This is a genomic window from Aureimonas sp. OT7 (assembly GCF_014844055.1).
GTDB lineage: Bacteria > Pseudomonadota > Alphaproteobacteria > Rhizobiales > Rhizobiaceae > Aureimonas > Aureimonas altamirensis_A.
The window spans coordinates 1-55177 of sequence record NZ_CP062167.1; the positions used below are offsets into that span (position 1 = coordinate 1).

General features: G+C 65.4%; 58 protein-coding genes and 1 tRNA gene (1 of these 59 cut by a window edge). 30 read left to right on the plus strand and 29 right to left on the minus strand.

What is annotated here, in order from left to right; all coding sequences use genetic code 11:
* The 4 genes from dnaA (at position 1) to moeB (ending at position 4586) form a co-directional block, all read left to right on the plus strand.
* Positions 1-1443 carry a chromosomal replication initiator protein DnaA gene (gene dnaA, locus IGS74_RS00005; protein ID WP_246722761.1) on the plus strand — a complete coding sequence of 481 codons (1443 nt, stop codon included), beginning with the start codon at positions 1-3 and terminating at the stop codon, positions 1441-1443.
* Positions 1444-1567: 124 nt separating this feature from the next.
* Positions 1568-2692 (plus strand): DNA polymerase III subunit beta, encoded by a 1125-nt coding sequence (dnaN, locus tag IGS74_RS00010; RefSeq protein ID WP_192388571.1) that lies wholly within the window; start codon positions 1568-1570, stop codon positions 2690-2692.
* Positions 2693-2700: 8 nt separating this feature from the next.
* On the plus strand, positions 2701-3843 hold the full coding sequence (gene recF, locus IGS74_RS00015; protein WP_039195955.1) for a DNA replication/repair protein RecF: 1143 nt from the start codon (positions 2701-2703) through the stop codon (positions 3841-3843).
* Complete coding sequence (gene moeB / locus IGS74_RS00020; protein ID WP_192388573.1) at positions 3840-4586, plus strand: molybdopterin-synthase adenylyltransferase MoeB; 747 nt, start codon at positions 3840-3842, stop codon at positions 4584-4586. Before recF ends, moeB begins: the two co-directional genes overlap by 4 nt.
* A 9-nt stretch (positions 4587-4595) precedes the next feature.
* Here moeB and IGS74_RS00025 read toward each other — a convergent pair whose 3' ends face one another.
* A complete protein-coding gene (locus IGS74_RS00025; protein ID WP_192388575.1) occupies positions 4596-5597 on the minus strand; it encodes a D-glycerate dehydrogenase in 1002 nt (333 codons plus the stop codon).
* Between the two features lie 155 nt (positions 5598-5752).
* On the opposite strand from IGS74_RS00025, the gene IGS74_RS00030 reads away from it, so the two are divergent.
* Positions 5753-6289: an SH3 domain-containing protein gene (locus IGS74_RS00030; protein ID WP_246722771.1), complete on the plus strand. Its 537-nt coding sequence runs from the start codon at positions 5753-5755 to the stop codon at positions 6287-6289.
* 33 nt (positions 6290-6322) lie between these two features.
* On the opposite strand, the gene irrA is transcribed toward IGS74_RS00030, so the two are convergent.
* Both irrA and IGS74_RS00040 read right to left on the minus strand, forming a co-directional pair.
* A complete protein-coding gene (gene irrA / locus IGS74_RS00035; protein ID WP_039195961.1) occupies positions 6323-6775 on the minus strand; it encodes an iron response transcriptional regulator IrrA in 453 nt (150 codons plus the stop codon).
* Positions 6776-6893: 118 nt separating this feature from the next.
* Complete coding sequence (locus tag IGS74_RS00040) at positions 6894-7340, minus strand: hypothetical protein (RefSeq protein WP_192388577.1); 447 nt, start codon at positions 7338-7340, stop codon at positions 6894-6896.
* A gap of 158 nt (positions 7341-7498) precedes the next feature.
* Between IGS74_RS00040 and fabA the strand changes: the two genes are divergently transcribed.
* Genes fabA through fabI form a run of 3 tightly spaced genes read left to right on the plus strand, consistent with a single transcriptional unit; the run spans position 7499 to position 10139 of the window.
* Positions 7499-8017 (plus strand): 3-hydroxyacyl-[acyl-carrier-protein] dehydratase FabA, encoded by a 519-nt coding sequence (gene fabA / locus IGS74_RS00045; RefSeq protein WP_039196035.1) that lies wholly within the window; start codon positions 7499-7501, stop codon positions 8015-8017.
* Positions 8018-8045: 28 nt separating this feature from the next.
* The gene (gene fabB / locus IGS74_RS00050) at positions 8046-9260 is read left to right on the plus strand and encodes a beta-ketoacyl-ACP synthase I (RefSeq protein ID WP_192388579.1); all 1215 of its coding nucleotides are present in this window, start codon (positions 8046-8048) and stop codon (positions 9258-9260) included.
* Between the two features lie 27 nt (positions 9261-9287).
* A complete protein-coding gene (gene fabI, locus IGS74_RS00055) occupies positions 9288-10139 on the plus strand; it encodes an enoyl-ACP reductase FabI (protein WP_192388581.1) in 852 nt (283 codons plus the stop codon).
* A 71-nt stretch (positions 10140-10210) separates the two neighbouring features.
* Here the strand turns inward: fabI and IGS74_RS00060 are convergent, their stop codons facing one another.
* The 6 genes from IGS74_RS00060 to IGS74_RS00085 all read right to left on the minus strand — a co-directional run bounded on the left by IGS74_RS00060 (position 10211) and on the right by IGS74_RS00085 (position 14647).
* Complete coding sequence (locus IGS74_RS00060; RefSeq protein ID WP_192388583.1) at positions 10211-11089, minus strand: 3-hydroxybutyryl-CoA dehydrogenase; 879 nt, start codon at positions 11087-11089, stop codon at positions 10211-10213.
* 61 nt (positions 11090-11150) lie between these two features.
* Complete coding sequence (locus IGS74_RS00065; protein WP_039195971.1) at positions 11151-12080, minus strand: FAD-binding protein; 930 nt, start codon at positions 12078-12080, stop codon at positions 11151-11153.
* Positions 12081-12099: 19 nt separating this feature from the next.
* Positions 12100-12849 (minus strand): electron transfer flavoprotein subunit beta/FixA family protein, encoded by a 750-nt coding sequence (locus tag IGS74_RS00070; RefSeq protein ID WP_192388585.1) that lies wholly within the window; start codon positions 12847-12849, stop codon positions 12100-12102.
* Between the two features lie 93 nt (positions 12850-12942).
* Positions 12943-13518: a cob(I)yrinic acid a,c-diamide adenosyltransferase gene (locus IGS74_RS00075; RefSeq protein WP_192388587.1), complete on the minus strand. Its 576-nt coding sequence runs from the start codon at positions 13516-13518 to the stop codon at positions 12943-12945.
* Positions 13519-13533: 15 nt separating this feature from the next.
* Entirely contained in the window at positions 13534-13722 is a 189-nt protein-coding gene (locus tag IGS74_RS00080) for a twin transmembrane helix small protein (protein WP_060608921.1), read from the minus strand.
* Positions 13723-13771: 49 nt separating this feature from the next.
* Complete coding sequence (locus IGS74_RS00085; RefSeq protein ID WP_192388589.1) at positions 13772-14647, minus strand: DMT family transporter; 876 nt, start codon at positions 14645-14647, stop codon at positions 13772-13774.
* Positions 14648-14774: 127 nt separating this feature from the next.
* On the opposite strand from IGS74_RS00085, the gene IGS74_RS00090 reads away from it, so the two are divergent.
* Complete coding sequence (locus IGS74_RS00090) at positions 14775-15734, plus strand: AEC family transporter (RefSeq protein ID WP_192388591.1); 960 nt, start codon at positions 14775-14777, stop codon at positions 15732-15734.
* Here the strand turns inward: IGS74_RS00090 and gluQRS are convergent.
* Positions 15700-16617 carry a tRNA glutamyl-Q(34) synthetase GluQRS gene (gene gluQRS, locus IGS74_RS00095; RefSeq protein WP_246722774.1) on the minus strand — a complete coding sequence of 306 codons (918 nt, stop codon included), beginning with the start codon at positions 16615-16617 and terminating at the stop codon, positions 15700-15702. The two genes, IGS74_RS00090 and gluQRS, sit on opposite strands and share 35 nt — an antisense overlap.
* Before the next feature lie 22 nt (positions 16618-16639).
* Here gluQRS and IGS74_RS00100 point away from each other — a divergent pair, with 22 nt between their 5' ends.
* Positions 16640-17302 (plus strand): DNA-3-methyladenine glycosylase, encoded by a 663-nt coding sequence (locus tag IGS74_RS00100; RefSeq protein ID WP_192388595.1) that lies wholly within the window; start codon positions 16640-16642, stop codon positions 17300-17302.
* A 150-nt stretch (positions 17303-17452) separates the two neighbouring features.
* Entirely contained in the window at positions 17453-18013 is a 561-nt protein-coding gene (locus tag IGS74_RS00105; RefSeq protein ID WP_039195984.1) for an HNH endonuclease, read from the plus strand.
* 3 nt (positions 18014-18016) lie between these two features.
* Here IGS74_RS00105 and IGS74_RS00110 read toward each other — a convergent pair whose 3' ends face one another.
* Positions 18017-18514, minus strand: a complete 498-nt coding sequence (locus tag IGS74_RS00110) for a disulfide bond formation protein B (protein ID WP_192388597.1) — start codon at positions 18512-18514, stop codon at positions 18017-18019.
* Between the two features lie 60 nt (positions 18515-18574).
* Positions 18575-19288, minus strand: coding sequence for a superoxide dismutase (locus IGS74_RS00115; RefSeq protein WP_281413026.1), 714 nt, complete (start codon positions 19286-19288; stop codon positions 18575-18577).
* A gap of 188 nt (positions 19289-19476) precedes the next feature.
* On the opposite strand from IGS74_RS00115, the gene IGS74_RS00120 reads away from it, so the two are divergent.
* Genes IGS74_RS00120 through IGS74_RS00135 form a run of 4 tightly spaced genes read left to right on the plus strand, consistent with a single transcriptional unit; the run spans position 19477 to position 23990 of the window.
* Positions 19477-21714, plus strand: a complete 2238-nt coding sequence (locus IGS74_RS00120) for an ATP-binding protein (RefSeq protein ID WP_192388598.1) — start codon at positions 19477-19479, stop codon at positions 21712-21714.
* Positions 21714-22187 (plus strand): response regulator, encoded by a 474-nt coding sequence (locus IGS74_RS00125; RefSeq protein ID WP_192388599.1) that lies wholly within the window; start codon positions 21714-21716, stop codon positions 22185-22187. The genes IGS74_RS00120 and IGS74_RS00125 overlap by 1 nt, the downstream gene beginning before the upstream one ends.
* The gene (locus IGS74_RS00130; RefSeq protein ID WP_192388600.1) at positions 22184-23605 is read left to right on the plus strand and encodes an HWE histidine kinase domain-containing protein; all 1422 of its coding nucleotides are present in this window, start codon (positions 22184-22186) and stop codon (positions 23603-23605) included. The genes IGS74_RS00125 and IGS74_RS00130 overlap by 4 nt, the downstream gene beginning before the upstream one ends.
* Positions 23592-23990, plus strand: coding sequence for a hypothetical protein (locus IGS74_RS00135; protein ID WP_206688200.1), 399 nt, complete (start codon positions 23592-23594; stop codon positions 23988-23990). The genes IGS74_RS00130 and IGS74_RS00135 overlap by 14 nt, the downstream gene beginning before the upstream one ends.
* Before the next feature lie 11 nt (positions 23991-24001).
* Here IGS74_RS00135 and IGS74_RS00140 read toward each other — a convergent pair whose 3' ends face one another.
* Positions 24002-24805, minus strand: coding sequence for an exodeoxyribonuclease III (locus IGS74_RS00140; protein WP_192388606.1), 804 nt, complete (start codon positions 24803-24805; stop codon positions 24002-24004).
* Between the two features lie 83 nt (positions 24806-24888).
* Here IGS74_RS00140 and IGS74_RS00145 point away from each other — a divergent pair, with 83 nt between their 5' ends.
* On the plus strand, positions 24889-25776 hold the full coding sequence (locus tag IGS74_RS00145) for an alpha/beta hydrolase (protein ID WP_192388608.1): 888 nt from the start codon (positions 24889-24891) through the stop codon (positions 25774-25776).
* A gap of 1 nt (position 25777) precedes the next feature.
* Here IGS74_RS00145 and IGS74_RS00150 read toward each other — a convergent pair whose 3' ends face one another.
* Both IGS74_RS00150 and IGS74_RS00155 read right to left on the minus strand, forming a co-directional pair.
* Positions 25778-26425, minus strand: a complete 648-nt coding sequence (locus tag IGS74_RS00150) for an outer membrane lipoprotein carrier protein LolA (protein ID WP_192388610.1) — start codon at positions 26423-26425, stop codon at positions 25778-25780.
* 156 nt (positions 26426-26581) lie between these two features.
* Positions 26582-29725, minus strand: a complete 3144-nt coding sequence (locus IGS74_RS00155; protein WP_192388613.1) for a DNA translocase FtsK — start codon at positions 29723-29725, stop codon at positions 26582-26584.
* Between the two features lie 247 nt (positions 29726-29972).
* Here IGS74_RS00155 and IGS74_RS00160 point away from each other — a divergent pair, with 247 nt between their 5' ends.
* Complete coding sequence (locus IGS74_RS00160; protein ID WP_039196042.1) at positions 29973-30284, plus strand: GNAT family N-acetyltransferase; 312 nt, start codon at positions 29973-29975, stop codon at positions 30282-30284.
* 67 nt (positions 30285-30351) lie between these two features.
* Here IGS74_RS00160 and IGS74_RS00165 read toward each other — a convergent pair whose 3' ends face one another.
* The 5 genes from IGS74_RS00165 to tesB form a co-directional block, all read right to left on the minus strand.
* The gene (locus IGS74_RS00165; protein WP_281413072.1) at positions 30352-31662 is read right to left on the minus strand and encodes an ammonium transporter; all 1311 of its coding nucleotides are present in this window, start codon (positions 31660-31662) and stop codon (positions 30352-30354) included.
* A gap of 73 nt (positions 31663-31735) precedes the next feature.
* Positions 31736-32074, minus strand: a complete 339-nt coding sequence (locus IGS74_RS00170; protein WP_039196005.1) for a P-II family nitrogen regulator — start codon at positions 32072-32074, stop codon at positions 31736-31738.
* Positions 32075-32234: 160 nt separating this feature from the next.
* Positions 32235-33554, minus strand: coding sequence for an ammonium transporter (locus IGS74_RS00175; protein ID WP_192388616.1), 1320 nt, complete (start codon positions 33552-33554; stop codon positions 32235-32237).
* Between the two features lie 61 nt (positions 33555-33615).
* A complete protein-coding gene (locus IGS74_RS00180) occupies positions 33616-33954 on the minus strand; it encodes a P-II family nitrogen regulator (protein WP_192388619.1) in 339 nt (112 codons plus the stop codon).
* 242 nt (positions 33955-34196) lie between these two features.
* Positions 34197-35066 (minus strand): acyl-CoA thioesterase II, encoded by an 870-nt coding sequence (tesB, locus tag IGS74_RS00185; RefSeq protein ID WP_192391275.1) that lies wholly within the window; start codon positions 35064-35066, stop codon positions 34197-34199.
* A 61-nt stretch (positions 35067-35127) separates the two neighbouring features.
* Between tesB and IGS74_RS00190 the strand changes: the two genes are divergently transcribed.
* From IGS74_RS00190 to cysN, 7 genes are all read left to right on the plus strand, one after another.
* Positions 35128-36357, plus strand: coding sequence for a ubiquinone biosynthesis hydroxylase (locus IGS74_RS00190; protein ID WP_192388621.1), 1230 nt, complete (start codon positions 35128-35130; stop codon positions 36355-36357).
* 145 nt (positions 36358-36502) lie between these two features.
* Complete coding sequence (locus IGS74_RS00195) at positions 36503-36856, plus strand: DUF2849 domain-containing protein (RefSeq protein ID WP_192388623.1); 354 nt, start codon at positions 36503-36505, stop codon at positions 36854-36856.
* Between the two features lie 5 nt (positions 36857-36861).
* Positions 36862-38550, plus strand: coding sequence for a nitrite/sulfite reductase (locus IGS74_RS00200; protein ID WP_192388625.1), 1689 nt, complete (start codon positions 36862-36864; stop codon positions 38548-38550).
* Positions 38547-39059, plus strand: coding sequence for a DUF934 domain-containing protein (locus tag IGS74_RS00205; protein ID WP_192388627.1), 513 nt, complete (start codon positions 38547-38549; stop codon positions 39057-39059). Before IGS74_RS00200 ends, IGS74_RS00205 begins: the two co-directional genes overlap by 4 nt.
* Positions 39060-39062: 3 nt before the next feature.
* The gene (locus IGS74_RS00210) at positions 39063-39836 is read left to right on the plus strand and encodes a phosphoadenylyl-sulfate reductase (RefSeq protein ID WP_192388629.1); all 774 of its coding nucleotides are present in this window, start codon (positions 39063-39065) and stop codon (positions 39834-39836) included.
* Positions 39775-40761, plus strand: coding sequence for a sulfate adenylyltransferase subunit CysD (cysD, locus tag IGS74_RS00215; protein ID WP_192391276.1), 987 nt, complete (start codon positions 39775-39777; stop codon positions 40759-40761). Before IGS74_RS00210 ends, cysD begins: the two co-directional genes overlap by 62 nt.
* Positions 40761-42356, plus strand: a complete 1596-nt coding sequence (gene cysN, locus IGS74_RS00220; RefSeq protein WP_192388631.1) for a sulfate adenylyltransferase subunit CysN — start codon at positions 40761-40763, stop codon at positions 42354-42356. Before cysD ends, cysN begins: the two co-directional genes overlap by 1 nt.
* 16 nt (positions 42357-42372) lie before the next feature.
* Here the strand turns inward: cysN and IGS74_RS00225 are convergent, their stop codons facing one another.
* The 4 genes from IGS74_RS00225 to IGS74_RS00240 form a co-directional block, all read right to left on the minus strand.
* Positions 42373-42564 (minus strand): Trm112 family protein, encoded by a 192-nt coding sequence (locus IGS74_RS00225; RefSeq protein WP_192388633.1) that lies wholly within the window; start codon positions 42562-42564, stop codon positions 42373-42375.
* On the minus strand, positions 42561-43199 hold the full coding sequence (locus IGS74_RS00230; protein WP_192391277.1) for an LON peptidase substrate-binding domain-containing protein: 639 nt from the start codon (positions 43197-43199) through the stop codon (positions 42561-42563). Before IGS74_RS00230 ends, IGS74_RS00225 begins: the two co-directional genes overlap by 4 nt.
* A 107-nt stretch (positions 43200-43306) precedes the next feature.
* Entirely contained in the window at positions 43307-44281 is a 975-nt protein-coding gene (trxA, locus tag IGS74_RS00235) for a thioredoxin (RefSeq protein WP_039196026.1), read from the minus strand.
* Positions 44278-45009: a prolyl-tRNA synthetase associated domain-containing protein gene (locus IGS74_RS00240; RefSeq protein WP_192388635.1), complete on the minus strand. Its 732-nt coding sequence runs from the start codon at positions 45007-45009 to the stop codon at positions 44278-44280. The genes trxA and IGS74_RS00240 overlap by 4 nt, the downstream gene beginning before the upstream one ends.
* Positions 45010-45053: 44 nt before the next feature.
* Between IGS74_RS00240 and IGS74_RS00245 the strand changes: the two genes are divergently transcribed.
* Positions 45054-45128 (plus strand) — tRNA-Gly (locus IGS74_RS00245).
* 129 nt (positions 45129-45257) lie between these two features.
* Here IGS74_RS00245 and IGS74_RS00250 read toward each other — a convergent pair.
* Positions 45258-46268, minus strand: a complete 1011-nt coding sequence (locus IGS74_RS00250) for a GSU2403 family nucleotidyltransferase fold protein (protein WP_192388637.1) — start codon at positions 46266-46268, stop codon at positions 45258-45260.
* A 154-nt stretch (positions 46269-46422) separates the two neighbouring features.
* Between IGS74_RS00250 and IGS74_RS00255 the strand changes: the two genes are divergently transcribed.
* Entirely contained in the window at positions 46423-47379 is a 957-nt protein-coding gene (locus tag IGS74_RS00255) for an alpha/beta fold hydrolase (RefSeq protein WP_246722784.1), read from the plus strand.
* Positions 47380-47664: 285 nt separating this feature from the next.
* On the opposite strand, the gene IGS74_RS00260 is transcribed toward IGS74_RS00255, so the two are convergent.
* A complete protein-coding gene (locus IGS74_RS00260; protein WP_192388639.1) occupies positions 47665-47832 on the minus strand; it encodes a hypothetical protein in 168 nt (55 codons plus the stop codon).
* A gap of 58 nt (positions 47833-47890) precedes the next feature.
* The gene (locus tag IGS74_RS00265) at positions 47891-48793 is read right to left on the minus strand and encodes a LysR family transcriptional regulator (RefSeq protein WP_192388641.1); all 903 of its coding nucleotides are present in this window, start codon (positions 48791-48793) and stop codon (positions 47891-47893) included.
* A 393-nt stretch (positions 48794-49186) separates the two neighbouring features.
* On the opposite strand from IGS74_RS00265, the gene IGS74_RS00270 reads away from it, so the two are divergent.
* Entirely contained in the window at positions 49187-49759 is a 573-nt protein-coding gene (locus IGS74_RS00270) for a L,D-transpeptidase (RefSeq protein WP_192388643.1), read from the plus strand.
* 385 nt (positions 49760-50144) lie between these two features.
* On the opposite strand, the gene IGS74_RS00275 is transcribed toward IGS74_RS00270, so the two are convergent.
* Positions 50145-50405, minus strand: a complete 261-nt coding sequence (locus tag IGS74_RS00275) for an AbrB family transcriptional regulator (protein WP_192388645.1) — start codon at positions 50403-50405, stop codon at positions 50145-50147.
* Here IGS74_RS00275 and IGS74_RS20125 point away from each other — a divergent pair.
* Entirely contained in the window at positions 50359-50538 is a 180-nt protein-coding gene (locus tag IGS74_RS20125) for a hypothetical protein (protein WP_246723230.1), read from the plus strand. The two genes, IGS74_RS00275 and IGS74_RS20125, sit on opposite strands and share 47 nt — an antisense overlap.
* 338 nt (positions 50539-50876) lie before the next feature.
* The gene (locus tag IGS74_RS20130; protein WP_246723199.1) at positions 50877-51143 is read left to right on the plus strand and encodes a hypothetical protein; all 267 of its coding nucleotides are present in this window, start codon (positions 50877-50879) and stop codon (positions 51141-51143) included.
* Here the strand turns inward: IGS74_RS20130 and IGS74_RS20135 are convergent.
* Complete coding sequence (locus IGS74_RS20135) at positions 51089-52165, minus strand: AraC family transcriptional regulator (RefSeq protein WP_246722787.1); 1077 nt, start codon at positions 52163-52165, stop codon at positions 51089-51091. The genes IGS74_RS20130 and IGS74_RS20135 overlap by 55 nt on opposite strands.
* 383 nt (positions 52166-52548) lie before the next feature.
* On the opposite strand from IGS74_RS20135, the gene IGS74_RS20380 reads away from it, so the two are divergent.
* Positions 52549-55177 carry the 5' portion of an autotransporter-associated beta strand repeat-containing protein gene (locus IGS74_RS20380; RefSeq protein ID WP_192388647.1) on the plus strand. 9995 nt of this gene lie beyond the right edge of the window, so 2629 of the gene's 12624 nt are visible here — the first part of the coding sequence; it begins with the start codon at positions 52549-52551; its stop codon lies off the right edge, out of view.

Here is a 55177-nt window from a genome sequence, read left to right on the forward strand (position 1 = left end):
ATGCGGACTTTGCCGGCGCGCAACGACGACGAGGTGATGGAACGTGTTCGCGCGCGGCTGAAGGCGCAGCTCGGGCAGGATATCTATGCCTCCTGGTTCCAGCGCATGAAGATCGAGGCGGTCGGGCGCGGTTCCGTACAGCTTTCGGTTCCGACGGCTTTCCTGAAGACGTGGATCAATGGCCACTACAAGGACTTCCTCCAGCAGATATTCGCCGAGGAAGTGCCCGGCACGATGCGGGTCGATATTCAGGTGCGCAGCGCGGTGCGCACGGCGCCGCCCGCCTCGGTCACGGCCATTCCCGCCGCGATGCCGGTGCCCATGCCGGCCAATGACGGCGACAGGCATGTGCGTTCCGGGCTGCCCGCCGTCGCGCCCGCGCTGGACCGGCCGGCCGCCGAGTTCGGCTCGCCGCTCGACCCGCGCTATGTCTTCTCCGGCTTCGTCGAGGGGCCGAGCAACCGGGTGGCGCTGGCCGCGGCACGTTCCATCGCCGAGAACGGGCCCCACTCGGTGCGGTTCAACCCGCTTTTCATCCATGCATCGGTGGGCCTCGGCAAGACGCATCTTCTGCAGGCGATCGCCAATTCGGCGCTGATGCGGGCCGACAATCCGCGCGTCGTCTACCTGACCGCCGAATATTTCATGTGGCGCTTCGCAACGGCGATCCGCGACAACCAGGCGCTCGATTTCAAGCAGAACCTTCGTGGCATCGACCTTCTGATCATCGATGACATGCAGTTTCTGCAGGGGCGCTCGATCCAGCAGGAATTCTGCCATCTCCTGAATGCGCTGATCGACAGCGCACGGCAGGTGATCGTTGCGGCGGACAGGCCGGCCTATGAGCTGGAATCGCTGGACCAACGCGTGCGCTCGCGGCTTGCCGGCGGTGTCTCGATCGAGATGGCCTCGCCCGACCTCGACATGCGCCGCACCATCCTCAATACCCGCATCAGCGCCATGAAGGCGGAAGACCCCTCCTTCGAGCTGCCGGAAACCGTCATCGACACGATTGCCAAACGCATCACCGGTTCCGGCCGCGACCTGGAAGGCGCCTTCAACCAGATCGCCTTCCGCCATTCGGTCGGGCAGCCGCTGTCCAGCGACCACCTCAACGACCTGCTCAACCAACTGACGCGCAACACCGCCGAGAAGCGCGTGCGCATCGAGGACATCCTGAAATTCGTCTCGCGGCACTACAACGTGTCCAGGGCCGATATCCTCTCGGCCCGGCGTACGCGCACCATCGTGCGGCCGAGGCAGATCGCCATGTATCTGGCCAAGACGATGACCCCGCGCTCGCTGCCCGAGATCGGGCGTCGCTTCGGCAACCGGGATCATACGACCGTGCTGCATGCCGTGCGCAAGATCGAGGCAGAGCGTGCCGGAGATTCCAAGCTTTCGGAAGAGCTCGACATCATACGCCGCATGATCGAGGAATAACAGCGCTTGGGGCCCCGCCCGGCGCGACGGCGAGGTTCCAATTCGGCCTGCCTTGCTCTAATAAAAGCGGAACGCGCCGGGCTCGCATGCCCGGCTTCCATCTAGATCGGTCTGCCCTGACGTCATGCGTATCATCATCGAGCGTTCGAACCTCCTGAAGGCACTGAGCCACGTCCACCGCGTGGTCGAGCGGCGCAACACGATCCCGATCCTGTCGAACGTGCTCCTGAAGAGCGAAGATGGCGCCCTGCGCCTGAAGGCCACGGACCTCGACATCGAGGTGACGGAGCGGGTCTCGGCGATCGACGAGCAGGCCGGCGGAACGACGGTGCCCGCCTATCTGCTGTACGACATCGTCCGCAAGCTGTCCGACGGGGCGGAGGTCAGCCTCGCCACCAGCGACGACGGCGGCCAGCTCATCGTCAGTTCCGGGCGGTCGCGCTTCCGTCTGCAGTGCATGCCCGAAGTGGACTTTCCCGACATAACCGCCGGTGCGCTGTCGCACAGCTTCAGCCTGTCGGCCGGCGACCTGGCGCGCCTCATCGAGCGGACGCAATTCGCCATCTCCACCGAAGAGACGCGCTATTACCTGAACGGCATCTACCTGCACACGATCGAGTCCGAGGGCGATCTGCGCCTGCGCGCCGTGGCAACCGACGGCCATCGCCTTGCCCGGGCGGAATCCGTGGCGCCGGCCGGCTCCGAAGGGATGCCCGGCATCATCGTGCCCCGCAAGACCGTTGCCGAACTGCAGAAGCTCATCAGCGACGCCGCGTCGGACAGCATGGTGGCGATCGAGCTGTCGGAAGCCAAGATCCGCTTCACCATCGGCGACGTGGTCATCACCTCCAAGCTGATCGACGGAACGTTCCCCGATTACCAGCGCGTCATTCCCACGGGCAACGACAAGGCGCTGACGCTCGATCGTCAAAGCTTCGCCCAGGCGGTCGACCGCGTCTCCACCATCTCGTCCGAACGCGGCCGTGCGGTGAAGCTGGCGGTGTCCAACGGCCAGCTCGTGCTGACGGTCAATTCGCCGGATTCCGGAACCGCCACCGAAGAACTGCCGGTCGGCTACGAATCCGACGATATCGAGATCGGCTTCAATGCGCGCTACCTCCTCGACATTACCGGCCAGCTGGCCGGCGAGGAAGCGGTGTTCATGCTGGCGGACGCCGGCTCGCCGACCCTGATCCGCGATGGTGGCGACACAGGCACGCTCTACGTTCTCATGCCGATGCGCGTCTAGGATCATCGATGGACGAGCCCGGCCCCGGCCGCGTCACCCAACTCCGTCTCGCCGATTTTCGAAACTACACGACGCTGAAGCTCGACATCGACTCGCGCTTCGTGGTGCTGGCCGGCGACAATGGCGCCGGCAAGACCAATCTCATCGAGGCGGTGTCGCTGCTGACGCCAGGCCGTGGCCTGCGCCGAGCCACCTATGGCGAGATGGCGCGCGTGGCCGGCAGCGGCGGCTTTTCCGTCCGCGCGGGTCTTGCCCGCTCCAATGACGAACCGGCCGATGTCCTGACGCTCATGCGCCCGGAAGCCGGCGTGGGGCCGCATCGACAGGTGCGGATCGACGCGGTGGCGGCGCGGAGCGCCGACGAACTTCTCGACCTGTGCCGCATCCTGTGGCTGACACCGGCCATGGACGGGCTTTTCACCGGGCCCGCCGCCGAGCGCCGGCGTTTCCTCGACCGCCTCGTGCTGACCCTGCATCCGGCACATGGGCGGCGCTCGACCGACTTCGAGAAGGCGATGCGCGGCCGCAATCGCCTTCTGGCAGAAGATCGCGGAGACGACGCCTGGCTTTCGGGCGTCGAGGTCCAGATGGCGGAGCTCGGCCTTGCGATCGCGCTGGCGCGGGCCGAAACGGTGCATCGCCTTACAGCGGCCATTCATACCGGGCCGGCCGCGGACGGAACCTTTCCGCTGGCCGGGCTGCAGCTCGATGCGGGCTATGGCGGGCTCGATCTTTCGCGTGCCGGCGTCGACGTGGAAGACGAGATCGCCGCCCGGTTGCGCCGATCGCGCGGGCTGGACCGGGCTGCCGGCCGAACGCTCGAAGGGCCGCATCGCGCCGACCTCGTCGTGACGCACCTTGCCAAGTCGATGCCGGCCGGCCTTGCGTCCACCGGCGAACAGAAGGCGCTGCTGATCGGCCTGGTGCTGGCGCATGCCGATCTCGTGCGCCAGTCCAGCGGCGTGCCGCCGATCCTGCTGCTGGACGAAATCGCCGCCCATCTGGACCCCGGCCGCCGGGCGACGCTGTTCGACATCCTCGACCGACTCGGCGTACAAAGCTTCATGACGGGCACGGACCGTGCGCTGTTCGACGCGCTGGAGGGCCGCGCCCAAATCCTGGCCGCCACCAACGGATCGCTTGCGCCATGACGATGCTCGACCCGCAAGAGCTGCAACGCTATGCCCGCCACATCATGCTGGCGGAGGTGGGTGGCGGCGGCCAGCAGAAGCTAAAGGCCGCGCGCGTTCTTCTGGTCGGCGCCGGCGGCATCGGCGCCCCCGCCGCGCTCTATCTGGCGGCCGCAGGCGTGGGTACGCTGGGGCTCGTCGATGACGATGTGGTGAGCCTGTCGAATCTCCAAAGGCAGGTTCTGTATGGCACCGCCGATATCGGCGCAGCCAAGGTCGACCAGGCCGCACTGCGGCTGCACGCACTGAACCCGCATGTCGCGATCGAGCGCCATCCCGTGCGGCTGACCATGGATAACGGCGCCGACATCGTTGGAAATTACGATCTTGTCATCGACGGGTCGGACAATTTCGCCACCCGCTACACGGCCGCGGCGCTGTGCGAGACGGCCGAGACGCCACTGGTGCAGGCGAGCGTCCAGCGGTTCTCCGGTGCCCTGACGCTGCTGGCGCCCTACACGACGCTGCCGGACGGAAGCCCGGCGCCCCGCCTGACGGACCTGTTCCCCGAGGCGCCGCCGGAAGGCTCCGTGCCGACCTGCGCCGAGGCCGGCATCCTGGGTGTCGTCACCGGCATCCTCGGCACCATGGCGGCCGCCGAAGCCGTCAAGCATATCTGCGGCATCGGCGATCCGCTGATCGCCCGGCTGCTGATGGTCGATGTCCTGTCGATGCGCTTCAGCGAAATCCGCTACCGGCGCTGAGGGCGGGTTTCAGCCGCGGCCGGGCAGGATGCGGTCCGGCGGCTTGTGGCCGTCCATGAACGTCCGGATGTTGATGATGACCTTTTCGCCCATGTCCAGGCGTGCCTCGCGCGTGGCGGAGGCCATGTGCGGCAGGAGCGTCACCCGGTTGCGCTGGGCCAGCCGCACCAGCCGCTCGTCCAGCTTCGGCTGTGCCTCGAACACGTCCAGCCCCGCGCCGCCGAGCTTGCCCGCCTCCAGAAGCTCGATCAGCGCGCCCTCGTCGACGATCTCGCCACGCGCCGTATTCACCAGGAAGGCCGTGGGCCGCATCAGCGCCAGGCGGCGCCGCGACAAGAGATGGTAGGTGGCCGGCGTATAGGGGCAGTTGACGGAGACGACATCCACCCTGGCCAGCATCTGGTCGAGGCTGTCCCAGTAGGTGGCGGCAAGGTCGCTTTCCGTCCGCTCGCTGGCGCGGTTGCGGTTATGGTAGTGGATTTCCATGCTGAAGGCACGGGCCCGCCGCGCGACGGCGGTGCCGATGCGCCCCATGCCCACGATCCCGAGGCGTTTTCCGGACAGCCGCATGCCCAGCATGAAATCCGGCGACCAGCCGGGCCATGCCCCGTCGTCCAGCAGATCGCGGCTGCCCTCCACGACGCGGCGCGCGACAGCCAGGATCAACGCCATCGTCATATCGGCCGTGTCTTCGTTCAGGACGTTCGGCGTGTTGGTGACCGTGATGCCGGCCCGATGCGCGGCGTCGATATCGATATTGTCGGTGCCTGCGCCGTATTGGGCGATCAACCTGAGGCGCGGGCCGGCCGCGGCCACGAGGTCGGCGTCGATCCGGTCGTTCAGGGTGGACACCAGGACGTCCGACTGTTCCATCGCGGCGGCCAACTGGCGACGCGTCATCGCGCCATCCTGCTGCGGACGCGCCACGTGGAACAACTCTTCCATGCGTCGTTCGATTTCCTGAGGCAACCGGCGCGTCAACGCCACCACCAAACCCCGCCGTTCCGTCATGTCACTCCCGATGATGCCTCCGTGGCGCATGGATAGCATACTGGATGCGCGCCGACATACTCCGCCATGCATGCGATGAAAACTTGTTAACCAAAGCCATGCGACAAGGGGTGAGTGTCCCGACCGGGCAAAATCCGACCAGCCAAGGGAAAGACGTGGCCAACATTCCTTTCCGCCGCATCGCATTCACCATCGCCTGCGCCCTGACGCTCAGCCATGCCGCACACGCCCAGCAGGCCAACGAAGACGCCGCCGACCCCGACAAGCTGCCCTTGCCGCGCTTCGTGTCGTTCAAGGCCGAGCAGGTGAACCTGCGGGTCGGACCGGGGCGGGACTTCCCCGTGTCATGGCGCTACAGCAAGCGCGGCCTGCCGGTGGAAATCATCCAGGAGTTCGAGCAATGGCGCCGCGTGCGCGACAGCGAGGGCTCGGAGGGGTGGGTCTACTATTCGCTCCTGTCCGGCCAGCGCACCGCAATCGCCACGCCGTGGCGCAAGGGCGAGGACTTCAAGGTTCCGGTGCGCCGCGCTGCCGCGACAGAAAGCGGCCCGGTCGCCATGCTGGAGCCGGGCGTCATCGTGCGTGTCGAAGAGTGCAACGGCTCGACCTGCCGGGTCGATGTCGCCAACCGCAAGGGCTTCGTATCGCAGAACGAGCTGTGGGGAGTCTACCCGGGCGAATCGTTCAACTGACCGGCAAGCGGGCCAGCCGCGGGCGCCGATCCGTCAGGATGGCCGGCGGCGCAGCCGAACGACGACATCCACATTGACGATCTCCATGCCGTCCGGCGGCGTCGGCAGGTCCTGTATGCGGATCGAGCCGTTGGGAATATCGATCATCATGTTTTCTTCCTCGAGGAAGAAGTGATGGTGGTCGGACGTGTTGGTATCGAAATAGGTGCGCTGCCCCTCGCCCGAGATCGGACGCACCAGGCCGGCATCCGTGAACTGGTGCAGCGTGTTGTAGACGGTGGCCAGAGAGACCGGCTCGCCGGCCTTGTGCGCCTCTTCGTGCAGTTCCTCGGCGGAAAGGTGCCTGTCGCCCGCCCCGAAGATCAGGTTGCCAAGCGTCACCCGCTGGCGCGTCGGGCGCAGACCCGCGGCACGCAGGCGCTCGAACACGCAATAGGAAAGCTGACGCCCGCCGGCCACGGTCTTCGCCACTGCACGCTCGTCCATCACTTCGACACCATCCAAATAACTTGACTACTGTGATCCACTTTTACGGCTTTTGGCCCGCACGATCAAGAGATAGTCTTTTCCAGGTGGAAACACAATTACGCCTGCGGGTTGAGGCCTAGCCGGAACAGGCCCGCCGCAGGGCGGCCACGGCGCGTGAAGTGCCGTCCAGCGGCAACCGGTAATGCCCTGCCGGCGAGGCCACCTCGAGGTCCTTGCCTCGCGCCAGAGCCGCCAGCAGCTCCTCGCTTTCGGCAAGGGATCGAAGCAGCACGAAGACGTCGCCGCCGGACTGCGGCTCCACCCGCATCGTCATCAGAAAGGCCAGCCCGTCGATGGAAAGCGTCACGGTGTAGGCGCGGCCGGGCTGGAAACGGCCGCCGCCGCCCGGCACGGTCGTCTGGACGGTGCCTTCGCCCATGCATCGGAAGGCCGGCCCGGCGCGGCCGCCATCGTAGCTCAGCGACGGGGCCGCGCCATCCGAGAAGCCCCAACTGGCCGCCGTCGCCGGACCGCAGAGGAAAAGCGGGAGAAAAAATCCGAGAAAGCGCAGGCGGATTCGCATTCCGTTCATTCCTTATATTGCCGCGATCCGAATCGGACGGGATTTGCCACGAGGCCCACCCATGCTAAGGGGCACACCTGAAACAGTCAGGGCAGCCATCGCCACGCCTCGCGCGCGGGCGGTGGCAATCACTGAAGCGGAGAGAAACGGGCAGCATGATGGACACCAGACAGACGCAGTTCGGCAAGGAGGACATCCTCGCTTGCGCCCGTGGAGAGCTGTTTGGGCCCGGCAATGCGCAATTGCCGCTTCCCCCCATGCTGATGTTCGACCGGATCACCGAAGTCACGGAAGATGGCGGCCAGTTCGGCAAGGGGTCGATCAAGGCCGAGTTCGACGTATCGCCCGACCTCTGGTTCTTCGCCTGCCACTTCCAGGGAGATCCGGTCATGCCGGGTTGCCTGGGTCTGGACGCCCTCTGGCAGCTCACGGGCTTCTACCTCGGCTGGCTCGGCGAGCCGGGCCGTGGCCGGGCGCTGGGCGTCGGCGAGGTCAAGTTCACCGGCCAGGTGACGCCGGACGTCAAGCTGGTCGAATACGGGGTCGAATTTCGTCGCGTCATGCGCTCCAAGCTCAAGCTCGGCATCGCCGAGGGCTGGATGAAGGCCGACGGCGAGGTCATCTATCGAGCCAGCGACCTGCGCGTCGGCCTGTTCCGGGACGCGGACGTAGCTTGAGCATCCACAGAAAAGAAGGGCCTTCGGCATGAAGCGCGTCGTCGTAACCGGCATGGGCATCGTTTCCTCCATCGGAAATGACGTGGAGGAAGTCGCCCGTTCGCTGAAGGAATCCCGCTCGGGCATCTCCTATGCGCCCGAATACGAAGAATTGAACTTCCGTTGCCGCGTGCACGGAAAGCCGACCCTGGACCCGACAACCCTCCTGGACCGGCGCGCCATGCGCTTCCACGGCGGCGGTACGGCATGGAACCATATCGCCATGGATCAGGCGATCGCCGATGCCGGGCTGTCGGCAGACCTCGTCTCCAATCCGCGCACCGGCATCATCATGGGCTCGGGCGGCGCATCCACGCAGACCATCGTGCAGGCAGCGGAGATCACCCGTAACAAGGGCGGGCCCAAGCGCATCGGGCCGACCAGCGTGCCCAAGGCCATGGGCTCGACCGCATCGGCCACGCTGGCCACCTGGTTCAAGATCAAGGGCGTCAACTATTCCATTTCGTCGGCCTGTGCGACATCCAACCATTGCATCGGCAATGCCTACGAGACGATCCAGGCCGGCCGGCAGGACATCATCTTCGCCGGCGGCTGCGAAGAACTCGACTGGACCCTTTCCGCCCTGTTCGACGCCATGGGCGCGATGTCCTCGGGCTTCAACGACCGTCCGTCCGAGGCGTCGCGCGCCTACGACAAGGACAGGGACGGCTTCGTGATCGCCGGCGGCGCCGGCGTGCTGGTGCTGGAGGAGTACGAGCACGCCAAGGCGCGCGGCGCCAACATCCTGGCCGAGATCGTCGGCTATGGGGCGACGTCGGACGGCTACGACATGGTCGCCCCCTCGGGCGAGGGCGCGGTGCGCTGCATGCAGCAGGCGCTGGCGACGGTCGATACGCCGATCGACTACATCAACCCGCACGCCACCTCCACGCCGGTCGGCGACCGGCAGGAAATCGCGGCGATCCGCGAAGTGTTCGGGGATGCCATTCCGCCGATCTCCGCGACGAAGTCGCTGACCGGCCACTCGCTCGGCGCGACGGGCGTGCAGGAGGCGATCTACAGCATCCTCATGATGCGCGATCGCTTTATCGCCAAGAGCGCCCATATCGACGAGATCGATCCGGAATTCGCGGACATTCCCATCGTCCGCGAACGGGTCGACGATGCGAAGATCGATACCGTCCTGTCCAACTCCTTCGGGTTCGGCGGCACCAATGCGACACTGGTGTTCCGCCGGGTCTGACCATAGAGAACAAGAGAGGGATCGGCCATGGGCGACCTGATGAAGGGAAAGCGCGGGCTCGTCATGGGCGTCGCCAACCACAATTCCATTGCATGGGGCATCGCCCGGCTGCTCGCTGCCCATGGCGCGGAAGTCGCGCTGACCTATCAGGGCGACGCATTCGGCAAGCGCGTAAGACCGCTTGCGGCCGAGATCGGCAGCGAGGTGCTCATCGATTGCGATGTCGAGAACGTCGCCAGCGTCAACGCAGCCTTCGACGCGCTGGAACAGCGCTGGGGCAAGATCGACTTCGTCGTTCACGCCATTGCCTTCTCGGACAAGTCCGAGTTGAAGGGGCTCTACGCCGATACCACGCGCGAGAATTTCGTGCGCACCATGGTCATCTCCTGCTTCTCCTTCACCGAGGTCGCGCGGCGCGCCGCTGCCATCATGAACAATGGCGGCTCGCTGCTGACTTTGACCTACGATGGTTCGCAGCGCGTCATGCCGAATTACAACGTCATGGGTGTGGCCAAGGCCGCGCTTGAGGCGTCGGTCCGCTACCTGGCCGCCGATTTCGGACCGCGCAACATCCGCGTCAACGCCATTTCGGCAGGCCCGGTGCGCACGCTTGCGGGCGCGGGCGTCTCCGATGCCCGGTTGATGCTGAACTATCAGCGCCGCAATGCCCCGATGCGCCGCAACGTGACCATCGACGAAGTCGGCGGCGCGGCTCTGTATTTGCTGTCGGAGCTTGCCAATGGCGTCACCGGCGAAATCCAGTATGTGGACGCAGGCTACAACATCATGTCGATGCCGGCACTCGACGAGTTGAAGGCGCAGGAGCGCCGCGCGGTCATCGCGGGCGATGCGGAGCCCGGCGCCGAAGTCGGCAAATAAGGGCGCGTCACCGTCAATGCTTTCCCGCCAGCGCATCGGCCATGGATGCGCTGGCCGTCACTCGTCAGGCCTCAGCGCGTCGGAACTGGTGTTTCGCCGCGATAATCGTAGAATCCGCGCCTGGTCTTGCGGCCAAGCCACCCCGCCTCGACGTATTTCACCAGCAGCGGACAGGGCCGATACTTGGAATCGGACAGTCCGTCATGCAGGACCTGCATGATCGAAAGACATGTATCGAGGCCGATGAAATCGGCAAGCTGCAGCGGCCCCATCGGATGGTTCGCACCCAGCTTCATCGAGGTGTCGATGCTCTCGACGGAACCGACGCCCTCATACAGCGTGTAGATCGCCTCGTTGATCATCGGCATCAGGATTCGATTGACGATGAAGGCCGGAAAATCCTCCGAAACCGTCGTCACCTTGTCGAGCTTGTCGGAGAAGACCTTGGCCGATGCGAAGGTTTCGTCCGACGTCGCGATGCCGCGTACCAGCTCGATCAGCTTCATGACCGGAACGGGGTTCATGAAGTGGATGCCGACGAACTGTTCCGGGCGGTCGGTCGACGCGGCAAGCCGCGTGATGGAAATGGACGAGGTGTTCGTCGCCAGGATGGCATCGGGGCGCAATTCCGGGCAGACCTGCTGGAAGATCCGCCGCTTGACGGCCTCTTCCTCGGTGGCCGCCTCGATGACGAGATCCGCATCGCGCATGGCCTGCACGCCATCGGCGGCGACGATCCGCGACAGGGCCGCCGCTTTCGCATCCTCGGCAAGCTTGCCGGATGCGACCTGACGCGCAAGGTTTGCCTCGATGCGCTGCAGACCGGCCTGCGCCCGTTCGTGGCTGACGTCCTGGAGGATGACGTCGAAGCCGCCCAGCGCCGCCACATGCGCGATGCCGACGCCCATCTGCCCTGCCCCGATCACGCCGACCTTGCGAATCTCAACCATTCCAGTCCCCCCGGAGAAATCGTGCGGGCGGCTTTTGCCGCCCGCACGCATGATAGTCGGCTCAAAGCTTCGATTGAAGCTCCGGCACGAGCTGGAAGAGGTCCCCGACAAGGCCGTAATCGGCGACCTGGAAGATCGGCGCGTCCTCGTCCTTGTTGATGGCTACGATGACCTTGGAGTCCTTCATGCCGGCCAGATGCTGGATGGCGCCGGAGATGCCCACCGCAAGGTAGAGCTGCGGCGCCACGACCTTGCCGGTCTGCCCCACCTGCCAGTCGTTCGGTGCGTAGCCGGCGTCGACAGCCGCGCGGCTGGCGCCCACCGCGGCGCCCAGCTTGTCGGCCAGAGGCAGGATCACTTCCTCGAACTTCTCCTTCGAGCCCAGCGCCCGGCCGCCCGACACGATCACCTTGGCCGCCGTCAACTCCGGACGCTCCGAAGCAGCGACTTCCTCGCCCACGAAACGCGACAGGCCCGTATCGCCCGCCGAAGACACCGTCTCGACCGGCGCGCTTGCGCCTTCGGCCGTCTCGCCGAATGCCGCCGTGCGCACCGTGAGGACCTTCTTGCCGTCACGCGATTTCACGGTTTCGATGGCGTTGCCCGCATAGATCGGGCGCTGGAACGTATCGGGGCCTTCCACCGCGATGATATCGGAGACCTGCATCACGTCCAGCAGCGCCGCAACGCGCGGCAGCGCGTTCTTGCCGTGGGTGGTGGCCGGCGCGACGATGGCGTCGTAGCCATCGGCCAGCCCGACGATCAGCCCGGCCAGCGGCTCGGCCAGGCCATGCCCGTAGACAGCGTCGTCCGCATGCAGCACCTTTTCCACGCCGGAAAGGCGCGCGGCGGCGGCTGCCACTTCGGACGCGCCCTGCCCCGCCACCAGGATGTGGACCGGCGCGCCCAGTTGCGACGCTGCGCTCAGCGCCTTGGCCGTCTCGCCCGACAGGTGGGCGTTGTCGTGTTCGGCGATCAGTAGTGTCGTCATGTTGCTGCCTCCCGCAATATCAAAGAACGCCGGCTTCGGTCTTCAGCTTGCCGATCAACTCGTCCACCGAGCCGACCTTCACGCCGGCCTGTCGCTTGGCCGGCTCCGCCGTCTTCAGCACCTCGAGCCGCGGGGCGAGGTCGAGGCCCATATCGGCCGCCGACCGCTCGTCCAGCGGCTTCTTCTTTGCCTTCATGATGTTGGGAAGCGAGGCGTAGCGCGGCTCGTTCAGCCGCAGATCCGTCGTCACGATCGCCGGCAGCGCCAGCGACACCGTCTGCAGGCCGCCATCCACTTCGCGCGTCACTTCGGCCCTGCCATCCGCAACATCGAGCTTCGAGGCGAAGGTGCCCTGCGGCCAACTCAGAAGCGCCGCCAGCATCTGGCCGGTCTGGTTGCTGTCGTCGTCGATCGCCTGCTTGCCGAGAATGACGAGGTCGGGCTTCTCGTCTTCCACGATCGCGCGCAGAACCTTGGCAACGCCAAGAGGCTCCACCCGCTCGTCGCTCTTGACGAGGATAGCCCGGTCGGCACCCATCGCAAGCGCGGTGCGCAGCGTCTCCTGCGCCTGCTGCGGTCCAACCGAAACCACGACGATTTCCTCGACCCCACCCTTTTCCTTCTGGCGGATCGCCTCTTCCACCGCGATCTCGTCGAACGGGTTCATGCTCATCTTCACATTGGCCAGGTCGACGCCGCTGCCATCGGACTTGACGCGAATTTTCACGTTGTAGTCAACAACGCGCTTGATGCAGACCAGTATCTTCATGGACCTCGGTTTTCTCCCTCGTCTTGCCTGTCGGCGCGTGCCAAAGGCATAAGCATAATTTACGTTTACGTCAAAGCTTGAACCGTTCCAGCCTTAGTCCCGCGTCGCGCCGGGCACCCACAGGACGTCGGCCCTGCCCTCGTCGTTGGCGATGCGCGCCGCAACGAAAAGCCAGTCCGACAGGCGGTTGACGTATTGGAGCGCGGGCTCGGAAACCGTTTCGCCATCCACCCTCGACAGGCCGACCATCAACCGCTCCGCCCGCCGTGCGACGGTCCGGGCGTGATGCAGATGGGCGGATGCCGGCGTACCCGCGGGCAGCACGAAGGAGTTCAGCGGCTGGAGGCGCGCATTCATGGCGTCGATCTCCCGCTCCAGCCTTTGGACCTGGCCCGCGGTGATCGCAAGGCGTTCATACGGCAGGGGTTCGCCGATATCCGGCGTCGCGAGATCGGCGCCAAGGTCGAACAGGTCGTTCTGGACACGCGCCAGTGCCGCATCCGACGGCGCATCGGCATGCAGCCGCGCCACGCCGATGACGGCGTTCAACTCGTCGACCGTGCCATAGGCTTCGATGCGCAGATCGTCCTTCGGCCGGCGCTCGCCCGTGCCGAGCGCGGTCGTGCCCTTGTCTCCGGTGCGGGTGTAGATGCGCGTCAGGCGTACCATTGGTCTCCGGTCCGGTCAGCGTGCGAATACGAGAAAGATGACGATGATGAGAACGGCGATTGCCTGCAGCATCACCCGAAGCCTCATCAGTTGCTGTGACCGGTTGCCGGGTCCGCCCACCAGCATGTTGCGCAGGCCCGCCACGAGCACGGCGACAACGGCCAGCATGACGGCGAGGGCCAGGTAGGTCAGAAAGGAGGACATGCAGGCATTCCCGTTGCTTTCCTTCGATATAGCCGGAATGGCCGATGCTTCAAACCGGCTTGCGCCCGGGACGCATGGCCGCATGGACGCCAACGCCGGCAATGACGAGGCCCAGCAACTGCACCGCCGTCAGGCTTTCGCCGAACAGCAGAAAGGCCATCACGGCGGTAACGCCCGGTGTCAGATACATCAGCGAGGCCACCCTGGAAACGGCGCCCTCGCGGATCATGAACAGCAGCAACAGGATCGCCCCGATCGACAGGACGACCGTCAGCCAGAGCAGCGCGAAGACGAGTTCGGGCGTCCAGTCGACGGCCATCGTTTCCGTCGCCATCGCCATCAGCGCGACCGGCAGCAGGGCGCCGACATACTGCAGCGCCGTGCCGGTGCGCAGATCGACACCGCCGACGAAGCGCTTCTGCCAGCCCGTCCCGGCCGAGATGGCAATGGCCGCCACGATCACCGGCACAAGGGTCTGCCATCGGTAGACGCCGTCGGACGACAGGTTCGGCACCACGACCAGGCCGACACCGACAAGCCCCAGCAGCAAGCCCATCCAATGGCGCGGCGTGACGCGCTCGCCAAGGAAGGACGCTGCCATCACCGCAGTCACGATCGGCTGCAGGCCGACGATCAGCGCGGCGATCCCGGCGGGCAGGCCGTGCCTGACCGCATAGAAGACGCCGCCCAGATAGAGGCCGTGGATCAGGCTTCCGGCGATGCAGGCATGCAGTGCGGGCCTGGTGCGCGGCCACGGTGCGCGCGCCAGCACGACCCATGGCAGCAGCAGGCACAGGGCGAGCGCGAAGCGCATGGCCAGGAAGGTGAACGGTTCGGCATGCGGCATGGCATAGCGCGCACCGATGAAGCCGGTGGACCAGATAAGGACGAAGAGGGCGGGAAACAGTGGAACGAGCCGGATCATGGTCGGTGCCGGCAGGACCGGCCTGGGGATGGAATTACAGGTTTCAATCCCGTATCAGGCAAAGAGGGCGGTTGAAAGCACCGAACGGTTGCCGCCCGTTCATTGCAGCGATCCACCCGCCGGTTTCATGTCCCTGATCCTCTCAATCATCGTTCCCGTCTTCGGTTTGATCGCACTCGGCTATGGGGCCGGCCGCGCCCGCCTGCTGCCGAACTCCGCGCCCGAGGCGCTTTCGGCGTTCGTCTTCGTCGTGGCGATGCCCACGGTGCTGTTCCGGACCCTCGCCACCGCACGCTTCGACGCCGGCAATCCGCTGGCGCTGTGGATTTCGTACTTCGCCGGCGTCATCGTGGTTTTCGGGCTCGGCATGCTGGTGGCGCGCCGGCTGGGCCGCAGCGACCGCCGCGCGGCCGTTATTGCCGGTGTCGGGGCGAGCTTCTCCAACCTCGTCTTCGTCGGCGTTCCCATCGCCACGCTGACCTACGGCCAGGAGGGCCTCAGCGTCCTTGCCATGCTGCTGGCGGTCCATCTGCCGCTGATGATGATGGGGTCCACGCTCCTCATCGAGCGCGCCGCGCTTCTGGATGCGCGCGAAGACGGGTCCGAAGCCGGGCAACGGCTTCCGGTTGCGGACATCGCGTTGCGGGTGGGGCGCAACCTCGTCAAAAGTCCGCTCATCCTGGGCATTTTCGCAGGGCTGGCCTTCCGCCTGACCGGCCTGCCCCTGGCGGGCCCGCTGGGGGAAATCGTTACGCTGATGGCCGGTGCGGCCGGGCCCGTGGCGCTGTTCTCACTGGGCCTGACGATGACGCGCTTCCATGTCCGGGGCGACATGCCGGTGGCGTTGGCGATATCGGCGCTGGCGCTCGTCGTCCAGCCGGTCGTCGTCCTTGGCGTCGGCGCGCTGCTGCTGCCGCGCGAATGGCTGGCGCTGACTGTCGCGATGGCGGCCTGTCCGTCGGGCGTCAACGCCTATCTTTTCGCCACCTACTTCCGCAGCGGCGAAGGCATCGCCGCCACGGCCATCGTCATGACGACGGCCCTGTCCGCCGTCAGCCTGACGGTCTGGCTGCTTCTTCTTGCATAGGCGGCAACCCGACCATCCGGCGGATGTCGGCTGGCGTCATGCCGGCCGCGCGAAACGTCGAGAGCGCAACGGAATCCAGGCTTTTCGACAATTTGCGTCCCTCGGCATCGAGGATGAGATCGTGATGATGGTAGACGGGCGCCGGCAGGCCCAGCAGCGCCTGCAGCACCCTGTGCACCGAGGTGGCGGGCGCCAGGTCGCGTCCGCGCACCACATGGGTTATGCCCTGCAGCGCATCGTCGACGACCACCGAGAGGTGATAACTGGTCGGGACATCCTTTCGCGCCAGGACCACGTCGCCCCACAGCGCCGGCTCGGCGACGATCTCGGCTTCACCGTCTTCGCCGCCGGTTTCCACGAAGGACAAGGCACCGACGCGCCGGATCGCCTCCGCCATGTCCAGTCGCCAGGCATGGGGTACGCCATCGGCGATGGCCGCGCGGCGCTCGTCCTCATTCATATGGCGGTCGAGGCGCGGATGGAGCGGCGCCCCGTCCGGATCTCTCGGATAGGGCAAGCCCGTCTTATCTTCCGCAGCGGCGGCAAAGGCCCTTATGTCGCCGCGCGTCATGAAGGAGGGATAGGCCAGCCCGTCGTCGGCCAGCGCCATGAGGGCGGCCCGGTAGTCCGCGAAATGCTCGGACTGCCGTCGAAACGGCGGAGGCGGCAGCACGCCGAGAAAGGCGAGGTCGTCCACCAGCGCGGCCTCCAGCGCGGGCGTGCAGCGGGCCGTATCGATATCCTCCAGCCGCAGCAGCAACGTGCCGCCGGCTTTTGCAGCCATGTCGGCGTTGATGAACGCGCTGTAGGCGTGGCCGAGGTGCAGCGCACCGTTCGGACTGGGAGCGAAGCGGAATACGGGCGCCGCGTTGGACTGGACCATGACTCCTCTTATCTTAAGCTGCATGATTCGAAGTCCGGATGATATCAGCATAGGGCTCGACGCCCTTGCCGCCATGGACGAGCGCCTTGCGCCCGTCATCGAAAAGGCGGGCGCGCTGCCACTGCGCGCCGGCGATCCGGGGCTGCCTGGCCTGGCCGCAACGCTGATGGGGCAGCAGGTCTCGCGCGCCAGCGCCACGGCGATCACCACCCGCCTCGCCGGCCTGGTGGACCTGAACCACGCGCCGTCCATCCTTGCACTCGACGATGCGGCGTTTCGCGCCGCCGGCCTGTCGCGGGCCAAGGAGCGTACGCTTCTGGCCATCGCCTCGGCGGTCATCACCGGCGCACTCGATTTCGAGCGCATCGCCGGCGCCGACAGCACCGCCGCCATCGCCGAGCTTACGGCCGTTCCCGGCATCGGGCCGTGGACGGCGGAGTGCTACCTTCTCTTCTGCCTCGGCCGCGAGGATGTCTTCCCCGCCGGTGATCTCGCTCTGCAGGTGGCGGTGGCGCACGCCTTCGGAATGGAGGAGCGCCCACGCGACAAGCCCTTGCGGGCGATGGCGGAGCTGTGGTCGCCGCACCGCTCGGTGGCGGCGCGCCTTTTCTGGGCATATTACGCGGCCGTCACCCGCCGGGACGCCACCCCTCTTGCGCTGCAACCCGCCGGAAAGAGCCTGTGAATCCGTCCGCATGCCCTGTTCGTGCGGCTTCACAAAGCCGACATGATGCGCCACGATAGTGCCACAGCGAATTCTTCGGGCACGAGCATCGTATCATCGCAGGACCGGATTCGATTTTGCGAGATGCTGCTTCGGTAGAGGAGACCATCCTTGACGATCGCGGTGCATCCCGGTCTGACTCCGGCTCTGGTATTGAACGCCGATTTCAGACCGCTCAGCTATTACCCACTCTCGCTCTGGTCCTGGCAGGATACGATCAAGGCGGTCTTCCTGGACCGCGTCAATATCCTGGCCGAATACGACGTCGCGGTGCATTCGCCGTCCTTCTCGATGCGCCTGCCTTCCGTCGTCTGCCTCAAGACTTACGTCAAGCCGGCGCGGCACCCTGCCTTCACCCGGTTCAACGTCTTCCTGCGGGATCGTTTCCAGTGCCAGTATTGCGGCTCGCCGCACGACCTGACCTTCGATCATGTCATTCCACGCTCGCGCGGGGGGCTGACCACCTGGGACAATGTCGTGGCGGCGTGCTCTCCGTGCAACCTGCGCAAGGGGGGTGCCATGCCGCAGGATGCCGGCATGTTCCCGGCCCAGAAGCCCTTCCAGCCGACAGTCCACGAATTGCACAACAATGGGCGGATGTTTCCTCCCAACTTCCTGCACGAGAGCTGGCTCGACTATCTCTACTGGGACACGGAACTGGAGCCCGAATAGGCCTTAGATGCGTCGCAACGCCGTTCGGAAAGCCGCGAAGGCAAGGAATGCGGCGGCCAGCACGTTCCAGCCGGCCATGGAAAGGCCGAGGACGCGCAAGGCAGCCTCGCTGCAGGAGGGCGGGCGCACCGCATCCATGCTGGCCAGGAGATCGCCCGTCAGGTCCATAGCGGCGCCGGCGGCACAATCCGCCGGCCCGGGCCAGAACCCCCATTCGACCCCGGCGTGATACGCGCCCAGCGCCAGCGTCCAGAGCATCAGGAGGCCGATGAGGGCGAACAGGCCGCGTATGGCGGCCTGCGGCAGGCGAACCGACACCGCCGCTATGGCGGCGATGCCGACACCCAGGCCGATATAGTACGGCGTCCGCTGTTCCAGGCAGAGAGCGCAGGGCATGTAGCCCCCTACATGCTGGAACAAGAGGGCGGTGCCCACCACGGCCCCCATTGCGAGGGTCAGACCGACGGCGGCGACGCCCTGTCCGGCTTGCGACTGTGCCATGCTGCACTCCACGATATGTCGCGGATCGCGATAGCATGGCCGCCGCGCACCGGCAAAGGGTCAGTTGGCGGTTGCCAGCGCCGCGTCGTAGCGTTGGGAAATCACGTCCCAGTTGACCACGCCCCACCATGCCGACAGATATTCCGGACGCCGGTTGTTGTACTTAAGATAATAGGCGTGCTCCCACACATCGTTGCCGATGATGGGCGTTCCCTTATCCTCCGCCACGTCCATCAGCGGATTGTCCTGATTGGGTGTGGTCGTGATCTCGAGCTCGTTGGCGTCGTTGACGATCAGCCACACCCATCCGGAGCCGAAGCGCCCGGCTCCGGCCTGGTTGAAGGCCGTCTTGAAGGCTTCCATATCGCCATAGACCGCCTCGATTGCCGCAGCGAGTTCCTCTGACGGTTCCCCGGCCGCATCGGGTGCGGCCATGCTTTCCCAGAAGAACGTATGGTTCCAGTGGCCACCGGCATTGTTGCGGACGGCAGCCGGATAGGTTCCGGCATTGGCCACGAAATCCTCCAGCGTCACGCCCTGCAACGCCTCGTCCTCGGCCACGGCCTTGTTGAGATTGTCCACATAGGCGCGGTGATGCTTGTCGTGATGAAGCGTCATCGTCTCGGCGTCGATGACGGGGTCCAGGGCATCGACCGCGTAAGGCAGATCGCCAAGCGTGAATGGCCCTTCGGCCTTGGCCGCGTCCTGCGCAATGGCGGGACCGGCCATCAGGCCGGCGACGATCAGGGTGGGCAAGCCTGCGAGTTTCAGCATGTCGAAGTCCCTTTTGTGCTGCGCGTATCCGCATTGGACCGGGGAGCTAGGGCGCGGCGTCGATCCGCAACCGGACATGGCGCCGCAGGGCGAACACACTTGCTTGAATGTGCGTTTCTGTATCCGCGACCGGGACCGCTTGGCAAAGTCTCGCGTTGCACTTACAGAACGCGGTCGAAAGGATGCCCATGGTTGAGAATGCCGAGGACGGTGGCGCACCGGGGGCGATTCCCTCCTTTGCCGACCGTTGTGCACGGGAGGCGATCCATATCCCGGGCAGCATACAACCGCATGGCTTTCTGCTCGTCGTCGACGGCACGTCGCACGCCGTGATCGCAGCCAGCGCCAATGCCGGGATGCATCTGCGGATGCCCGGCGGGGTCATCGGCGCGCAGCTCGTCGACCTCCTGCCGCAGGCGCGACCCGTCCTCGCACTGGACGCGAGCGAGCCACCGGACGGGCCGGCCACCTTCGGTCGCGTGGACCTCCATGGCCGGACTTACGAGATGCTGGCACATTGGAGCGGCCGGTTCATCGTCGTGGAACTGGAGGAGACGGATGCCGAAGCGGCCGGCTCGCTCGATACGCTCTATCCGCAGATCCGCCGGTTCGTTTCGGAAAGCCGCAGCCATTCCACCCTGGAAGAGCTCAACGCAGCAGCGGCGCGCATCGTCCGCGCGCTGACCGGCTTCGACCGCGTGCTGGTCTACCGCTTCGACGATCACTGGAACGGCACCGTCATCGCCGAGGACGGCAACGGCAAGCTACCCTCCTATATGGACCTGCGTTTTCCGGCTGCCGACATCCCGGCGCAGGCGCGGGAGTTGTATCGCCTGAACCGGCTGCGCATCATTCCGGACGCCGCCTACGAGCCGGTGCCGCTTCTGCCGACGGAGGCCGGGCCGATAGACCTCAGCTACTCGGCTCTGCGCAGCGTTTCGCCGGTGCATATCGAATACATGCGCAACATGGGAACACCCGCATCCATGTCGATCTCGCTGATCGAGGGCAACCGTCTGTGGGGCCTGATCTCGTGCCATAACGCCACGCCGCGGCGGGTGCCCGCCCACGTGCGCATTGCCTGTGACTTTCTCGGACAGGTCGTCGCCCTGCAGATCGGGGCCAGCCTGCGCAGCGAGGAAACCGCCCAGCGCGTGGCACGCCATGCCATCGAGGCGCGGCTTCTGTCCGCGATGGCATTGAGCAGCCGGTATTCGCAGGGGCTCTCGGAAAGCCCGGAGGATCTTCTGGCACTGACCGATGCGGCCGGCGCCGCCGTCGTGACGAACGATCTTCTGGAAATGGTGGGCGACACCCCCGGCGAGGACGCGATCCGCGATCTCGTCGCCTGGTTGTTCCGCACGCAGTCGCACGACGAGGTGTTCTCCACGGAGTCGCTCGCCGAGATCATGCCCCGTGCACAGGCTTACGCCGCCAAGGGCTCCGGCGTGGCGGCCATCTCCATCTCGCAGCTCCATCCGAGTTACGTACTTTGGTTCCGACCCGAGCAGGTCCAGACGGTGCGCTGGGGCGGCGACCCCCGGAAGACTACCGACCCGCGTCAGGAGCGGCTGAACCCGCGCACGTCCTTCGAGATGTGGAAGGAAACGGTGCATCGTCGGTCCGCCCCGTGGACCCCGGTGCAACTGGCAGCCGCCGCCAGCCTGCGCAACGCCATTGTCGGGATCGTGATGCGCAAGGCAGAGGAGATGGCGGGGCTGACGGAGGAACTGCGCCGAAGCAACCGCGAGTTGGAGGCCTTCTCCTATTCGATCAGCCACGATCTGCGAGCGCCGTTCCGACATATCGTGGGCTTTGCCGAACTGCTCAAGGAAAGCTCCGCGATCGGCGACGACAAGCGCGCTGGCCGCTATGTCGACACCATCATCGACTCGGCATTGTCCGCCGGTCGCCTCGTGGACGATCTCCTGGGATTCTCGCAGATGGGGCGCTCGAAGCTCGTGCCGGTCCGCGTGGAGATGAACCGGCTGGTCGGCGAGGTGCTGCGGATGCAGAACGGCGAGACCGGCGACCGCCGCGTCGACTTCACGGTCGAGGACCTGCCCACCGTCGACGGCGACCCGATCTTCCTGCGGGCGGTTTGGCAGAACCTCGTCGGCAACGCGATCAAGTACACGCGCGGCACGGACCCGAGCCACATCACAATCGGTGCGCAATCCGGCGAGGACGAGGATATCTTCTTCATCCGGGATGACGGCGTCGGTTTCGACATGGAGTATGTCGACAAGCTGTTCGGCGTTTTCCAGCGTCTGCACCGGATCGAAGACTACGAGGGCAGCGGCATCGGCCTCGCCAATGTGCGTCGCATCGTCGACAGGCATGGCGGCCGCACCTGGGCCGAAGGGTCGCCCGGCAAGGGCGCCACATTCTATTTTTCACTTCCCCGCCTGACGGAGGGCGACTGATGCCGGATATCAAGCCGATTCTGCTTGTCGAGGACAATCCGAACGATCTGGAACTGACCCTGCATGCCCTGGAACGCAGCCTCCTGGCGAACGAGGTCGTCATCGCGCGCGACGGCGCCGAAGCGGTCGACTGGTTGAAACTGGCTGGCGCGCACAAGGGCCGCGTGGCCGGCGATCCGGCGGTCGTTCTGCTGGATCTCAAACTTCCCAAACTGGACGGGCTCCAGGTACTCGAACGCATCAAGACCGACGCCGACCTGAAGCATATTCCGGTCGTCATGCTGACTGCCTCCAAGGAGGAAAGCGACCTGGTGCGCAGCTATTCGCTCGGCGTCAACGCCTTCGTCGTCAAGCCGGTGGATTTCAAGGATTTCTTCAAGGCGATCCAGGATGTCGGCGTATTCTGGGCGATCCTGAACGAACCGCATCCACCGCGGCGGCGCGAGCAGGCGATGAAGGTCACGGAAGTATGACGCCACCGCTCGGCGCCACACGCGTCCTCAATCTCGAAGACAGCGACCTCGATGCAGCCCTGATCGAGGAGCATCTGCGCCGTGCCGGTATAGCCCACGAAACGCAGCGCGTCTGGGACAAGGCAGCCTACCTTGCGGCGCTCGAGGCCGGGGACTTCGACCTGATCCTTGCAGATTATCGGCTGCCGAGCTTCGATGGATTGTCCGCGCTGGAGCTGGCGCGCAGCCATGCCCCCGACGTCCCCTTCATCTTCGTGTCGGCGACGCTGGGCGAGGAAGTGGCGATCGAGGCGCTCAAGAAAGGGGCTACGGACTACGTCATCAAGTCCCGCCTGGGACGCCTCGGCTCCTGTGTGGCCAGGGCCCTCAGGGAGGGCAAGGAACGGCGCGCCCGCGAGTTCGCGGAGGAGGAGTCCATCAACACGCGCAGGCGCCTCAGCGCCGCGCTCAGCGTGGCAGAAATCGGCACTTTCGAATGGATACTCTCCGACGACACGGTGATCCTCGACGAGCGTTCGCTTGAAATCCTCGGCCTCGACGGCGCAGCCGTGCGCCTTATGGAAGAGTTCAAGTCGATCATCGCGCCAGGCGATTTCGCGCGCGTGCGGGAGGCGGCCTATGCCGGCCGGGGCACGCGCGAACGCTTCGCCGTCGAGTTCCGGGTCGAGCACAGACATGGCCTGGTGCGCGACGTGGCGGCGGTCGGCGACTGGTTCGGGGTCGAGGGGGGCAGCAACGAGCGCGGCATCGGCGTCCTGCAGGACGTGACGGACCAGAAGTCCACGCGCGAGCGGCAGGCCATCGTGGTGCGCGAGTTGCACCACCGGGTCAAGAACAGCCTGTCCACCGTACAGTCCGTCATCAACTTCACGCTCAAGACCTCGCCGGACATGGCGGCTTTCCGCGACGGCATTTCCGCCCGCATCGCCTCCCTGGCCCGCAGCCACGCCCTGCTCACCAACGATCAATGGCGCGGCATTCTGCTGCGGGAGGTGATTTCGTCGGAACTGGCGGCCTATGACGATGGTTCGCGGATCAGGTTATCGGGGCCATCGGTTTACCTGCCATCCGAACTGGCGGTCTCCTTTTCCATGGCGATACACGAACTGACGACGAACGCCGCCAAGCACGGTGCGTTGACCACGCGGGACGGAGTCTTGGCGATCGATTGGTCCATCGACCGGGAGGACGAGGTGGATATGCTGGAGATAGTCTGGCAGGAGAGCGGCGGTCCGCCCATACTCGGTGCGCCGACACGCAAGGGCTTCGGCACGACGCTGCTTCAGCGCCTCCTGACGATGCAGATCGGTGGAACCGTGGTATCGACCCTTCCGCGAGATGGGGCGCGGGTGGTCATCCGGGCGCCGTTGACGGATGTCTCACCCTCCCCGATGGGCGATGCGCGTGCAGGCTTCTGACATGAAGGACCTGTGGTCGGGCAAGCGCGTTCTTGTCGCGGAGGACAACCCGCTCGTGGCGATGGATATCGAGGATACGCTCCTGGCGGTCGGTGCGCAGGTGGTCGGCCCCGTGGCCGCGGCGGCGGATGCCGTCAGCCGTTGCCTGAACGGACCGCTGGATGCCGCCATCCTCGATTTCAACCTGCATGGAGGGCCGGTGACGCCCGTCCTTGAAATCCTGTGGGAGCGCTCGGTTCCAATGGTGATCTGCACCGGCGCGGGCCTGCCGCAGGAGGTCAGTTCGCGCTTTCCCGGCCTGCGCGTCTGCCTGAAGCCGGTTGGTCCGGATACGTTGCTGACCCGCCTGAGCGAGGCGCACGAGGCGGTGACGGCGGGTCGCTGACCCGGGGCCTGTCAGATATCGAGGCTCACGACGATTGGAACATGGTCCGAAGGCCGCTCCCATCCCCGCGCGGCACGCAGGATCTCGACCGAGGCCAAGTGCGGCGAAAGATCAGGGGAAGACCATACATGGTCGAGGCGGCGGCCCCTGTCGGCGGCGGTCCAGTCCTTCGCCCGGTAGCTCCACCAGGTGTAGACCTTCTCCGGCAGCGGCAGCGCCTGCCGTACGAGGTCGCTCCAGCCCCCTTCGGCGATCACCCGCAGCAGGCCGTCCGTTTCCACCGGCGTATGCGACACGACCTTGAGGAGCTGCTTGTGCGACCAGACATCCTCGGGGAAAGGCGCGATGTTGAGATCGCCGACCAGGATGGACGAGACGCCCGGCTCTCCGGACGCACGCATGGAACGCATCTCGTCCACGAAATCCAGCTTGTGCCGGAATTTGCGGTTGATTTCCGGGTCCGGCTCGTCGCCCCCGGCCGGGACATAGAGGTTGTGCACCCGTATGGCACGCTCCCCCACCGCGATCCTTGCAGAAAGATGGCGCGCATCGCCAACGGCGCAATAATCCTGGGTAACGACGTCGTCGAAGGGCAATTTCGACAGCGTGGCGACCCCGTGATAGCCCTTCTGGCCGTTCAGCGCGATGTGCCTGTAGCCCAGTTCCTCGAAGCGCTCGCACGGGAACAGGTCGTTCGGGCATTTGGTCTCCTGCAGGCACAGCACATCGGGGGCCGCCTCCACGATCAGCCGTTCGACGATCGGCATGCGCAGCCGCACCGAGTTGATATTCCATGTTGCGATCTTGAAGGCCACGGGCGTTAGCACACTTTTCGGGTTCGGGCAGACAGGCCCCTTATGGACAAGGCACCCTGTCGCATCAACCCGCCGGAGGTGACATGTTCGAAGGCTTTGAAACGCGCAAGGTGGACGGGGCGGGCGCCGAGATTCACATGCGCATCGGCGGCGACGGGCCGCCTTTGCTCCTGCTGCACGGCTTTCCGCAGACCGGCGCGATGTGGGCGGGGATCGCGCCGGCCCTGGCACGGCGCTTTCGGCTCTTCGTTCCCGACTTGCGGGGTTATGGCCAATCCTCGACCCCGGACAGCAAGAACGGCTCGGCCTATACCAAGCGCGTCATGGCGCAGGACATGATCGCCGCCATGCAGGGGCTGGGCCACCAGCGCTTTGCCGTCGCCGGCCATGACAGGGGCGCGCGGGTGGCGTACCGGATGGCCCTGGACCACCCGTCGACAGTCACGCGACTGGCGGTTCTCGATATCCTGCCGACGGCCGAAGTATGGCGGCACATGAACGCCGAAGAAGCGCTCGGAACCTATCACTGGATGTTCCTTGCCCAGCCGAACCCCATGCCGGAGCGGCTGATCGGCAACGACGCGGTCTTCTACCTGGACCATACGATCACAAGCTGGACGAAGTCGCATGCGCTGGCGCCCTTCACCTCGGAGGCGCTCGCCGAATACAGGCGCAGCTTCGCACGGGGCGAATACATCCATGCGGCCTGCGAGGATTACCGGGCCGGAGCCACGGAAGACCGGAGGCTGGACGAGGAAGACCTGGCATCCGGCCGCCGGATCGCCGCGCCGACGCTGGCTTTGTGGGGCAGCCACGGCATTGCGGCCGCCGTCGGCGACGTGCTTGCCGTCTGGCGCGGCTGGTGCGAGAATGTCGAGGGTGAGGGCGTCGACTGCGGCCACTTCGTCGTGGAAGAAGCGCCCGAGCCGGTGACGCGGGCGCTTGTCTGCTTCTTTTCGCAGCGCGGCTGAATCAGCCGCGCGTCTGCCCCATGGCGATGGAGTTGTAGGGGATCACGAAGACCGAGGGGTCGATGCGCACCCCTTCCTGCACATCGTAGATCATCACCGTCGTGTCCTTGCCCTGGGCGTCGCGGATCGTCCATTGGCGCAGATCGTTGGTGTTGGGATCGAACATCATGGTGATGCGCGAATTGCCGAAGACGGACTTGTCCCCCATGACGATGGTGGTCAGGTCCGGGCCTTCCTGGACGTTCTGGATATTGGCGCCCGACAGGTCGATGCGCCTGTCGAGCAGCAGCTTCATCGGCGTCTTCGACAATGGATACAGATCCCACGTGTTCATGCGGCGGTTGTTCACGGCCACCTGGCTGCCATCCGCGATAACGCGTAGCGGCTGGCCGCTATAGTCGAAGCGGATCTTGCCCGGACGCTCGATATAGAACTTGCCCTCGGTCTGGTTGCCGGCGGCGTCGAACTGTACGAAGCTCCCGGCCATCGACTGCACGGACGAGAAGTGATCGGCCACGCGCTGCGCCACGGCGCCGGCGGACTGCGCATAGGCAGGCGCGGCCATGGGCAGCGACAGGGCCGCAGCCAGGGCAAGCGCCCGGATCGGAAGACGATTTCGCGGCCTTTTCGACACAAGTCGATTCCACATGGAGCTTACGGTCCTTTTGTCTCTGGCGTCCCTGCCCGGGAAAGGATTCTGGATAATCCTGGCCTCGGGCAGTATTGAGGCGCGTCATTCCCCCTCTTCATCACAAGATGGGGACGGGACGCCGCCATGCCAGTGCCGCGTCCCCGGAATCCGCGTTCAGGCGTTGTCGGTCGGCACGAGGATTTCGCGTTTCCCGGCGTGGTTCGCCGGCCCGACCACACCCTCCTGCTCCATCCGCTCGATGATCGACGCCGCCCGGTTGTAGCCGATCTGCAGCCGCCGCTGGACGTAGGAGGTCGAGGCCTTGCCGTCGCGCAGCACGATGGCGACCGCCTGGTCGTAGAGGTCGGCGGATTCGTCCATGCCGCCGGCCGATCCCGAGCCGCCGGACGCGATCTCCTCCTCGTCGTCCTCCTCCAGGATCGAGTCGAGATAATCGGGCACGCCCTGCGACTTGAGGTGGGACACGATCGCCTCGACCTCGGAATCGTCGACGAAGGGACCGTGCACGCGCTGGATCCGCCCGCCGCCGGCCATGAAGAGCATGTCGCCCATGCCCAGAAGCTGCTCGGCCCCCTGCTCCTGCAGGATGGTGCGGCTGTCGATCTTGGACGTCACCTGGAAGGAGATGCGCGTCGGGAAGTTGGCCTTGATGGTGCCGGTGATGACGTCCACCGACGGTCGCTGCGTGGCCATGATGACGTGGATGCCGGCGGCACGCGCCATCTGAGCCAGGCGCTGGACCGTGCCCTCGATTTCCTTGCCCGCCACCATCATCAGGTCCGCCATTTCGTCGATGATGACGACGATGTACGGCAGCGGCTGCAGGTCGAACTCCTCGGACTCGAAGATCGGCTCGCCGGTTTCGCGGTCGAAGCCGGTCTGCACCGTGCGCGAGATGGTCTCGCCCTTCTCGATCGCCTGCGCCACGCGGGTATTGAAGCCGTCGATGTTGCGCACCCCGACCTTCGACATCTTGCGGTAGCGGTCCTCCATCTCCCGCACCGTCCACTTCAGCGCCACCACGGCCTTCTTCGGATCGGTGACGACAGGCGACAGGAGGTGCGGAATGCCGTCATAGATCGACAGTTCCAGCATCTTCGGGTCGATCATGATCATGCGGCACTGCGACGGCGACAGCCGGTACAGGAGCGACAGGATCATGGTGTTGATGGACACGGACTTGCCGGAACCCGTCGTGCCGGCAACCAGCAGATGCGGCATCTTGGCGAGATCGGCGATGACCGGCTCTCCGCCGATGGTCTTGCCGAGCGTCAGCGGCAACTTGCCCTTGTTCTGGCTGAAGCTTTCCGCCGCCAGCATCTCGCGCAGATAGACGGTTTCCCGCTTGCGGTTGGGCAACTCGATGCCGATGGCGTTCTTGCCGGGGATGACGGCGACACGCGCCGCGATGGCGCTCATCGACCGGGCGATGTCGTCGGCAAGGCCGATGACGCGCGACGACTTGATGCCGGGCGCCGGCTCCAGCTCGTACAAGGTCACGACCGGGCCGGGACGCACCTCGATGATCTCGCCCTTGACGCCGAAATCGTCGAGGACGCCTTCCAGGAGACGGGCGTTTTCCTGCAGCATCTCGGGCGTCAGGGAATCGTCCCGCGCCAGCGCGCGGGGCGGCGACAGAAGGTTGATGGACGGCAGCTCGAAGAATTCCGGCTGGTACGCATGGGCGGGCTCGCCCTGATAGACGCGTGCCGGGGCCGTGTTGCGCGACGGAGCCGAGGGCCCGGTCGCCGGGACGACGCGGACCGGCTTTTCCAGCGACGGCATGGGCGCGGCCGCCGGGCGCGATGGCGCAAAGCCGGGGTCCTGGCGCTCCACGCCGCTGTCGTTGCCGGGCGTCCGGTTGCGCCCCAATGCCGGGAAGGCCACGACATTGGCGGGGATGAAGTCGCGCCAGCCGCCGCTCTTTTCGCGCTGAGGCCGCTCGTCGGCGCGCAGGGGCGAAGTCGCATCGTCCATGTCGAAGGGTGGCGCATCGCCGTAATTGGCCGGCGCGTCGGACATCAGTTCCTCGACCGTCGGCGCGTCGGGGGCGAGGTTCTCGAACCCGTCGAACGCCGCGTCTTCCCCATCGCCCTGCCCGTCCGCGCCTGCGAAGCCGAGTTCGCCCGTTTCCGGATCGAACGGTTCGTCGTCGCGCTCCCAGCGCTTCTTGCCGAGGCGCGAAGCGGCATAGGAGCCGTTCCAGTCGCTGCGGCCATGCCGCACCGTGGCGCGGCTGGTGTCCACGGATCGCCGCGCGGCCGTGTCCTCGGCGGTGGCCGGCTCGGCGAAGACGTCGACATCGTAAGCCTCGTCGAAGACAACGGCCTGGGGCGGCTCCGGCCGCTCGACGGGGCGTGCCCGTGGCTGCTGCGCGGCCGGCTGGTAGCCGTAGTCGTCGAAGCCATCCATGTCGACGGCATCGAACTGCGGCTGCGGCGGCCGCGTGTCCACCACCCGGATCTCGCGCTGGGCGCGGCCGGCTACCGTGGCCGGCGCCGCCGCCATGGATGGCTCCTCGTGCCAGGCCGGGCCGGAACCCGGCTCGCGGCGCTGGACGGGGCGTGGATCGGCCTTCGGCCGGCGGATCCCGGACCATACCGAGTAGGCCAGATGAGTGGCTGCGCCCGCCAGGAGCTGCCAGCGGCTTTCGCCGGCATCCTCGTCTTCGATCTCCTGCGCCGTCTTCGGCGCGCGCGGCGCGGCGGCGGCGATCGACGCCGCGGGTACTGCGCGGCGCGTGCGCCCGACGAAGCCCAGGCCGCTCAGATACAGCCAGGTCGCCGGCACCGCCAGGACGATGCCGAGGATAACTCCGGCAAGGCCCGAGGGGTAGGCCCCGGTAACGAGGGCCGGAAACTTCAGGACGATGTCGCCGGCGATGCCGCCAAGGCCGATCGGCAGCGGCCAGCCGGCGGGGGCGCCGATGCAGCCCAGCGCCGTCGCGGCAAGCAAGGTGCCGCCGAGGGCAAACCAGCCGCGGCGCCCCGCGCCGTCGATCCTGCGTCCGCCGAGCATCCTGAGCCCCCAGACGAAAGGCAGGACGATGGTCAGCACCGAGGCCAGCCCGAGGACCTGCAACGCAAGGTCGGCGATGATGGCGCCGGAGGCCCCGGCAAGGTTGCCCACGGGATTCGAATTGGACTGGCTCAGCGACGGATCGCCCACGTTCCAGGTGGCGAGCGCGGCGGCGAGATAGACTGAAAGGCCGATCAGGGCGACGCCGCCCACGATCAGCAATCCGCTCCGCTGCCTGCCTTCGAATTCGTCTTCTGCGTCGATCGTAGCCATGGTCATTCGCGCTTTGTCCTGTTGCCCGCCGACGACCAGCCGGCATGCGTTCAACGAGACCCGAGCCGCTTGTGGGCAGGTCGGTGTGGTGGGCATGGCCGCGAAACGGCAGCCGGAGGCCCGTCATCCCCAAACTTTAGGCAAACGAGGTTAAAGGCCCTTTAACCCTGTTCGTAAAGTCGTGATGAGTGTTTGCGGAACGGCGATCCGGTCCCGGATGTTGGGCAGGATCATCGCAACCGGGAAGAACGGCATGGATATCAGGCATGAAGACAGGGGCCGCGGCGGCCTTTTCGTGGCGGGCGAAGGCGAGGACAGGGCCGAATTGACCTATTCGCCGGCGGGCATCCAGGACGCCTGGGTCTTCGACCACACCTACGTTCCGGAGAAGCTGCGCGGCCAGGGCATCGCCAAAAAACTTCTGGATTTCGCAGTCGGTTTCGCGCGGGACAAGGGCATGAAGGTGGTTCCCGCATGTTCCTATGTGCGCGCCGAGTTCGAGAGGCATCCCGAGCGTTATGCCGATCTTGCCACCGAAGAGAAGAAGCCCTTCGGCCGCGTCTGAGGACATCGAGAAAGGGCGGGCGCCCGGCGCCCGCCCCTTTTCCCATGCGTATGACAGCGGCGCGCGCCTAGCTGTGATAGGCGGATTCGCCGTGTGAGGTGAGGTCCAACCCTTCGCGCTCGGCCTCCAGGGTCGGACGAAGGCCGATCACCAGGTCGACGATCTTGTACAGGATCGCCGAGACGATGCCGCAATAGACGATGGTGATGACCACGGCGACGATCTGCGAATAGACCTGCCCGCCCATGCTGACGCCGTCGGCATAGCCGATGCCGCCCAGCGACGACGAGACGAAGATGCCGGTTCCGATGGCGCCGACGATGCCGCCGATGCCGTGGATGCCGAAGACGTCCAGGCTGTCGTCATAGCCGGCGGCCGGCTTCACCACCGCCACGAAGAAGTAGCAGGCAGCCGAAGCGATCGCGCCAAGCACGATGGCGCCGATGGGGCCGATCAGGCCGGCGGCGGGCGTGACGGCGACAAGGCCGGCGATGATGCCGGAGACGGCGCCCAGCATGGATGCCTTGCCGCGCGCGAGGGCCTCGATCAGGATCCACGCCACGGTGGCGCCGGCCGTGGCCGTGAAGGTGTTGATCATGGCCAGGGCCGCGCCGCTGGTGGCCTCGAGGTTGGAACCGGCGTTGAAGCCGAACCATCCCACCCACAGGATGGAGGCGCCCACCATGGTGAGCGTCATCGAGTGCGGAGCCATCATGTCCTTGCCGAGGCCGTTGCGCTTGCCGACCAGCAGGGCGCCGACGAGACCCGCGATACCGGCATTGATGTGCACCACCGTGCCGCCCGCGAAGTCGAGCGCCGCGACGCCCCCGGCATGCAGGCCGTTGAAGATGAGGCCGTTGGCATCCCAGACCATGTGGGCGATCGGGAAATAGACGAGCGTCACCCACAGGATGGTGAACAGCACCACCGCACCGAACTTGATGCGTTCGGCGAAGGCGCCCACGATCAGCGCCGGCGTGATGCAGGCGAATGTCATCTGGAAGGCGATGAAGACGTATTCCGGCAGTTCCACGCCATCGGTGAAGGTGGCGACGGTGCTGTCGACGGTCACGCCGGCCAGGAACAGCTTGCCGAGGCCGCCCCAATACGGGCTGGTCGACCCGCCGAAGGCGAGCGAGTATCCGTAGACGACATAGATGATCATCACGACGGCGCAGATCGTCACGCACTGCATGAGGACCGACAGCATGTTCTTGGCGCGCACGAGGCCGCCATAGAACAGGCCGAGGCCGGGCAGCACCATGAACAGCACCAGCACGGTCGATATGAGCATCCAGGCGACGTCGCCCTTGTCGATGACGGCCGCAGCCGTCTCCACAGGGGCCGGACCGACGCCCGTATCCTGCGCGAGCGCCATGCCGGCGGTGGCGAGGACGCCCCCGAGCCCGCCGGCGATAACTGACTTCAAGTATCTCATTTGAACTGTCCCCTTACAGCGCGTTGGCGTCAGTTTCGCCCGTGCGGATCCGCAGGGCGCTGTCGATGCCATAGACAAAAATCTTCCCGTCACCGATCTGGCCGGTCTTGGCCGATGCCGCGATGGCATCGACGGCCGCTGCCACCGCGTCGGACGGCAGGACCACCTCGATCTTCAGTTTCGGCAGGAAGCTCACGGCATATTCGCTGCCGCGATAGATTTCGGTATGGCCTTTCTGCCGGCCATAGCCCTTCACCTCGGTGACGGTGAGCCCTTCGATGCCGAGGGCGATGAGCGACTCCCGCACCTCGTCGAGCTTGAATGGTTTGATGATCGCCACGACGATCTTCATCTGTCTTGACCTTAAGCGGGGAAACGCGGCTCCCCGAAACGCCGACGCCGCTGCAGCGGACCTTTAGGTTGGTGTCGGGGCAGGCCGTGCCGGTATCCGACTCGGCCTGCCCGGGTTCGGGGCCGGGGCACCGACGCGCCCCGGCGGTCTCGGACGCGCGTCAGACGCGCGCGGCCGAGAATTCCGGATAGGCCTCCACGCCGACTTCGGCGCGATCCAGGCCCAGGGCCTCTTCCTCTTCGCTCGGGCGCACGCCCACGGTGGCCTTGATGGCGAACCAGACGATGCCGGTGGCGACGAAGGTGAATGCGCCGACGGCCAGAATGCCGATGATCTGCGCCGAAAAGCTCGTGTCCGGATTGGTGAAGGGGACGGCGAGCGTGCCCCAGATGCCGGCCACGAGATGCACCGGGATGGCGCCGACGACGTCATCGATCTTCAGCTTGTCGAGCAGCGGCACGGTGACCACCACGAGCGCCGCGCCGATGCCGCCGATGATGGCTGCCGACAGGAATGTCGGGGTCAGCGGCTCGGCCGTGATGGCCACCAGCCCACCCAGCGCGCCGTTGAGCGCCATGGTGACATCGACCTTCCGGTAGAGGATCTGCATGATGACCATCGACACGATCACGCCGGCCGCTGCCGCCGTGTTGGTGTTGACGACCACCCGGCCCACCGAGGCGGCATCCTCGAGCGTGCCCAGCGCAAGCTGCGAGGCACCGTTGAAGCCGAACCAGCCGAACCACAGGATGAAGGCACCCAGCGTCGCCAGCGGGATGGACGATCCCGGCATGGCGACGACGCGGCCATCGGCGCCGTAGCGGCCCTTGCGCGCACCGATGATGAGCGCACCGGTCAGGGCGGCCCATCCGCCGACCGAATGGACGAGGGTGGAGCCGGCGAAGTCCGAGAAGCCGATCTCCGACAGCCAGCCGCCGCCCCACTGCCAGGCGCCCGTAACCGGGTAGATCGCGCCGCAGAGGATGACGACGAACAGCAGGAATGGCCACAGGCGGATGCGCTCCGCTACCGTGCCCGAGACGATCGAGGCGGCGGTGGCGCAGAACATCGACTGGTAGAAGAAATCCGTGGCCAGGGAATAGTCACCCGTATCGGCCGACGGGGCGGGGAAGGTCATCGGCGCGATCTGGCCGAACCAGCCGCCATCGACGCCGGAGTACATGAGATTATAGCCGACCAGCCAGTAGACGAGCACGCCGGTCGAGTAGAGCGAGATGTTTTTCAGGCACTGCATCGACACGTTCTTCGACCGGACAAGCCCGGCCTCGAGCATGCAGAAGCCCGCCGCCATCCACATGACGAGGATGCCGCCGAGAAAGAACAGAAGCGTGTTGAAGACGTAGAGATAGGGGTCGGCCGCGGCAGCCGCGGCGTCTGGCGCCGCATCCTGCGCGTAGGCTGCGCCAGTGGACAGGGCGCCGACAAAGGCGGCGGACAGAGCTATCCTTGGTATCTGCATCGTTTGGACGTTCCTTGAAGCGTTGCCGGTATCAGGCGCCGGCCGGCGGCACCCTTGGGCTCTAGAGGGCGTTGGCGTCGGTTTCGCCCGTGCGGATGCGCACGGCCTGCTCGATGCCGAAGACGAAGATCTTTCCATCGCCGATCTGGCCGGTCTTGGCGGCGGCGGCGATGGCCTCGACAGCGGCCGGCACCATGTCGGTTGCCACCGCGATCTCGACCTTCAGTTTCGGCAGGAAGCTGACGGCATATTCGGTGCCGCGATAGATTTCCGTATGGCCCTTCTGGCGCCCGTAGCCCTTGACCTCGGTAACGGTCAGGCCCTGGATGCCCACCGCGGTCAAAGCCTCCCGGACTTCGTCCAGCTTGAATGGCTTGATGATCGCCATCACGATTTTCATGTTCACCTCGACGTATCTGGCGAAAGCCCCGCATTAAGGCGACGCCCGCGCTTGCGTTCAGTCCCCCGACACTCGCCGGTTCATGACGCCAGTGGGTGAAACAAGACTCGTGCCAACTGCCTCAGCCTTGTGCGAAGCAGCGATTTTACCGCGATTTCGCCATGCTCAGGCCACTTGGAGCCTGATTTGGCGGCAGTCGCCCCGGAGGGGTCTGGCTGCGCGTTGGACAGATTGCGTAGCGTTTATGCAGTTTGCTGCTTTATTGGCCGGATCAGCCCTTCCTGGGCCACCGAAGCCACCAGCACGCCATCCGTCGTGAACAGCGAGCCGCGTGTCAGGCCGCGCCCGCCGGACGATGACGGGGAATCCTGTGTGTACAGCATCCACTCCGATACGCGGACAGGCCGGTGGAACCACATTGCATGATCCAGGCTGGCGGCCTGTATGCGCCGGTCGAAGACCGAAAGCCCATGGGCGAACAGGGAGGTATCGAGAAGGGTCATATCCGACAGGTACGCCAGGACGGCTGCGTTGAGAGCGGGTTCGTCGCCAATGTCGTCGACCAGCCGCACCCAGATGTTCTGGTGCGGCGGCAGCTTGTTGGCGGTCAGATAGTGGTCCAGCGAAACCGGCCGGAATTCCACCGGGCGCGGGCGCTGCCAGTAGCGCTTCACCGATTCCGGCGCGTCCGAGAGAATAAGCCGGTTCAGTTCCTTGTACGGAACCTCTTCGGGGCCCGGCACGGCCGGCATCGGCACCTGGTGCGACAGCCCCTCCTCTGCCCGTTGGAAGGACGCGGACAAGGTGAAGATGGCTTGACCATGCTGGACACCGGTCACCACGCGGGTCGAAAACGAGCCGCCGTCCCGCAGGCGCGAGACTTCGTAGACGATGGGGCGTTTCGGATCGCCCGGGCGGATGAAGTACCCGTGCAGCGAGTGGACCGGGCGTCCGGGTTCCACGCTGCGCTGTGCGGCCACCAGCGCCTGCGCCACGACCTGGCCGCCGAATACCCGCTGCCAGCCGATATCGGGACTGCGGCCCCGGAACAGGTTTTCCTCGAGCGGCTCGAGGTCGAGCGTCGAAAGCAGGGTCGCCACCGAATCGTGCATCATTCCATCCCGTACCGCGATGCTCTACATGGACTTGTCCGGAAGGTAAGGTGAATCGCCCATGCAGGATACGCAAGCTTTCGACATCGTCGTCGCCGGAGGCAATTATGTCGGCCTGACCACCGCGCTCGCCATTCGCTCCTATGCGCCGGGGCTGTCCATCCTTCTCGTCGACGCCGCGCCGGAGTCCGCCGGACTGGGTGCCGGGCGTGCCTCGGCCGTGGCCGCCGCCGCCTCCCGGATGCTGGAGCGTCTCGGGGTATGGCAGGAGATGGCCTCCGCAGCCCAGCCGATCAACGACATGATCGTCACCGATTCCCGCCTGTCCGACCCCGTGCGACCGGTATTCCTGACATTCGACGGCGCGATCGGCGATGGCGAACCCTTTGCCCATATGGTGCCCAACCCGGCCATGACCGCGCCGCTGCGCGCCAAAGCGGCGGCACTCGGCGTAGACCTTCGCTATGGTGTCGGCGTCACCGGCATGGGCGAGGCCGCGGGCGTGCGCCGCGTCGAACTGTCGGACGGCTCGCTCGTCACGGCGCGGCTCGTGATCGCCGCCGACGGGGTCAATTCGCGGCTGCGCGACATGGCCGGCATCCGCACGATATTTCACGATTATCGCCAATCCGGCATCGTCGCGACCATCCGGCACGAAAGGCCCCACAACGGCCGCGCGGAAGAGCACTTCCTGCCGTCCGGGCCGTTTGCCATCCTGCCGCTGCCGGACAACCGCTCGTCGCTGGTATGGACAGAACCGACGCGTGAGGCGGAGCGCCTCCTTGCCGCCAACCCGCTCGTCTTCGAAGCGGAACTGGAGCGCCGCTTCGGCCTGAAGCTCGGCGCCCTGACCGTCGAGGGGAAGCCCCGCGCCTTCCCGCTGGGCCTGCGCCTCGCGCGCGATTACGTCAGACCGCGTTTCGCCCTCGTCGGCGACTCGGCCCATGGCCTGCACCCCATCGCGGGCCAGGGCCTCAATTACGGCTACAAGGATGCCGCCGCCCTGGCGGAGACGGTGGTGGACGCGTCGCGCCTTGGCCTCGACATCGGCAGCCTCGACGTGCTCGAGCGCTATCAGGTCTGGCGTCGCTTCGACACGCTGCGGATGGGTGTGACCACCGACATCCTCAACCGCCTGTTCTCGAACGACAACAGGCTGCTGCGCCCGATCCGCGACCTCGGCCTTTCCCTTGTCGACCGGGCCCCCGCCCTGAAGCGCTATTTCATCGGGCAGGCCGCCGGCATCGGCGAGCCGGATGGCCCGAAGCTTCTGCGCGGCGACGCGTTGTAAGAGGGCTTATCCGAACCAGATTGCGGCGCAGCGTCGATCGGCGACAAATTCATTCTCCACGGCGGCGGTGATTGGAACACCCATCGGCGAAGCCTTGCGCCGCATGGCTTAATTAGAACGGAACCAGAAGACGAGGTTCCGCATCATGGCCGACAAGAAGACAGACGGAAAGTTCAACGGCGTAAAGCTGCCGGTCGTCCTGTCCGCCAACGATCTGCTCGATGGCGAAGTCGTCTTCCTGACGGACGCGGGATGGACTTTCGATCCGGCCAAGGCGCTGGTGGCCGATGACGCGGAGGCCGCCGAGGCCCTCCTGCTGCGCGGAGCCGAGGCGGCCAAGGCCAACCTTGTCGTCGACCCCTATCTCGTTGCCGTCCAGCGCGAGGCGGACGGGTTTCCCGCCGCCAGCCACTTCCGCGAGGCCATCCGGCAAAAGGGGCCGTCCATCCATCCAGAGATCGGCAAGCAGGCCGAGTTTCCTTCAGCGCAGCAGAGGTAGGGCCGATGTACCGCTACGACGAATTCGACGCCGAGTTTGTACGCCAGCGCGTTGCGGAGTTTTCCGAACAGGTCGGCCGCCGTCTCGACGGCTCGCTGACGGAAGACGAGTTCAAGCCGCTGCGCCTGAAGAACGGGCTTTACCTGCAGTTGCATGCCTACATGCTGCGCGTCGCGGTGCCCTACGGCACGCTCAACGGACGGCAGCTTCGGCAACTGGCTCTTATCGCGGAGCGGTTCGACAAGGGCTATGCGCATTTCACCACGCGGCAGAACCTGCAGTTCAACTGGCCCAAGCTGAAGGATGTGCCCGAGATCCTCGGCCTCCTGGCCGATGTGGAGATGCATTGCATCCAGACCAGCGGCAATTGCATCCGCAACGTCACCTCAGACCAGTTCGCCGGCGTCGCCGCCGACGAGGTGGAGGACCCTCGCGTTACCGCAGAGCTGATCCGCCAATGGTCGAGCCTGCATCCGGAGTTCTCCTGGCTGCCGCGCAAGTTCAAGGTGGCCGTCACCGGGGCCGAGCATGACCGCGCCGCCATCAAGGTGCACGATCTCGGCATTCGGATCCTGCGCCATCCGCAGACGGGCGAGACGGGCTACGAGATCGTCGTGGGCGGCGGGCTCGGCCGCACGCCGATGATCGGCAAGGTGATCCGCGAGTTTCTGCCCAAGGACGAATTGCTGGCCTATCTGGAAGCGGTCATGCGCGTCTACAACGCGGAAGGCCGGCGCGACAACAAGTACAAGGCGCGCGTCAAGATCCTGGTGCACGAGATCGGCACCGAGGAGTTTCGCGCCCGCGTCGAGGCCGAGTACGCCGAGCTCGACGGCCCCACGGTGAACGCCCCGCGGGAAGAGCTGGAGCGGATCGGCGCCTATTTCGCGCCCCCTGCCTACGAGACCCTGCCCGAGCGCTCCGAGCGGCTCGAGGCGGCGCGGCGCGCCGATGCCGGGCTGGACCTTTTCGTGCGGCAGAACGGCTTTGCGCATCGCCAGCCGGGCTACATTGTGCTGACCGTATCGTTGAAGCCCATCGCTGGCGTGCCGGGCGACATGAGCGACGCGCAGATGCGGGCCTTCGCCGATATCGCGGAGCGCTACTCCTTCGATGAATTGCGCGTCAGCCATGCGCAGAACCTGGTGCTGCCGCATGTGCGGCAGGACGATGTGCCGGAGGTGTATGCCGCGCTGGAAAAGGCGGGCCTCGCCACGGCCAATGCCGGGCTGGTCACCGACATCATCGCCTGCCCCGGCCTGGATTATTGCGCCCTGGCGACGGCACGCTCCATTCCCATAGCCCAGGAAATCTCGAAAACCTTTGCCACACCCGAGCGCCAGCAGGCGATCGGCCCGCTGCAGATCAAGATTTCGGGCTGCATCAATGCCTGCGGCCACCACCATGTCGGCCATATCGGCATTCTCGGCCTGGAGAAGTCGGGCAAGGAAAACTACCAGATCACGCTGGGCGGCGACGCCACGGAAAACGCCGCACTTGGCGAGCGCCTCGGCCCCGGCATCGACGCGGACCAGGTGCCCGGCGCCATCGAGGCCATCGTGGACGCCTATTTCGGCGAACGTCTCGAGGGCGAGGAATTCATCGCCACCGTGAAGCGGACGGGGTTGGACCCGTTCAAGCGCCGCTTCCAGGCCTATGTGGCCGGCGAAGCAGGCGTGGGAGAAGCGGCATGAGCGTCCTGATCAATGCGGATGGGCGGCGCGACGATCGTTTCACCCCTGTCGAGACCGTCGACGGTCTGTCGCTGGCGGATGGCCCCATCCTCGTACCCCTGACGGTGATCGACGCGGCGCTGGCCGATAGCCGCAACGCCGACATCGGACTTGTAGTGGAAAACCACATCGGCATCCAGGCGATCCAGCCCTATCTGGATCGGGTCGCGCTGGTGGCCGTCGCCTTTCCGAGCTTTTCCGACGGGCGCGGCCTGTCCATTGCCATGCGCCTGCGCCGGGCCGGTTTCACCGGCACGTTGCGGGCCCGCGGCCCGGTGATCGCCGACCAGTTCCGCGACATCCTGGCCTGCGGCTTCGACGAGGTGGAGCTGCCGGACGAACTGGCCGCACGCCAGCCGCTCGAGCAGTGGCAGGAAGCGCGCGAGGTGGTGACGCTGCATTACCAGCAGAGCTACGGCCACGACAGCAGCATCCTGCAAAGGCGGCTTGCCGCGAAGGCGCGGGGTTGAGCAATGGCCATCGCATCCAATGAGCTGGCGGCCGACCTCGACGCCGGCTTTGCCGGGAAGACGCCGCTTGAGCGGCTCGCACTCCTGGCCGGGTCGGTCGACGGCAGGCGGGTCTTCACCACCAGCCTCGGCATCGAAGACCAGATGCTGACGCATCTGATCTTCGAGAACGCCCTCCCCTTCGAGGTGGTGACGCTGGATACGGGGCGCCTGTTTCCGGAAACCTATGCGCTCTGGCAGAAGACGGAAGAGCGATATGGCCGCCGTATCAAGGCGAAATATCCGCAGGCCGACGCATTGGAGGCCCTGGTGGACGACCAGGGGATCGACGGGTTCTATTTCGGCACCGACATGCGCAAGGCGTGCTGCGGCGTCCGCAAGGTGGAGCCTTTGGGCCGCGCGCTGCACGGGGCGGGCGCCTGGGTTACGGGCCTGAGGCGCGACCAGTCTCCCAACCGGGAGCGGCTGGACTTCGTGTCCTTCGACGCGGCGCGCGGCCTCGTCAAGGCCAACCCTTTGTTCGACTGGACGCGCGAGGATATCCGCCTGTTCACCGAGCGGCACGATGTGCCCGTCAATGCGCTGCACGCGCAGGGTTTCCTGTCCATCGGCTGCGCACCCTGCACCCGCGCGTTGCGGCCAGGCGAGCCGGAACGCGCCGGCCGTTGGTGGTGGGAAGACGAGACCCGCAAGGAATGCGGCCTGCATGTCGACGATGCCGGCACCCCGCAGCGGCGGCCCGGCGCAGTGGGCGACGCGGCCTTCGAACGCGCCTGAGAAGGGCAAAGAGATACAGATGACGGCACCCCTGACCCATTTGCAGAAGCTGGAAGCGGAATCGATCTTCATCATCCGCGAGACGGTCGCCACGACCGAGAATCCGGTGATGCTCTATTCCATCGGCAAGGATTCGGCCGTGATGCTGCATCTTGCGCTGAAGGCCTTCGCCCCCGGCAAGCTGCCCTTCCCGCTGCTGCATGTCGACACGACCTGGAAGTTCCGGGAGATGATCGAGTTCCGCGACAGGCGCGCTGCGGAACTGGGAGTGGACCTGATCGTCCACATCAACCAGGACGGCGTCGCGGCGGGGGTCAATCCGTTCGACAGCGGTTCGCGCGTGCATACCGACGTGATGAAGACGGAGGGCCTCAAGCAGGCCCTGGCGAAATACCGGTTCGACGCGGCCTTCGGCGGCGCCCGCCGCGACGAGGAAAAGAGCCGCGCCAAGGAGCGCGTCTTCTCGCTTCGCTCGGCCGAGCACCGCTGGGACGCCAAGAACCAGCGTCCGGAGCCTTGGCGGCTGTACAACACCCGCAAGAGGCAGGGTGAAAGCTTCCGCGTCTTTCCGTTGTCCAACTGGACCGAAAGCGACGTGTGGGACTACATCGCGCTCGAGAACATTCCTGTGGTTCCCCTCTATTTTGCGGCCAAGCGACCCATCGTCCGGCGCGACGGGGCCCTGATCATGCGCGACGACGATCGCATGGCCCTGCAGCCCGGCGAAAGCGTCGAGGAATTGTCCGTGCGCTTCCGCACGCTCGGCTGCTACCCGCTGACGGGGGCAGTGGAATCGGAGGCCGGATCGCTGGACGCCATCATCGCCGAGATGCGCGGATCCCGCGCATCGGAGCGGCAGGGCCGCATCATCGATCGCGACGGCGGAGCCTCGATGGAGGAAAAGAAGCAGGAAGGTTATTTTTGATGAGTGCCGTGCGTAGCCTTCCTCTGGCCGAAACCGAACTCGACGAATCCGCATCGACCCCGGCGCCGGTGGTCGCGCCGGCCGCCTCGCTGCTGCGCTTCATCACCTGCGGCTCGGTGGACGACGGCAAGTCGACGCTGATCGGCCGCCTGCTCTACGACACCAACTCGGTCTTCGACGACCAGTTGGAGGCGCTGGAGCGCGATTCGCGCAAATTCGGCACGACCGGCGAGACGCTGGACTTCGCGCTCCTGGTGGACGGCCTTTCCGCCGAGCGCGAGCAGGGCATAACCATCGATGTGGCCTACCGCTACTTCTCGACCGCCCGGCGCGCCTTCATCATCGCCGATACGCCGGGCCACGAGCAGTACACCCGCAACATGGCCACCGGCGCCAGCCAGGCCGACCTCGCCGTGATCCTGGTGGACGCGCGCAAGGGCATCCTGCCGCAGACGCGGCGGCATTCCTTCATCACCTCCATGGTCGGCATTCGATCCGTCATCGTCGCCGTCAACAAGATGGATCTCGTCGATTTCGACGAGGCGACGTTCCGGCGTATCGAGGCGGATTACCGGGCGCTGCTGCCGGCCTTCGATTTCGTCGATATCAGCTTCATCCCCTTGTCGGCCAAGAACGGCGACAACCTTATCGCGCCGTCGGCCAACACGCCCTGGTATCAAGGCCCGACGCTTCTGGAACGTCTTGAAACGGTCGAGGCCGAGCGGTTGGCCGAGGGCGATGCGTTTCGCTTGCCTATCCAGTACGTCAACCGCCCCAACCTCGACTTTCGCGGCTTCTGCGGCCAGATCACCAGCGGCGGCGTGCGGCCCGGCGAAAGTGTCCTGGCCCTTCCCAGCGGGCGCGAGGCGACAGTCGACACGGTCTACGGTGCAAACGGACCTGTCGAGCGCGCCTTTGCCGGAGAGGCCGTAACGCTGACGCTGGATCGCGAGATCGACATATCGCGTGGCGACGTCCTCGTACGGCCGGGCGACAGGATCGCCGCCCGCAGCGAGTTCTCGGCGCAGATCCTGTCCCTGACAGACAGGCCCCTGGTCAGCGGCACCCGTCTGGTGGCGCGGCTCGGAACCGCGCAGTCGCCGGCGGCCATCCGCCGCCTGGAAGCGGCCGTCGACATCCACACCTTCCAGACACGGCCGGCCAATGCCCTGTCGATGAACGAGATCGGCAAGGTGGTCATCGGGCTGGATAAGGCGCTGGTGGCAACGCTATATAGTGAAAGCCGCGATCTCGGCTCCTTCATCCTGATCGACCCGTTGACCAACGAGACGGTGGCGCTGGGCATCGTCACCGCGCTGCCGGCCGAGCATGCTGCAATGACCTTGCCCGGGGCGACCGGGCCGCAGGCCGCGCCGACGTCCTGGTGGAGCGACAAGATCACGATCTATCGCGCGGTTGCCGCGGTGCTGATCGGCATCGCGGGCCTGCTCCTTGGCCTGCCGCTCTGGGCGGCGATTGTCCTTGGTGGGGTCGACTTCCTGATCCGTCCGCTGCTGCGGCAGATCATGGCGCCGGAAATCCGGACCGAACAGCCGGTGGACCCGTCGGATGTCGGTGACGGCGCCGGCATCTAGCCGACGCTGCGATGCATCAGCGATCCAGGATGCGGGCTTCGGACGGCAGCATGATGGGGATGCCGTCCCGAATGGGATAGGCGAGCCCGGCTTTGCGGGAGACGAGTTCGTTGCGCTCGCTGTCGTAGATCAACTGCCCCTTCGTCAGTGGACAGACGAGAAGTTCCAGGAGCTTGGGATCGGGGCGTATCGCCGCGTCGTCGTTCATTGGAGGATTCCCCCGCCATCTTCGCCGCCGCCACGCGCCAATGCGATTTCGGTGATGGCGATCAGCGTCTCCGCGCGCGTCCGAAGATCGGGCGCTTCCAGGAGCGCCTGTTTCTCGGCGGGTCCGTAGGGCGACATCATGGACAGTGCGTTGACGAGCGTTTCGTTGGAGGCGCGGGTGACGCTTTCCCAATCCGCCTCGAGCTGGTTCGCTTCGAGATAATCGCGGAACGATTTCAAGAGTCCGTCGCGATTCACCTCGTCGGCGCCCGCGCTGAGGTCGAGATCGGCGACGAAGATCGACACATCGCAGATCCGGTACGGTTTCGCGGTTCGCTTCTCGTGCACGATCCGGAAGCGGCAGATACCCTGCAGGGTGACGAGATAGCGCCCGTCGCCCGTCTCCGTAAGGGAGGTGAGACGGCCAAGGCATCCAATGGCCGACAGCTCCGAATCGCCGCCTGGATTGCGGCTGCCGTCCAGCCGGGGCTGGATCATGCCGATCACGCGGTCGGCGGCCATCACGTCGTCGATCATGGCAAGGTAACGCGGCTCGAAAATGTTCAGCGGCATCTGTCCGCCGGGAAGCAGCAAGGCACCCTCCAGCGGAAACACGGGGACCGTCTCCGGTACCATGTCGCCGTTCGTGTAGTTCACGTTTCCTGCCTGTCCCAAGCCCTTGCCTTTCGCTTTCCCTACGGTGAGGCCGCCGGACCACGGATATGGCGCGGGCGGCCCGCCGCTCAAGAGAACAGGAGCGATGATAGGCGGCGGCGCGCATCGCGCGTCGCCGGATCCTTGCTGCCCCATACGTCGAAGAATTCGAGCAGCTTGCGGCGCGCGCCATCGTCGTCGAAGGCGCGGTCGCGCTTGATGATGTCCAGCAGAAGCGACGCCGCCGTCTGGCGATCGCCCTTGGCATTGGCGATCAGCGCCAGGTCGAAACGCGCCTGATGATCGTCCGGGTCTGCGTCCAGCCGCGCCTGCAGCGCCGCGGCATCTCCGAGCTCGGCGATTTCGTCGGCCAGTTTCAGCCGCGTCCGCACCGTGGCGAAGGCAGGGTCTTCGAGCGCCTCCGGGGGCAACTGGTCGAGGATGGCGCGGGCATGCTCGATATCGTCCGCGGCAAGGTAGCATTCGGCCAGGCCGGCGGCGGCCTTGAGGTTTTCGGGGTCGTGCTGCAGCACCGCACCGAACAGCTGGGCGGCCGCCGAAGCGTCGCCGGCGGCGAGAAGCTCGCCCGCCTTGGCGAGGGCATCGGCCACAGGGTCCTGCGGCTCGCCGCCGAGCCTGTCGATGAAGGCCTTGATTTCCCCTTCCGGCAGAGCGCCCATGAAGCCGTCCACCGGTTGCCCGTTGACGAAGGCGAAGACGGCGGGAATCGACTGGATGCCGAGTTGGCCGGCGATGGAGGGGTGCTCGTCGATATTCATCTTCACGAGCTTCACCCGTCCCCCGGCGGCGGTGACCGCGCGCTCCAGAATCGGCGTCAGCTGCTTGCAGGGCCCGCACCAGGGAGCCCAGAAATCCACCAGGACGGGCTGGTTGCGCGATTCGCGCACGACATCGGCGGCAAAGGATGCCGTGGTCGTATCCTTGATCAGGGCGCCGCCTGCGGCACCCGCCACGGAGCCGCCGGCCGAAAGCGAGGGCGATGCTGCCGGCGTCGTCGTCTGCGCGCCGTAGCCGAAGGACGTCTCGTACGGATTGTTGCTCATGGGTTGGACCCTTCCTCGCTGTCGCCTGTCTCGTCCGCCTCGAGATTCACGATCAGGGGATCGTGGCCCGTCGCGGCAAAGAAGCGCATCAAATCGCCCCGGGAAATGCTGGTCGTTCCGGTATTCGTCAAGGGATGTGCGTTGATGATTTCATGATCCTGCAGGGCGGCATCGACCACCAGCCGGACTTCGCCACCGGTGTCGTTCATCACGCCAAAAGCGGTGACGGCGCCGGGATAGACGCCCAGCAACCGTTCCATCCGCTCCGCGTCGGCGAAGGAAAGACGGCCCTGCCCGCCGATTCGCTGATGCAGGCTCTTCAGCGCGACCTCGGTTTCCTGCAGCGCGACGACCAGGAAGATGCGCCCCTTCTTGTCCTTCAGGAAGAGGTTCTTGGTGTGCGCTCCGGGGATGGAGCCGGTGACGCCGCTGCTGGCCTCGACGGTAAAGACCGCCGGATGCCAGGTCGTCCGCGTTTCGATGCCCAGCGAATCGAGGTAGCTGAATAACGCACCGGCGCGGTTCCGCTCGGCCGCTTCGTCCGAGGGATCGGGGGTTTGCGCGTCGTCCACCTGGGCTTCCTTTCGCGGCACGGCTACTGGTCGCCTTGACTTAGAACCTTTGCCACCGCTCCGAAAGGGCCGCGGCGCCCGGAGATGCGGAAAGCCTTCCGGCTTTTGCGCACAGCCTGAAATTTCCCTGTTGCAATCGCACGAAGCTTCGGCCATATAGCGCCCATCCGAGGCGCCGGTGGCGCCGCACGGAGGAGCGGGCGGGTGTAGCTCAGGGGTAGAGCACAACCTTGCCAAGGTTGGGGTCGAGGGTTCGAATCCCTTCGCCCGCTCCAGTTTTCCATTTACAGCCCGAAGACATCGATATGACAGTGATCGCCGCGAGCAAGTTGGCCTTCACCGTAATCATAATGTCGGTCATCGCAGCAGCCTGATCGTGCTGATCGACTCCACGACGTTCGCCGCTAGATACCGTCGAGGATTTTCATCGTTTCACGCATTCGCTTCAGTGACTTCGTTATGTGTTCGCGCCAGCGAGGGCCTACATCCATTGCGGTGACATAGGCTCGGCGCAGGTCGTCGGGTCGGTCTTGCGCCAATGCCTCGATCAGGAACGCGGCCTGCTCGCGGTCTTTCGACGCTTTCAAGCTACCTGCACCATCGCGCCGGCGATCGGCGATAACCAGCTTGTGTATCGCGTATCTCTCGGGGCGTGGCACCTGCACCAGAACGCCGGATCTATAGATGGCTGCTGCGTGGATCGGTTCGGCGATCAGGAAATTGAGGTAGTTCAGTGCCTGCGCACTGACGCCTAGGGCGGGCAGATCTCGTATTGTTTCCTCACCGAACGCCGGCGTCAGGAACTCCACCAGTTGGCCGCTGCCGCCCTGGGTCCAACGCCACGTGCGACTTCGATCAAGCCCCGGCAGGGGGTCAAATTTCAGCGCCGAGAACGTTGCTGCCAGGCTCGGGTCGACCTGATCCTCCAGAGCGACGCTGAGCTTCTCGAATTGGGCGATGTCGATGTCGCCGGTGTTTGCCATCCCGCCCAAGGGGAGGCGCATGCCAAGCTCGCCTTCGTACAGGCGGAATGCATTCGTGCCGACAATGGTGCCGCCCAACCGAAACGTCCCCGCATCTGCCATGGCGGACAGGATGGAGCCCGTCGCCCGGTCGGTCGGTGTCATGCCTTCCGCCCGCAGCAGGCGCACCAGCCGCGATCGCTCGGATTGCCGCTCCTTCGCTGTCGCACGCAGCGCCTCGATGCGGTCGACCCGCGCACGGGTTTCGTCGCCGTCTTCACCGATGTAGAAGAAGCGCATCGCTGATCCAACGCGGCGCGCAGCATACCAGTAAGCCTTTTCGCCACGCTGTTTCAGGCTTGGCTTTCCCTCGACACCCGACACCGCGTCGTCCTTCAGAAGCCGCACCAAATCGGTATAGGCGCTCATCGCGACGCTGCTGAGTGGGATCATGCCTATCGTTTCCAGTTTTTGCTTGGCACAGTATGCCTATCAAAAACCTAAATTGCTAGGCAGGTTGGTCCTGAACGGCAATAATGATCTTGTTCCGATGCATGCAGATGCGTCCGCACACCGTAAGCGAAATACCAGGAAGGCCGGGGCATCCATGCTTCTCTATGCTTCAATGCTGGCGCTGGCGGCAGCCTCGATGCCGTCGGAAGACATCTCCATAAACGGGCCGGAGGGCGATCTTCGAGGAACCTGGATCAGGGCGGCCGACGCAAGCGCGCCGGTCGTCCTGATCATCCCCGGCTCCGGTCCCACGGACCGGGATGGCAACAGCCCGCTCGGAATCGAAGCCGGCACCTACCGTCTTCTGGCCGAGGGTTTGGGGCAAAAGGGAATCTCGACGGTCCGCGTCGACAAGCGCGGCATCGGGGCCAGCGCCGGTGCCGTCGGCGACGCCAATGCCGTCACGATCGAAGAGTATGTCAGCGACACCCGGGCCTGGGTGGACGACATCCGACTCAGGAGCGAAACGAAATGCGTCTGGCTGCTCGGACATAGCGAAGGCGGACTCGTCGCCCTGGCGACCGCCCAGGAAAGCCCGGACATCTGCGGACTCATCCTCGTTGCAACGGCTGGCCGCCCCATGGGCGACGTGGTGAAGACGCAGCTTCGTGCCCAGCCTGCCAATGCGCCGCTGCTGCCTAAGGCCGATGCCGCGATCGATGCACTGGCGGCGGGCGAGCGCGTCGATGCAGACGCCGTGCCGCCCGCGCTGGCGCCACTGTTTGCGCCGGCTATCCAAGGCTTTCTTATCAGCGCGTTTGCGCTGGACCCCGCAGACCTTGCCGGACGGGTGGAGAAGCCGATCCTGATCGTGCAGGGCGACAGGGACATCCAGGTCGGCGTCCCGGATGCGAAGGCCCTGAAGGAAGCGGCGCCGACTGCCGAACTCGCAGTGATCCCCGATGTCAATCACATCCTCAAGGTGGTCTCGTCCGACGACACTGCCGCGAATATCGCCACCTATGCCGATCCGGCGCTGCCCCTTGCGCCGCGCGTCATCGAAACGATCGAGGACTTCCTCAAACGGCAGCCCGCAGCCGATCCGCTCTGATCCTGCACGTCGCCTCGGACGCCGGCGCGAACCCTTGAGCGGCTATCGGATACGAACAGTTTCGCCAGGCCGGCCAGAACCCACTGCCGGCGAGCAGTTCATTGGAAAACCGCTGGTACTCAATGGTCCGCCCAGCAGCCTTGCCAGTTTTGCGGCGAGCTCCGGGCCGGTGACGGTGTCGCCGGCAATCTCGAAAGCCCGCCCGGCGAAACGACCGATTGGGTGAACACCGCCGCGACGGTACGGCCGATATCGCCTACGGCGATGAACTGCGTCGGCTGGTCCTCACGCGTGAAAAAGGTCGGCAGCCCCCCAATCCAGCCCAAGTCCCGGCAGCTTCACCAGAGCCATGAAGGTGCTCGTCTGTGTCGCGGACAAAGGCGGCGACGAGCGCATGTCCGAAGGGGCGTTGGCGAAACATGCGAACCGCTGCCAGCCGCGAGAACGGTCCATTGTCCCGGCATTCCACCATGGACAAAGTACAGCCAGGATCCGCATGGCCTCGAGTTCGTCAGTCGAGCCCGTCGATCCGCCGCATGTGTTGCGTCAGGAAGTCGGCGAAGGCGCGAACGGCCGGGCGCATGAACTTGGTGGAGGGGTAGGCGAGAAACAATTCGCTCGGCCGTACCTCCCAATCCGGAAGAATGCGAATAAGTCGCCCTGCCTCCAGGTCGTCGGCAACCAGCAGATGCTGGACCGGGCCGGCGGCGTGGCCGTCGAGCAGCGACCTGCCGACGACATGGGCGTCGTTGGTCTGCAGGATCGGTCGCACGTCCACTTCATGGGGCGCGCCGTTCGCCACGAGGGCCAGACGGTTGTGCGACGTCATCGATCGCGACGTGGTGACCACCGGGATGCGACCGAGGTCATCGAGCGTCTCGACTGGGCCGTGCTTCTGCAGGAAGGCCGGGCTCGCCACGAGGATGCGCCGGGCAAGCCCGAGCCTGCGGATGATCATGTCCTGGCCGCTCGGGCGCCCGTTCATCAACGCTATGTCGATGTTCTCGAAAACAAGATCGACAGTCCTGTTTTCCAGGATGAGTTCGAAGGCAACGCCGGGATAATCCTGCTGGAACATCATCAGCAATGGATGGATGTGTCGGCCGCCGATGCACGAGGGCGCATGGAGACGCACCGTTCCTTCGATGGCTCCCGCCATGGCGTATAGGCCCTCGACCGCCGCATCGATCGAGGCGAGCGCCGACCGGCTCGCGTCGTAAAGCGCCTGCCCTTCGGGCGTCGCACGGACGGTACGGGCGGACCGTTCCAGAAGGCGGGCGCGGACGTGCCGTTCGAGGTTTGCGATATGCTTCGAAACTGCCGGTTGCGACAAGGACAGGTCGCGGGCGGCCGCGGTCAGCGAGCCGCGCTCGACGGTTCGTGTAAAGGCTCGCAGAGCTGCTGCCAGATCCATGTCACCTCCCGACCTTCACTCCAACCCGCGAAGTCCAGCATCTGGCACCGTCGGGAAGACCGATCATTCCTAACAGCTATGGTTGCGATAAACCATAACCATCTGTTTGGTATGTCGCTCCTGCTTTAGTGTCATCGGCAACAAACCCGCCGAAGAGACAGCGAAGCCGGGATGGAACGATCCCGAAGACTCCAGACCGAATGTCCCTCATGCCGATACGAGAGTGCCGATTGAAAGCCTTGCCTCTGTCCCGCCGCGCCTTCGTCCTTGGAGCCGTAGCAACCAATCTCCTGTCCGCAGCATGTGTTGCCCCTCGCGGCACCCAGTCCGCTGCGACCAGCCTTGGGCCGGAACCGCTCCCGAACTCTGGGCCTTTGGAGCCAGCCGGTTACGATGCGGTCCGCACGCTTGAACTCGATGTCCGCTGTCTTCGACGGCGGCCACGAAATCCCGGCGGTGCCGTATTGGAAAATCGATCCGAAGCTTTATCGACAGCAGGTTGCCGATCCGACAGGAGAAGCGCCGGGCACGGTCGTCGTCGATACCCCGAACCGCTTTCTTTATCTGGTTGAAGAAGGGGGTACGGCCATGCGTTACGGAGTCGGCATCGGACGGATCGGCTTTACCTGGGAGGGGCACGGCGTGGTGCACTGGCGACAGCATTGGCCGCGATGGAAGCCGCCTGCCGATATGATTGCTCGCAAGCCGGAACTGGAAATCTACTCGGTGGCCAATGGCGGCATGGAGCCCGGCCTGGGCAATCCGCTGGGAGCGCGCGCGCTCTATATCCACCAGAACGGCGAAGACACCCTCTATCGCCTTCACGGTTCGCCCGAGTGGTGGACCATGGGAACGGCGGCATCCTCGGGCTGCGTCCGGCTGACGAACCAGGATGTGATCGATCTTTATGAGCGCGTTCCCTACCATGCGCCCATCATCGTTCATCAGTCGCCCCTTACAACGTAGGGCGGACTCCAACCGTCGAGGCAGAAAAACCCGAGCTTAAGACACTCAGGCGCGATCGACGTTCGCAAGAACTGCACTTGCGCCATTCTTCGTCGGTCGAAACGAACAATGATGACAGCCTGGCCGACCCGGTAGACCTCTCGTTACCAAAGCTGGCGCCAGCCTTCGTCGAAACGCGGTCGGAAAGTCTTCGGCGCACTGACAAACGGGGGTAAGCCAAAGACGATTGCCGAGATGGATGGAGGCGTGCTCGCTGAAGCGAAGCGTAGACGTCCTCGCGCTTGATACCAACCTCGTCGTTCGGCACTGACCGTTATTTAGGGCGCGAACGCCAACAGACCGGAAGCCGTGTTCGTTTCTGGAAGCCCTGTTCGCGATATCGACGCTAGCGCGTATCGCGCCAGCCGCGCCCGAGCACGAAGCGTGCCATGACGGGCACGAGCACGAGCATCAGCAAAAAGCGCCCAAGCTGGTGGACCGCCACATAGGCCGGGTCAAGATCCATCATGAAGGCCAGCATGACCATCGCCTCGATGCCGCCGGGTGCGAAGGCGATCATCGTCTGTCCGAGCGGAATGGACAGGAGGTGCGAGGCCAGCATGGCCGTTGCCCCGGCAACGGCCAGCGCCAAGACGAACGCGCCCAATGCGCGGTGCAGTCTCGAGAAGCTGGCTTTCGCCGACCGGGCAGCGCTCAAGAAGGAGGCGAGTATGCGTACGACGCAAATTCTCGCGCTCCTGAATTCGCATATCGACGGGGATGAAGATCAGTTCCTGTAGATCGCCTTGCAGATCGTCACGCAGGAGGCTCTAAGGCCGCCGACGAAGCCGACAGGCTCAAGCGCCTTGTTCAGAAGGCACGGGATCAACGTCTTACCGACAACCCGCTGGCGGGGAGACCCCGATTCCGCTTGTCTGTCCCCGTGGCGAATTGCAGGGACCGGTCGCGTGCGCTTTTCCAAAGGTCTCGCTGTCCAGCATAGTGCTGTCGGGCGACCCCGCCAACCAGGCTTGAGCGCATCGTTCGCCAGCAGCAGGAACGCACGACCTTGTGCGGGCACGGCCAAGCGCCGGCAACGCATATGCTTATCGTCGGCCCAGGGGGAACCGGCAAGACGATGACCGGCTCGGCGTTTGGCGAATTGCGCCTGCCACTTTTTTCGGTTTGGCTTGAGGCGCTGTTCAGCCGCTTCGTCGGAGAAACGGCCGATAAGATGTGTCTTCTGATCGATCGGATAGCGCGGACGCGCAGCATTTACACCTGCGTGCTCCGCGCCCGCCTGCCTTCCGGCGGGGCGTCACAGGCGCCCGATTTCAGGCCAACTTTGGATCACAGCCTTCTTTTCTTCTGCCGGACCAGAGTTTCTGAAGGCATCTCGCCGTAACGCATTTTATAAAGCCGTGCGAAGTTACCCATATGTGTAAAATATCTGGAAGCGATCATGATGACTGTATCTTCACCTGTTGCGAGCAGAAGACGGCGGTGAACGGCGTCCAGGCGGCGCTCCGTTATCCATTGGATCGGACTAACATTCATCGCGCTCCGGAACGCATACTGAAGCCCGCGCGCGGACAGGCCGCTGACACGCTCAAGATCCGTCAGCGTAATCTTTTGCTCAAGATGGGAATCGATATAGTCGCAGACCAGTTTTACTTTCGAAGAAACGGCGCTCGGCGACGGCGTCTGCGTATCCATGAACAGGCTCGGCGCCATCAGCATGATGGTCGAGCGCAGGATCATCTCGGAAATGCCGGCCCGTACGAGAAGATCGAGATCAGGCGCCAGGATATCCAGGAGTTCCGCGTAATGCCGGAAGATCTGTTCGAAGTTCACATGGCCCGCAACCAGCTTCAGGGAGCGGAACGTTTCCCAGTCCAGGATGCGCTCGCGCTCCCCCTCGGGATGGTTGCCAAGCATCGTGCGGGCGAGGGTTTCCAGCCGGTTGGGATCGATGTCGATGCCGATGACCGATCGGGCACCACTCTCACCCTGGGCGCTGCCGGGCGGAAGATAAAGCGCGGCGCGGCCTTGTCCCCACTCGATCGACCGCTGCCCCCGGCGTGTCTGGCAATGGCCCAGCATAGGCAGCATGAGGATACCGCGCGGGCTGTCCGAGGCGGAAAACCGCATGGGGGTGCTGGAGGCCGCGATGATGCGCAGGTCTTCCACCTGCGCGGCGGAGAAGGCGAACTGGAATGGATCGTCCCGCGTCAGGGGCCGGTATTCGATCTTCAGCCGGGCGCTCCCGGTCTGCTGCTCGGACAAGTTCGCAAAGTCATTGAACGTGATGCTGCTCTTTGTTCCGAAAGGCAGCGGGGGCGATATCTTCTTATTATTCAACCTCAAGTTGATGCCATTTCCAAGTCGACAATTGCAAATAATAAATTTTTCTGCTGAATTTTTCATTCAAACTGAGAATTCGACAAAGTCAAGGCTCCCAAAATCAATATTGAAGATATTACAATACCTCCCGTTGTCCCTCTCACAACTAAGAAGACACAGTAAAAATTTTTTGTCTCCCATTTCGTAATGGCGACAGTCCACTGCGTAATCTTGATTGCGAGCGCGGCGATCGGCTTCGTAGTTTCCCTACTAGTTGATTTCACACTCTGGGCTGGTGCGAGTCGGCGTGCGTCCATTTCATCCTGGCGCGCATGCCGGTCTGCTGGGGGGATGGTATGATGCGCATTGGGGCTGAAACGGCGGGCAGGAATCAGCGGAAAGCCGCAAGCTGCGGCAAGGCGGACCTGGCAGGCAGGACCATTGGCATCGGTTCTGTTGTCCCGCGCATGAAGCAGTTGCGCAGGGGGTTCCTGCTGACATCGGCGTTGGTGCCGGTTCTGGGCATCACGCTTTCAATGGTCCCGGTCGTCACCCATGCGCAAACCATCCAGATCGACCCCCTCGCTGGCGGCGCCGGTGGTGCGGGCGGCAAGGGAACGACGGCCGGCGCGGGCGGCGGCGGCGGCGGCGGTGGCGGCGGTGGCGGCGGTGCTGGCGGCAACACATCCAGCGCGAACAGTCCGGGTGCGGGTGGCCGCGCAGGCTTCGGCGGCACCTCCGGTGCTGGCGGCAACGCGGGTAACACGGCTGGCTCCGGTGGAATCGGCGGCGGCACGGCCGGCGCGGGCGGAACAGGCCTGACGCCTGCGGCGAATGGCGCCTCCGGGGGGGCGACCGGCGCCAATGCCGGTCTGGGCGGAAGCTCGACCAGCGGGTCCGGGCCCGGTTACGGCGGCGGCGGTGGCGGGCACGGATATATCGGGACAGCCTTGCCCACGTCCACTGTGACGGCAGGCAATGGCGGTGAGGGGAGCATTTCGCAGGTCGCAGGCGGCGGCGGTGGTGGTGGCGGCGGCGGCGGCTTTGGGGCCGTCGTTACGGGGACTGGAAATCTCGGTACGCTGACCATTGCGCTGACGGGCGGCAATGGCGCCGGCGGGGGGTATTCGGACCTCAATACCCTTGCGTCCGCTGGCGTCAGTGGTGCCGGCGGCGGAGGACTTTATCTTTACGGCAATGCCGCGACCCATTTGACCATTGGGGCCAACGTGAAGGGTGGCTCCAATACCCTCAATGGCCTCGTATATATCGGTGGCATGGGTGGTAGCGGCATCTTCGCAGTCAATACGGCAGATACCACGACGATAACCGTCGGAGCCGGAAGGACGGTTTCCGGTGGAAAAGGCGGCAACGCCACGGCCGGAGGCAACTCCTGGGGTACGCTTTATCCGCAAGGCATAGCCGGGGCCGGCGGTATCGGTATCGGTGGTAGCAATGTCCACGTTGTACTCAGGCCGACGTCCACTGTTTCGGGGGGATTGAGCGGCGATTACCTGGCGCCCCTCTCGATCAGTGTCGTTACGCCCGGTACGACCCGGTCGAACGCCATCCAGTTCACTGATGGCGTCAACGTCCTGGAATTGGAGGGCAACGGCGGCATCTCGGGCCAGACCTACGCGACCATTACCGGAAACGTGGTGGGTGGCGGCATCGTCAACACGCTGCGGTTGAGCGGTGCCGGTGGTGTGTTCGACGTGTCCCAGCTGGATGCCCAGACGGGTGGCAGCGTGCAGTTCCAGGGGATGAACGTCGTCGACGTCACAAGCAGTGGCACCTGGCGGGTCACGGGCCAGCAGGCAGGAACCGTGGGAGGCGCATGGTCGGTCGGCGGTGGCACGCTGCAGCTCGGGAGCGGCTCGACGGCAGGCGGCATCAAAGGGACGATCGACATCAATTCGGGCGGCACGCTGACGAATGGCCAATCCCTGACAGGATCGGTCGCCGGCTCGGTCCTTACCAACTCCGGCGGCACCGTCGCGCTTCAGGCGGTTGCGTCCGGCCCGGCTCTCACGAGCACCGGATCGTTCGCTTTGTTCGGGGGTTCCACCTTCGACGTCACCCTCGGTGCGCCGACGACCACAGCCCTTGTCGCCACGGATCTGAACCTGTCTTACGCGGGTGCGCTGGTCATCAACGCCAACAGCACCCTTGCGGAAGGCACATATACGCTGGTCAGCTACGGCGGCAACCTTGCCGGCTCGAACAACGGCTTCACCAGCATCACGGGGTCGTCGGACTTCGAGTACACGGCGGGCGTCGATACCACCGCAAAGCTGCTGACGCTTCAGGTCGTCGGCGCCGGTCTTTCCTGGAACGGCACCACCACGACCGGCAGTTCCGGACCGGTGGCTGGCGGCAGCGGCACCTGGACCGCTTCGAACAGCGTCACCAACTGGACCAATTCCGCCGGCACGAGCCGTGTGGCGTCCGACAGTGCCAAGGCGGCGATCTTCGCCGGCACCGCGGGAACCGTGACGGTGGATACGTCGTCCGGTCCGGTGGGCGCCAAGGCGCTCAAGTTCCTGACTTCGGGCTTTGCGATCACCGGCGGCACGCTGACGCTTGCGAACGCCTCCACCGCCCCCAAGGTCGACGTGGACGGGGCGTCCACGGTGGCCACCATCTCCTCGGTTATCGCCGGCAGCGACGGCATCGAGAAGATCGGCGCCGGCACGCTCATCCTGAGCGGGGCGAATACCTATGCGGGCGGCACCACGATTACGGACGGTACGCTGCGGATCGCTTCCGCCGGCAGCCTCGGAGCCGGCAGCTATTCGGGGGCGATCTCCCTCGCTTCGGGCACCCTGCTCGACTACGCCTCCTCCGCCACGCAGACCTTGTCGGGAGCGATTACCGGCACCGGTGGCCTGACCGTCTCGGGTACCGGCACGCTGACGCTTTCGGGCGCCAACGCCTATTCCGGGGCGACCACCATCGGTTCGGGGGCGGTGGTCCTCTCTGGTGGGGCCGCGATCGGCAATCAGAGTGCAGTCACGGTCGCGAGCGGTGCGAGCCTGACGGTAAACGCGAACGAGACCATCGGCTCGCTGGCGGGCGCCGGCACGGTGACGCTGG

Excerpts from the sequence above, each read along its gene's own strand:
- IGS74_RS00040 (WP_192388577.1), bottom strand. The coding sequence starts at position 7,340 with ATGCGAATCCGCCTGCGCTTTCTCGGATTTTTTCTCCCGCTTTTCCTC.
- gluQRS (WP_246722774.1), bottom strand. The coding sequence starts at position 16,617 with ATGGTCCAGTCCAACGCGGCGCCCGTATTCCGCTTCGCTCCCAGTCCG.
- IGS74_RS00075 (WP_192388587.1), bottom strand. The coding sequence starts at position 13,518 with ATGGTACGCCTGACGCGCATCTACACCCGCACCGGAGACAAGGGCACG.
- IGS74_RS00025 (WP_192388575.1), bottom strand. The coding sequence starts at position 5,597 with ATGACGGAACGGCGGGGTTTGGTGGTGGCGTTGACGCGCCGGTTGCCT.
- IGS74_RS00070 (WP_192388585.1), bottom strand. The coding sequence starts at position 12,849 with ATGAAGATACTGGTCTGCATCAAGCGCGTTGTTGACTACAACGTGAAA.
- IGS74_RS00170 (WP_039196005.1), bottom strand. The coding sequence starts at position 32,074 with ATGAAGATCGTCGTGGCGATCATCAAACCATTCAAGCTCGACGAGGTG.
- IGS74_RS00080 (WP_060608921.1), bottom strand. The coding sequence starts at position 13,722 with ATGTCCTCCTTTCTGACCTACCTGGCCCTCGCCGTCATGCTGGCCGTT.
- IGS74_RS00265 (WP_192388641.1), bottom strand. The coding sequence starts at position 48,793 with ATGGATCTGGCAGCAGCTCTGCGAGCCTTTACACGAACCGTCGAGCGC.
- IGS74_RS00060 (WP_192388583.1), bottom strand. The coding sequence starts at position 11,089 with ATGGTTGAGATTCGCAAGGTCGGCGTGATCGGGGCAGGGCAGATGGGC.
- IGS74_RS20130 (WP_246723199.1), top strand. The coding sequence starts at position 50,877 with ATGACCGGCTCGGCGTTTGGCGAATTGCGCCTGCCACTTTTTTCGGTT.
- IGS74_RS00130 (WP_192388600.1), top strand. The coding sequence starts at position 22,184 with ATGACGCCACCGCTCGGCGCCACACGCGTCCTCAATCTCGAAGACAGC.
- IGS74_RS00150 (WP_192388610.1), bottom strand. The coding sequence starts at position 26,425 with ATGTGGAATCGACTTGTGTCGAAAAGGCCGCGAAATCGTCTTCCGATC.
- IGS74_RS00240 (WP_192388635.1), bottom strand. The coding sequence starts at position 45,009 with ATGGCCGAAGCTTCGTGCGATTGCAACAGGGAAATTTCAGGCTGTGCG.
- recF (WP_039195955.1), top strand. The coding sequence starts at position 2,701 with ATGGACGAGCCCGGCCCCGGCCGCGTCACCCAACTCCGTCTCGCCGAT.
- IGS74_RS00205 (WP_192388627.1), top strand. The coding sequence starts at position 38,547 with ATGAGCGTCCTGATCAATGCGGATGGGCGGCGCGACGATCGTTTCACC.
- irrA (WP_039195961.1), bottom strand. The coding sequence starts at position 6,775 with ATGGACGAGCGTGCAGTGGCGAAGACCGTGGCCGGCGGGCGTCAGCTT.
- IGS74_RS00190 (WP_192388621.1), top strand. The coding sequence starts at position 35,128 with ATGCAGGATACGCAAGCTTTCGACATCGTCGTCGCCGGAGGCAATTAT.
- IGS74_RS00175 (WP_192388616.1), bottom strand. The coding sequence starts at position 33,554 with ATGCAGATACCAAGGATAGCTCTGTCCGCCGCCTTTGTCGGCGCCCTG.
- dnaN (WP_192388571.1), top strand. The coding sequence starts at position 1,568 with ATGCGTATCATCATCGAGCGTTCGAACCTCCTGAAGGCACTGAGCCAC.
- cysN (WP_192388631.1), top strand. The coding sequence starts at position 40,761 with ATGAGTGCCGTGCGTAGCCTTCCTCTGGCCGAAACCGAACTCGACGAA.
- IGS74_RS00120 (WP_192388598.1), top strand. The coding sequence starts at position 19,477 with ATGGTTGAGAATGCCGAGGACGGTGGCGCACCGGGGGCGATTCCCTCC.
- IGS74_RS00225 (WP_192388633.1), bottom strand. The coding sequence starts at position 42,564 with ATGAACGACGACGCGGCGATACGCCCCGATCCCAAGCTCCTGGAACTT.
- IGS74_RS00270 (WP_192388643.1), top strand. The coding sequence starts at position 49,187 with ATGCGGTCCGCACGCTTGAACTCGATGTCCGCTGTCTTCGACGGCGGC.
- IGS74_RS20135 (WP_246722787.1), bottom strand. The coding sequence starts at position 52,165 with ATGAAAAATTCAGCAGAAAAATTTATTATTTGCAATTGTCGACTTGGA.
- moeB (WP_192388573.1), top strand. The coding sequence starts at position 3,840 with ATGACGATGCTCGACCCGCAAGAGCTGCAACGCTATGCCCGCCACATC.
- tesB (WP_192391275.1), bottom strand. The coding sequence starts at position 35,066 with ATGCACGATTCGGTGGCGACCCTGCTTTCGACGCTCGACCTCGAGCCG.
- trxA (WP_039196026.1), bottom strand. The coding sequence starts at position 44,281 with ATGAGCAACAATCCGTACGAGACGTCCTTCGGCTACGGCGCGCAGACG.
- fabB (WP_192388579.1), top strand. The coding sequence starts at position 8,046 with ATGAAGCGCGTCGTCGTAACCGGCATGGGCATCGTTTCCTCCATCGGA.
- IGS74_RS00065 (WP_039195971.1), bottom strand. The coding sequence starts at position 12,080 with ATGACGACACTACTGATCGCCGAACACGACAACGCCCACCTGTCGGGC.
- IGS74_RS00195 (WP_192388623.1), top strand. The coding sequence starts at position 36,503 with ATGGCCGACAAGAAGACAGACGGAAAGTTCAACGGCGTAAAGCTGCCG.
- dnaA (WP_246722761.1), top strand. The coding sequence starts at position 1 with ATGCGGACTTTGCCGGCGCGCAACGACGACGAGGTGATGGAACGTGTT.
- IGS74_RS00155 (WP_192388613.1), bottom strand. The coding sequence starts at position 29,725 with ATGACCATGGCTACGATCGACGCAGAAGACGAATTCGAAGGCAGGCAG.
- IGS74_RS00210 (WP_192388629.1), top strand. The coding sequence starts at position 39,063 with ATGGCCATCGCATCCAATGAGCTGGCGGCCGACCTCGACGCCGGCTTT.
- IGS74_RS00115 (WP_281413026.1), bottom strand. The coding sequence starts at position 19,288 with ATGCTGAAACTCGCAGGCTTGCCCACCCTGATCGTCGCCGGCCTGATG.
- IGS74_RS00110 (WP_192388597.1), bottom strand. The coding sequence starts at position 18,514 with ATGGCACAGTCGCAAGCCGGACAGGGCGTCGCCGCCGTCGGTCTGACC.
- fabI (WP_192388581.1), top strand. The coding sequence starts at position 9,288 with ATGGGCGACCTGATGAAGGGAAAGCGCGGGCTCGTCATGGGCGTCGCC.
- IGS74_RS20125 (WP_246723230.1), top strand. The coding sequence starts at position 50,359 with ATGGCCGTTGCCCCGGCAACGGCCAGCGCCAAGACGAACGCGCCCAAT.
- cysD (WP_192391276.1), top strand. The coding sequence starts at position 39,775 with ATGCCGGCACCCCGCAGCGGCGGCCCGGCGCAGTGGGCGACGCGGCCT.
- IGS74_RS00085 (WP_192388589.1), bottom strand. The coding sequence starts at position 14,647 with ATGATCCGGCTCGTTCCACTGTTTCCCGCCCTCTTCGTCCTTATCTGG.
- IGS74_RS00100 (WP_192388595.1), top strand. The coding sequence starts at position 16,640 with ATGATTCGAAGTCCGGATGATATCAGCATAGGGCTCGACGCCCTTGCC.
- fabA (WP_039196035.1), top strand. The coding sequence starts at position 7,499 with ATGGACACCAGACAGACGCAGTTCGGCAAGGAGGACATCCTCGCTTGC.
- IGS74_RS00160 (WP_039196042.1), top strand. The coding sequence starts at position 29,973 with ATGGATATCAGGCATGAAGACAGGGGCCGCGGCGGCCTTTTCGTGGCG.
- IGS74_RS00260 (WP_192388639.1), bottom strand. The coding sequence starts at position 47,832 with ATGGACCGTTCTCGCGGCTGGCAGCGGTTCGCATGTTTCGCCAACGCC.
- IGS74_RS00145 (WP_192388608.1), top strand. The coding sequence starts at position 24,889 with ATGTTCGAAGGCTTTGAAACGCGCAAGGTGGACGGGGCGGGCGCCGAG.
- IGS74_RS00200 (WP_192388625.1), top strand. The coding sequence starts at position 36,862 with ATGTACCGCTACGACGAATTCGACGCCGAGTTTGTACGCCAGCGCGTT.
- IGS74_RS00230 (WP_192391277.1), bottom strand. The coding sequence starts at position 43,199 with ATGGTACCGGAGACGGTCCCCGTGTTTCCGCTGGAGGGTGCCTTGCTG.
- IGS74_RS00250 (WP_192388637.1), bottom strand. The coding sequence starts at position 46,268 with ATGATCCCACTCAGCAGCGTCGCGATGAGCGCCTATACCGATTTGGTG.
- IGS74_RS00165 (WP_281413072.1), bottom strand. The coding sequence starts at position 31,662 with ATGGCGCTCGCGCAGGATACGGGCGTCGGTCCGGCCCCTGTGGAGACG.
- IGS74_RS00125 (WP_192388599.1), top strand. The coding sequence starts at position 21,714 with ATGCCGGATATCAAGCCGATTCTGCTTGTCGAGGACAATCCGAACGAT.
- IGS74_RS00090 (WP_192388591.1), top strand. The coding sequence starts at position 14,775 with ATGTCCCTGATCCTCTCAATCATCGTTCCCGTCTTCGGTTTGATCGCA.
- IGS74_RS00180 (WP_192388619.1), bottom strand. The coding sequence starts at position 33,954 with ATGAAAATCGTGATGGCGATCATCAAGCCATTCAAGCTGGACGAAGTC.
- IGS74_RS00255 (WP_246722784.1), top strand. The coding sequence starts at position 46,423 with ATGCTTCTCTATGCTTCAATGCTGGCGCTGGCGGCAGCCTCGATGCCG.